The following is a 56,596-nucleotide window of genomic DNA, read 5'->3' on the forward strand; positions in this document are numbered from 1 at the left end:
CGAGCGGGTCAGGGCGTCGATGGCGGCCTTGGTGGCCTCGTAGTGGCCGAGGCCGGGCGTGGGCTGGCGGGCGCCGATGGAGGAGATGTTGACCATGCAGCCGCGGACGCCCCGCTGCACCATGTGCGCCCCGACGGCCCGGGTCATCAGGAACGTGCCGCGGAAGTTGACCCGGGCGCAGGCGTCGAAGACGTCCACGTCGAGCCCGATGAGCGGGCCGCCGCCCGCGGTGTGCCCGGCGTTGTTCACCAGCACGCCGATGTCGCCGTGCTCGGCGGCGACGGCCGCGACGGCGGACTCGACGGAGGCGGCGTCCCCGACGTCCACCTGGACGTGGTGGGCGCCGAGCTCGGCGGCGACCGCCCTGGCCCGCGCCTCGTCGAGGTCGGCGATGACGACCCGATCGCCCGCCGCGGCGAAGGCTTCGGCGACGCCGCGGCCGATGCCGCTCGCGCCGCCGGTGACGAGGACGGTCCTGGGGACGACAGGTTCGCTCATGTGGGGGTTCCTGTTCGGTGCGGGCCTTCGCAGACGGGGCTGCGCGGGCGTCCTGGGTTTATTATTATACAAGCGTAGACAAAAAAGGCTTCATCCGGCAGGGAGTGGATCGACGTGAGCGACACACAGCGGGTTCCGGCACGGCGCCTCGGACCGGGCGGCACGACGACGTCCCTGTTCGGGCTGGGCTCCTGGAACACCTGGGACCGCATGGAGTTCGGCGACGCGGTGGCCCTGATCAGGGCGGCACTCGACGCCGGGGTGACCCTCTTCGACGTCGCCCACTACAACATGGGCCCGCACGCCGAGCAGGCCCGTACGGACCTCATCTTCGGCCGGGCGGTGCGCGAGGCCGGCGCGAGCCGGGACGACTGGCAGCTCTGCGGCAAGCTGTGGCTGTGGGAGTACCCGCGCACGGGCTTCCGCGAGCAGCTCGACGTCAGCTTCGACCGCGTCGGCGTCGAGAGCGCCGAGACCGTCGTGGTCGGCGACTATATGCAGCGGCCCGACATCCGGCGGATCGTGACCGACGTCGCCGAGCAGATCGCGGCCGGCCGCTTCACGAGCTGGGGCGTCAACAACTGGATCGCCGAGGACGTCGACCTCGCGCTGAGCTTCGCCGCCGAGGAGGGCCTGACGCCGCCGAGCTTCGCCCAGCTCAAGTACAGCATCGCCCGGCGTTCGATGGCCGAGGGCGGCTTCTACGGCCGGCACTTCGCCTCCGGGGCGCTGGCGCTGCAGGCCAGCGACGTCTTCGAGGGCGGCATCCTGGTGGGCAGGAAGTTCCCCGAACGGAAGATCGGCGCGGACCCGGGCGGCATCCGGGAGGCCGTCAGGCAGGCCGCGGACGCCGTCGCCCGGGTCGCGGACGAGTTCGGCGCGACCCCCGCCCAGGTCGCGATCGTGTTCTGCCTGGAGCACCCGGCGGTGGCCAACGTGCTGTTCGGGGTGAGCCGGATGGCCCAGCTGGAGGACAACCTGGGCGCGTTGCGGCTGTGGCGCGAGCACGGCCCGCAGCTGCGCGCGGCCCTGGCCGACCTGTGGCTGGACCGCGACGTGCGCGCCGACGGCGTCTGGCCCCCCTGACCCGGGCGCGGGGACTCCCCGCGGCGATCGCCGGGGTCCCCGCGCGGTCCCGCCGTCACCGTGCCGGACGGCGGGTGCGCAGCTTCTGCAGCTCGCTCATCGACCGGGCCCGCGCGTCCACCACGTCGCGCATGCTCGACCCGATGAGGTTCAGCAGCAGCACGCAGAACATGATCGCCGCACCCGGCAGCACGATCAGCCACGGCGCCTGCGTCAGGTACGACCTGCCTTCGGCGATCATGTTTCCCCACGTCGGCGTGGGCGGCGCGATGCCCAGCCCGAGGAAGCTCATCGCGCCGTCCACCAGCATCGCCGAGGCCGACAGGATCACGACCTGCACCAGCGCCAGCGGCAGCACGTTGGGCAGCACGTGCACGAACAGGATCTTCGCCGGCCGCATGCCGGACACCCGCGCGGCCCCGATGTACTGCCGCGCCGCCACGCCGAGCACCCGGCTGCGGATCACCCGGGCCGTGAACGGCGTGAAGATGACCGTCAGCGCGATCAGCTCGGTCCAGATGCTGGCGCCGAGCCCGATGGCCAGCGCCATGGCCAGGATGATCGCCGGGAACGACATCCAGGCGTCCATGATCCGCATGACGATCGCGTCCACGGTCCGGTAGAAGCCGCTGACCAGGCCGATCACCATGCCGGTGAACGCCGCGCAGAGCGTGATGAGCGCCGAGAGGCCGAGCGAGGCCCGGCCGCCGGAGACCAGGCGGCTCAGCGCGTCCCGGCCGTAGGAGTCGGTGCCGAGCAGGTGGCCGGCCGAGGGCGGCAGCAGCCGGTGCACCGGGTCGGTCGCGTTCGCGTCCGGCAGGAACGCCGGCAGCAGCACGACGGCCAGCACGACGAGGACGAGCAGCACGGTGGCGGTGATCAGCACCCGGTTGCGGCGCCAGGCGCGGGAGGCCGCGGAGGGCCGCCCGGCCGTCCCGACGCGCCCGGCGACGGCCTCGGAAGTCACGAAACACGCACCTTGGGGTCGAGGAGGGCGTAGGACAGGTCGACGACCAGGTTGACGACCACGAACATCAGCGCGACGAACAGCGTCACGCCCTGGACGAGCGGGAAGTCCCGGGTCGAGACCGCGCCCATGAGCAACGAGCCCAGCCCGGGGATGACGAAGATCGACTCGATGATCACGATGCCGCCGACCATCATCGCGAAGTTGCTGCCGAGCTGGGTGATCAGCGGCATGAGCGCGTTCGGCAGCACGTGCCTGAGCATGACCTGCCGCTCCGACAGGCCCTTGACCCGCGCGGTGCGCAGGTACGTCTGCGGCAGCTCGCCGAGCACGCTCTCCCGCAGGGTCAGCGTGAACAGCGCCGACTGCCCGATGACCAGGCACACCACCGGCAGCACCAGCATCGGCACCCCGGCGACCGGATCGGCGAAGAGGTCGGCGTACCCGCTGGAGGGGAACCAGCGCAGCGACACGGCGAACACCAGCACCAGGATCAGCGCGATCCAGAAGTCGGGGATCGCCATGCCGAGCGAGGACAGCAGGTTGAGCGCGCGCGCCACGGGGTTGCGCGGCGAGACCGCGTTCCACGAGGTGACCAGCACCGCGACGACGAAGCTGAGGACGGTGCTGAGCACCGCCAGGGTCAGCGTCGGGACGAAGTGCTCGGCCACCACCCCCACCACCGGCGCGTGGTAGGTGATCGACGAGCCGAAGTCGCCGCCCGCCACGTTGCCGAGCCAGCTCAGGTACTGCTCCCACAGCGAGCCCGTCAGGCCCATGCTCTGCCGGAGCGCCTCGACGTCCTGCGGCCTGGCCGTCGGGCCGAGGATGGCGATGGCCGGGTCGCCCGGGATCAGGCGGATGACGAAGAACATCATCGTGCCCACGATCAGCAGGATGACGACCAGGTCACGCAGCCGCCGGAGCAGGAGTCCCGCCATGTTCCCCCCTCACTTCCGCAGCCAGGAGTTCCAGAACACGCGGTAGAACGTGTCGTACCCCTTGAGCTTGGGCGAGTAGGCGGCGTACAGCTTCGACTGGCTGATCGTGATGACCGGGAGCTGCTGCCACACGAACGCCTGGAGCTGGTCCATGAGCGTCCTGGCGGTCTCGGGGGAGGTGGCGGCGTTGTAGTCCTCGATCAGCTTGGCCATCTCGGGCGAGCCGGAGCCGTTGAACGCCCCGAGGGTCAGCGCGGGCATCTGCGAGGGCGAGGTGAGCGCGGCGTTGAAGAACAGGGTGGTGACGTCCCAGCCGCCGGGGTCCTTGGTGATCGTGCCGAGCATCGTCGGGAAGTCGTAGGTGTCGATCTTCGTCTTGATGCCGATCTTGGAGAGCTGGTCCTGCAGCAGCACCGCCCACTGGCTGAACTGCGGGTAGCTGCTGGAGGTCAGGATCCGCACGGTGTCACCGGCGTTGACGCCGGCCTGCGCGAACAGCTCCTTGGCCCGGTTCGGGTCGTGCTGCCGGTAGACGTCGTCGCCGGCGGTGGAGTACAGGCCCTTGTTGTCCTGCGAGACCAGCGCGCCCACCTCGACGGTGAGGTCGGGGCCGCCGCCGGTGGCGGCGTTCAGCGCGGGCTTGTCCATCAGCAGGTTGAGCGCCTGCCGGGCGCGCACGTCGGAGAACTTGGAGCCCTTGTTGAAGTTGGGGATCAGCACGTTCTGGTTGGCCCCGGCCAGGTTCGACACGACCACGGCGGGGTTGTTCTTCAGCGGGGTGTACTGGTCGTCGCCCGGCATGGCGTGCGCCCACTGGCCGGTCTGCAGGCCGTTGACCACGGCGTCCTGGTCGGCGACGACCTTGTAGGTGACCGTGTCGAGGTAGGCGTGCTTGGCGCCGGCCTGGCCGCCCCAGTCCTCCTCGGCGCGCGACTTGTAGCCGTCGTAACGCTCCAGCACGACCTGCTGCCCGATGTCCCAGCTCTTCAGCTTGTACGGCCCGGTGCCGACCGCGCCCTCCTTGGCGAAGCCGGTGGCCGGCACGTCCTTGAGGTTCCTGGCCTCGTAGATCTCCGCGCCGGGGCTGGCCAGCTCGTCGATCAGCGGGTAACGCGGCTTCTTCAGCTCCAGCGTGACCGTGCGGTCGCCGGTGGCCTTGAGGCTCTTGACGTCGGCGGCCACCTGCTGGCCGGTGACGTGGCTCTTCAGCCAGCGCTCCAGGCTGGCGACCACGTCGGCGGCGGTGAGCGGGGCGCCGTCCTGGAACGTGACACCGGCGCGCAGCTCGAAGGTGTAGGTGAGCCGGTCGTCGCTGCGCTGGTAGGTGTCGACCAGCATCGGCCTGGCCGCGAAGGTCTTGTCGACCTCGAAGAGCTTCTCGTACAGCATGTTGCCGATGTGGGCGGTGACCTGGCCGGGGTTGGCGACCATGTCCAGCGACTGCGGGTCGGTCGGCACCGCGACCACGAGGTCGCCGCCGCGTACGGGGGTGCCGGCGTCGGCGGAGGAGGACGAGGAGGACGACGTCGCGCCGCCCGCGCAGCCGGAGAGCAGCAGGGCGCTCGCCGCGGCGGCGGAGACGAGCCCGGCCCTCAGGCTCTTGAGCACGTTCATGGTGGGTTCTCGCTCTTGCTCTAAAAGGGGGGACAGAAGGAGAAGGTCGGCCCGGGGCTATCCCACGTATGCCGACAAGTCGGGGTTCGCGGCCAGGAGCCGGCGCGTGTACTCGTGGGTGGAGGAGGAGGCGATGGTTTCCGGGGCGCCGACCTCGACGAGGTCGCCCTTGTACATCACGCCGACGCGGTCGGCCACCGACAGCACCAGGCTGAGGTTGTGCGTGATGAACAGGAAGCTGATGCCGTGCGAGCGGCGCAGCTGCAGGAGGAGGTTCATGACCTGGCCCTGGACGGAGACGTCGAGGGCGGAGGTGGGCTCGTCGGCGACGATGAGCTTCGGCTCGGCGGCGACCGCGCGCGCGATGGACACGCGCTGGCGCATGCCGCCGGACAGTTGCGAGGGCAGCTTGCGGGCGCAGTCCGCGGGCAGGCCGACCTCGTCGATCAGCTCGGCCACCCGCCGGTCGAGGTCCGCGCCGCGCAGCGGGGTCAGCTCGCGCAGCGGCTCGGCGATGATGCGGGCCACGGTGTGCCGGGGGTCGAGCGAGCTCTGCGGGTCCTGGAAGATCAGCTGGGTGGCGCGGCGGAAGGCGCGCTCGTCGCCGCGCAGCCCCGCCTCGGTGATGCGGTGCTCGCCGAAGGAGATGCTGCCCGAGGTCGGCCGTTCCAGGGCGCTGACCATGCGGCCGAGCGTCGTCTTGCCCGAGCCGGACTCGCCGACCAGGCCGAAGAACTCGCCGGGCGCGATCTCCAGCGAGACGCCGCCGACCGCGCGCACGCTCGCCCGGCGGCCGGTCCGGTAGACCTTGGTGACGTTCTCGACGACCAGGGGCGGGGTGCCGGTCGCCGGCGCCGGCTCGTCGCCGAGCGCCGGCGTCTCGGTCACGCTCCCGCCGGCGGGCACGCCGTCGGATTCGGTCGCGGCCCGCAGCCTGCTCTCCGAGATCGTCGGGAATCCGGTACGGCGGCTGACGCCGAGCTGTGGCACGCATTCCAGCAGCGCCTTGGTGTACGGATGCGTAGGCTTGCGGAGGATGTCCATCTTGTCGCCGACCTCCACCAGCCTGCCCCGGTACATGACGGCGATCCGGTCGGCGATCTCGGCGGCGACGCCCATGTCATGGGTGATGAACACGCAGGCGGTCCGATGCTCACGCTGCACGCGACGGAACAGCGCCAGGATCTCGGCCTGCGTGGTCACGTCGAGGGCGGTGGTCGGCTCGTCGGCGATGAGGACGTCGGGGTCGGACATCAGCGCCATGGCGATCATCACGCGCTGCTGCATGCCGCCGGACATCTGGTGCGGATAGAGCGCCATGATCCGGTCGGTGTCGGCCAGCCCGACCTCGGTGAGCAGGCTCCTGGCCTTGGCCTCGGCCTCGCGGCGCAGCCGGCTCCCCCGGCGCAGCGCCTGCCGGGGCAGCGCGCCCTCGGGCCGGTAGCCCTCGATGAGCTGCACGCCGACGCGCTGGGCGGGGTTGAGCGAGTCCAGGGCCTCCTGGAAGATCATGCCGATCCGGGCGCCCCGGTAGGCGCGCATGCCCTCGGCGCTCAGCCGCGTGACGTCCACGCCGCCGACCTCGATCGTGCCCTCAGTGTAGGCCGGGGCCACGAACTCCAGCAGGCGGATGATCGACAGCGCCGTCACGGTCTTGCCGCTGCCCGACTCCCCCACCACGCAGAGCGTCTGCCCGGAGGCGACGTCGAGGGTGAGCCGGTGGACGAGTTCCTGGGGCTCGGCGTCCTCCTGGGTGACGCCGATGGTCAGATCCGTCAGGTTGAGCAGCGACATGCGCGAGAGCTCCATTCCAGGCACCGGTCCCGTGCTCGAAGCGGGGCACGCAAACCCACACTGAGCTGCCGAAAAGCCATGTTCGAGCCAGATAGTTCTACAAAGGTTGACAGAGGGGTCCCCTACTGTCAACGGTTATTCCACGTTCGTAGACAGAGGGTCTATGGTGAACGTCTACATTCGTAGACAATACAGAAAGGGCAGGGCCTTGACCATGTCCACGCCTTCCCCCACGCCGGATCCGATCGTCGCCATCGCCACCGGTTACATGGGCGCCAAGCAGCTCTTCGCGGCCAGCCGCATCGGGCTGTTCGAGGCGCTCGCGGACGGCGAGCGCAGCGCCGGGGAGATCGCGACGGCCACTGGCGTCACCCCCCGCATGGCCCGCATCCTGGCCGACAGCATGGCCGGGCTCGGCCTGCTGACCAGGACCGACGGCCGGTACGCCCTCGGCGCCGACGCGGCCGGCTACCTGGCCGGGCGGAAGTCGTCCGAGCTCGACCTCGGGCCGTTCCTCACGTTCCTCAACCAGATCAGCTACGGCCACTGGCTGCAGTTCGACACGACCGTGGACACCACCGAGCCGGGCGTCCTGGACACCTCCGGCGACCGGTGGGGCACGTTCATGGCCGGGGTCATGACGTACAACAGCCTGCACGCCAGGATGCTGGGCGGCGCGTTCGACTTCACCGGCTTCCGCAGCCTGCTGGACCTGGGCGGCCTGTCCAGCGCGTTCGCCTTCGAGGCCCTGCGCGCCAACCCGGAGCTGCGGGCCTCCTTCGTGTACGACCCGACCTTCGCCGACTCCATCACCGCGCAGGTGGCCGAGGCCGGGTTCGCCGACCGGGCCGAGGTGACCGGCGTCCCGACCGACACGGCCACGCCCGCCGGCCCGTACGACCTGGTCATGGTCAACCACGTCATCCACCGCTTCGGCGTCGAGCAGAACCGGGCCATCCTGCGCAACGCCCGCGCGGCGGCGGCGCCGGGGGCGCGGCTGCTGCTGCTCGACTTCTTCCTCGACGACGACGCCGAGCAGCGGGCCATCGACGCGCTGCACGCCGGGGAGTACCTGGTGATCGACGGGACCGTCGTCTACGAGGAGTCGCAGGTGCGCGCCTGGCTCGACGAGGCCGCCTGGAAGCCGGTGGACAAGCTGGCCCTGCCGGGCAGCCCGCGCGTCATCGTGGCCGAAGCGGTCTGAGCACGACGCGGCCCGCGCCGCCCAGGTGGCGGCGCGGGCCGGAACGCGCGGGTCAGGGCCGGGAGATGCGGTCGAAGAACGACTCCAGGTGGCGCTTCTGCAGCTCGACCGTGGAGAACTGCGGGCCGACCAGGCTCATCACGTTGGCCCCTGCGTTGAGCAGCACGAGCTCGTCCACGAGCTGCTCGTCGGGGATCGAGGTGTGGATGTCGCCGTCGGCGCGGCCCTCCTCGATCAGCCGGTGCAGCATGCCGCGCCAGGCCCGCAGGTGCTCCAGGTACTTGTCGTACAGCTTGGGGTTGGTCAGCGAGGTCTGCCAGAAGATCAGCAGCACCCGGCCGGCCGTGATGCGCTCCTCGTCGATCGGCATCGCGGCCTCGCACATCTCGCGCAGCGCGCCCAGCCCGCGGCGGCCGTCGAGCTTGACGTAGCTGGTCACGATGGCCAGGGCGCGCTCGTACGTCGCCTCGATGATGTCTTCCTTGCCGGGGAAGTAGTGCTTGAGCGCGCCGTTGGCGAAGCCCGCCGCGTTCGCGATCTCGCGCATGGTGGCCGCCTCGATGCCCCCCTTCGTGATCAGGTCCCACGTGACGTCGATGATGTCGCTGCGACGCTGGTCGTGGTCGATGATCTTGGGCATGCGGGCACCCCTCCGTACGGCGTTTCGTCTACCAGTGTAGGACAAAATGCCGGGAGGGTATGACCCGATCGTTAGCCGTGGGTGACCCGGACGTCATAGAGGGCGCCGGCGGTGTTCGTCTTGTGCGCGCAGGCCAGCCGTTCGATCTCGGCGGGGTTGGCTCCCCCGGCGATGAGGTCGAGCAGGTGCTCGTGCTCCTCGACCGAACGGCGGGCGCGGCCCGGCAGGTAGCCGAACACCGAGCGCCGCATGTGGTCCAGCCTGGTCCATTCGGCCTCCAGCAGGAAGTTCAGGTGCTCGTCGTCGCAGTGCTCGTAGACCGAGAAGTGGAAGGCGCGGTTGAGCGCGGTGAACGCGGTGGGGTCGAAGGAGTCGAGCGCCTGGAACAGCCGGGCGTTGATCTCGCGGGAGCGCGCCACGTCCGCCGGGCCCATGCGCGGGGCAGCGACCGCGGTCGCGTACCCCTCCAGCCGGGCCAGCACCTCCAGCGTGTGCCGCACCTGCGCCGCGTCGAAGACCGCGACGCGGGCGCCGACGTTGCGCACGACCTCCACCAGCCCGTCGGACTGCAGGCGGCGCAGCGCCTCGCGCAGGGGGATCGTGCTGACGCCGATCTCCCGCGCGAGGCGGTCCATGACGAGCTGGTAGCCGGGGCCGTAGGTGCCGTCCAGGATGCGCGAACGCAGGATCTCGTAGCTGAGCTCCGCCTTCGACGCGACTCCGCCGGTGCTGGTCACGTGCCGGACGCCGGGTCGAGCCCGGCGCCGGACGCTGCCCGGAGCGCCTCGCCGAGGACGGCGCGGAACTCCGGCCCGGCCAGCGCGCCGCGGTGGTCGCCGGGGACGGTGACCAGCCGGGCGCCGGGGACCAGCGCGACGACGTTCTCGATGCCGGAGGTCATCATGTCCTGCGCGCCCGCCACGAACACCGGCGGCGTGCGCCCGGCCCAGCCCTTGGGCTCGAACGGCGTGCCGCGCAGGCCCTCGACCAGCCGGACCAGCCCGGCGGCCCGTTCGGGGTCGCCGCCGGAGGCGCCCGCGATCATCGCCGCGATCATGCCGGTCATCGGGTCGCCCGGCTCGCCGCCCGCGACGGCCGAGCGCAGCGCCGCCACATCCAGCGCGGCGAACGGCTCGAACGGGCTGAGCCCGCCCAGCACGACCGCGCGCACCCGATCGGGGGCCAGCTCCGGCAGTTCCCAGGCGAGCCGGGCGCCGAGCGAGTACCCCACCACATCGAGCGGCCCGTCGCCGACCAGGGCGAGCAGCGCGGCCCCGATCTCGGGCGCGCCCGCCGGCCCGTCCGGAACCGGGCTCTCACCGTGACCGGGCAGGTCGGGCACGACGACCACGCGCCCGGCCGCGGCCAGCTCCGCCGCGATCCCGGTCTCCACCCAGTCCCGCCGCCCGCTGGAGGCGAACCCGTGCAGCAGCAACACGGGCGGCGCCCCGGCGGGCCGGTCGGGCGTGAACGTCTGTACGGCCGTCATGTGCGCCGGCTCCTTCATCTCGTGTGGTGGGCGGGTACGGGGAAGTCGACGACCACCTGGCCGGTGCCGCTGCTGCCGAAGTACGGGCACAGCTGCTCGCCGCGCCCGGTGTACTCGCGCCAGCCCAGCAGCCCGAACAGCATGGCGGTGTCGGCCATCGCCCCCTCGCCGGTGCACCGCTCGTTGTAGTCCGGCAACATGTCGAGGAACTCCGGGATGCGGCCTTCGTCCCACATCTCCAGCACCGCCTGGTCCACCTTGCGGTTCAGCTCGCTGCTCACGTCGTCGAGCAGCGACTCGGCGATCTCGTTGGGCGGGAAGGCGTGCGAGAGCGACCCGCTGGCCAGGAAGGCCACCTTCCTGTCGCTGCGAAGCACGGCCCGCAGCAGCGCCTCGCCGATCCGCCGGTTCTCCTCGACGGTCGAGTAGATGTTGCAGCCGATGGGCAGGACCCGGATGTCGGAGTCCTGGTTCATGAAGTACATCGGCACGAGTGTCGCGTACTCCAGGCCCAGGTCCTGGTAGGTGTGCACGCGGGCCTTCTGGCCGCCCGCGACGATCTCCTCGCGGATCAGCTCGGCCAGCTCGGGATCGCCCGCGTAGTCGTAGGCGAGGTCGTGGATGAAGTGCGGCAACTCATGGCTGACGTACGTGGCCTGGTGGCGCGGCTTGCCGTTGAGATGGAAGCCGATGCTGTTCATCCAATGGGTGTCGGCGATCAGGAACGTGTCCGCGCCGCGCTCGCGGGCCCGCCTGCCGACCTCGGTGAGGGCGAGCTCCGCGGGACGGCGGATGCCGAAGTGCTTGCCGGGCTGGATCGACAGCCAGATCGACGGCACATGCGTGATCTTGGCGGCCAGCACGATCTCACCCATCACGCCACTCCCGGCCTGCTTGGGCGGTCTGAACCATCATCCGCACTCTCCTCTCCACTGATGACGTGATGAGCATCATGTAGGCATCTGAGGGGGTATGTCGATATTGTTCCACATGCCATAACATAAATGATGTCGTATATGATTTGGAAGGAGACGAGGTGGGACACCCTCTCGGACTGTCACCAGGGAAGATCGTCGCGGTCCATCTGAACTACCGCAGCCGGGCCGCCGAGCGCGGTCGCGTCCCTGCCGTCCCCTCCTACTTCCTCAAGCCGCCGACGTCCCTGTCCTGGTCCGGACGGCCCGTGGTGCGTCCCGAGGGGTGCGAGCTGCTGGCGTTCGAGGGCGAGATCGGCATCCTCATCGGCAGCCGGGCCCATCGCGCCTCCCCCGGGCGCGCGCTGGAGCACGTGGCCGGGTACGTGGCGGCCAACGACTTCGGCGTCTACGACTTCAAGCACGCCGACCTCGGCTCCAACCTGCGGGCCAAGGGCCAGGACGGGTTCACGCCGGTCGGCTCGGAGCTGCTCACCGGCGCCGATCCCGGACGGTTGTGGCTGCGCACGTACGTCAACGGCGAGCTCGCCCAGGAGGCGTGCACCGACGAGCTGCTGTTCGGCTTCGACCTGCTCGTCGCCGACCTGTCCCGGTACATGACGCTGGAGCCCGGCGACCTGATCCTGGCCGGCACCCCGGCGGGCTCGACCGTCGTCCGGCCCGGCGACGTGGTGGAGGTCGAGCTGGCGGGCACGGCCCGGCTGCGCAACGAGGTCGTCGCCGGCCAGGAGCCCCCGGCGGCGTACGGCGTCCAGCCCCAGGTCACCGAGGCGACCAGGGCCGCCGCGTACGGCGCCGCCCAACCCGTCCCCGCCCCTGACCCCGGCCCGCTGACCCCGGAGGTCGTCGCCGCGCTGCGCTCGGTCTCCACCGCGACGCTCTCCTCCCAGCTCCGCGCGCGCGGCATCGACCACCACTTCATCGAGGGCGTCCGCCCCGCCCGTCCCGACCTGCGCATGGTCGGCGTCGCGCGCACCCTGCGCTACCTGCCGCTGCGCGAGGACGTCTTCGCCGAGCGCGGCGGCGGCATGAACGCCCAGAAGCGCACCGTCGAGGAGCTTCAGCCGGGCGAGGTGCTGGTCATCTCCGCCCGCGGCGAGCACGGCGCGGGCACGCTGGGCGACATTCTGGCCATGCGCGCCCTGCGCCGCGGCGCGGCCGGCGTCGTCACCGACGGCGGGCTGCGCGACAGCCCCTCCTTCGCCTCGCTCGACCTGCCCTCCTACTACGGCGCCGCGCACGCCGCCGTGCTCGGCCGCCGGCACGTCCCGATGGACTCGCAGGTGCCGGTGGACTGCGGCGGCGTGCTGGTTTGCCCAGGCGACGTGCTGGTGGGCGACGCGGAAGGGGTCGTCGTCATCCCGCCCGCGCTGGTCGCCGAGGTCGCCGGGGACGCCGCCCGGCAGGAGGACGAGGAGCGTTTCATCCTCGATCGCGTCCGCGAGGGCGCCTCGATCGACGGCCTCTACCCGCTGAAGGGCGCCTGGCGCGAGGCGTACGAGCAGCAGCGCTGACCCCCCAAGAAGGAGAACCCATGAAGTTCCGCTCGGATCCGTCGACCATCCGCGGATCCATCGCCCCCGTGGTGACGCCGTTCGCCGCCGACGGGTCGCTGGACCTCGACTCGCTGCGCTCGCTGGTGCGCTGGCAGCTCGACCAGGGCTCGCACGGCATCTCGACCGGCGGGTCCACCGGCGAGCCCGGCGCCCAGTCCGTCGAGGAGCGCGTCGCGGCGATGGCCGTGGTGGCCGAGGAGACCGCCGACCGGGTGCCGTTCCTGCCCGGCACCGGCTCGGCCAAGCTCGACGAGACGCTGCGGCTGACCGCCGAGGCCGAGCGCCTGGGCGCCGACGCCGCCCTGGTCATCACGCCGTACTACGCCCGTCCCACCCAGGAAGCCCTCTACCGCTGGTACGCCACGGTCGCCGCCGAGTTCCCCGCGCTGCCGATCGTCATCTACAACGTGCCCTCGCGCACCGCCGTCGACATCGCCCCCGCGACCGTGGCCAGGCTGCGCCGCGACCACGACAACATCGTCGGCGTCAAGGAGACCACCAAGGACTTCGAGCACTTCTCGCACGTGCTCAACCTGTGCGGGCGCGACTTCCTCATGTGGTCCGGCATCGAGCTGCTCTGCCTGCCGCTGCTGGCCATCGGCGGCGTCGGCTTCGTCAGCGCGGCGGCCAACCTCGCGCCGAAGACCGTGGCCCGCATGTACGAGGCGTACACCGCCGGCGACCACGCGACCGCGCTGGAGCTGCACTACTCGCTGCACCCGCTGGTCGAGCTGCTGTTCGTGGAGACGAACCCGGCCCCCGCCAAGTGGGTGCTGGAACAGCGCGGCCTGATCGCCTCCGGCCACGTACGAGCCCCCCTGATCACCCCCACCGAGCCCGGCATCGCCCGGATCAACGAACTACTGGCACAGAGCGAGGGAGTCGCCTGATGAAACTGGAGCACTACATCGGCGGCCGGCACGTCCCGAGCCAGTCCGGTGCGACCTTCACCGCGCTCGACCCGACCACGAACGAGCCGTACCTGGAGGTGGCCGCGGGCGGCGCGGCCGACGTGGACGCGGCCGTCGCCGCCGCCCAGAAGGCGTTCACCGACGGCCCGTGGAGCACGATGCCCGCCGAGCAGCGGGCCGGCACGCTGCGCGCGGTCGCGGCGGCCATCGAGTCCAGGGACGACGAGATCGCCGCGCTGGAGTGCCGGGACACCGGCCTGCCGATCACCCAGGCCAGAGGCCAGGCCCGGCGGGCGGCGCACAACTTCCGCTTCTTCGCCGACGTGATCACCACCATGGGCGAGGACGTCTACCGCGTCGGCTCCGCGCAGCTCAACTACGTCGTGCGCAAGCCGGTCGGCGTGGCCGGGCTGATCACGCCGTGGAACACGCCGTTCATGCTGGAGACCTGGAAGCTGGCCCCGGCGCTGGCGGCCGGCTGCCCGGTGGTGCTCAAGCCGGCCGAGTGGTCCCCCGCGTCGGCGAGCCTACTGCCGGAGATCATGGAGGAGGCCGGGCTGCCCGAGGGCGTGTTCAACCTGGTCCACGGCATCGGCGAGGACGCGGGCGCGGCGCTGGTGGCCCACCCCGACGTGCCGGTGATCTCCTTCACCGGCGAGAGCGGCACCGGGCAGACCATCATGCGCAACGCCGCGTCGTCGCTGAAGACGTTGTCGATGGAGCTGGGCGGCAAGTCGCCGCTGCTCGTCTTCGCGGACGCCGACCTGGAGCGGGCGCTCGACGCGGCCGTCTTCGGCGTCTTCTCGCTGAACGGCGAGCGCTGCACGGCCAGCTCGCGGATCCTCGTCCAGGACACCGTGTACGAGGAGTTCGTGGCCAGGCTGGCCGAGCGGGCCGCGCGGGTACGCGTCGGCGCGCCCGGCGACCCCGCCACCGAGCTGGGCGCGCTCATCCACCCCGAGCACTACGAGCGGGTCATGGAGTACGTCGAGCTCGGCTCGCGCGAGGGCGCCCGCCTGGTCGCCGGCGGTTCCCGGCCCGAGCACCTGACGGCGGGCAACTTCCTGGCCGCGACGGTGTTCGCCGACGTGGCCCCGCACATGCGGATCTTCCAGGAGGAGATCTTCGGCCCGGTCGTCTGCGTGACGCCCTTCTCCACCGAGACGGAGGCGGTGGAGCTGGCCAACGCGACCCGGTACGGCCTGGCGGCGTACCTGTGGACCAACGACCTGCGCCGGACGCACCGGCTGGCCCAGTCGATCGAGGCGGGCATGGTCTGGGTCAACTCCCAGAACGTGCGCGACCTGCGCACGCCGTTCGGCGGGGTGAAGGCCAGCGGCGTGGGCCGGGAGGGCGGCCGGCACAGCATCGACGTCTACACCGAGTCGCACATCGTGCACCTGGCCACCGAGGACCTGCCGATCCCCCGGTTCGGCGCCGCCTGAGCCGGCACGTCCCGCGCCGGGCCGCGCCCCGGTCCGGCGTGGGACGTGGACGCCGAGAAGTGCGCGGAGTTACGCTCCCGATGGCCGATAGGGCGGTGATGGCCGTCTTTGGGGGGAACCCAATGAGCTACACACTTCTGCGCGGCAGCTTCGTGATCCGTTACCCGGACCTGCCCCGGCAGGGCCCCGAGCCCGACGGCGACACGATCAAGTTCAGGCCGGACACGCCCGCGCTGGTCGAAGGGCTGGCAAGGCCGTCCGGACGGCCGCCGGAGCTCGGCGCGCGCGGCATCTCCGTCCGCCTGGAGGCCATCGACGCCCTGGAGACCCACTTCCAGGACACCCACCAGGAGCTGACCGGCGCGAACGCCGCCCGCGACGAGCTGCTGCGGCTGCTCGGCTTCACGAACGTGCGCTTCTTCGACGACCTGCCCAACAAGGTCCAGTCGGCCGACCAGGACGAGCTGCGCGGGCACGTCCTCAGCAACGGCATCGACGCCAACGGCCGGCTGATCGGGTTCGTGTTCACCGGCGAGCACCCCGGGCCCGACGGGCAGGCCGTGTTCCTCGACGAGGCGCTGGTGGACACGTCCGCGAACGCCAAACTGCTGGCCGCCGGGCTGACGTACCCGGCCTTCTACGCCACGCTGCCCGCGACGCTGCGCACGCACCTGGCCGGCGTGTCGCGCACGGCCAGGGCGGCGGCGTCGCCCACCGGCATCTGGCCGCGCTCGGCCGCCGACCCCGACGGGCCCGCCGAGGTCGCCTCGCTGGAGGCGCTCACCGGGCTCGTCATGTGGCCGAAGTTGTTCCGCCGGCTGGTGCCCTATCTGGCGACCGGGGCGGCGAACCTGGACGGCTTCGACGCCTGGCTCCGGGCCGACCCCGTCAACCGGGACGACGCGGTGTTCCTGCTGGACCGGCTCGAACACGGCAACCTGCACGACGTGATCCGGGCCTCGGGCAGCCAGGTCCAGCTCACGGCCTGGCCCGAGGACTTCGTCATCAGCCCCGACCCGGCGCCGCCCGGCGCGCCCGTCGTCGCGCGCCCGCCGTCCACCGGGGACGTGCTGATCGTGGCCGCGCTGCCCGACCCGGTGGGGGCCGACCGGGGGCACGAGACGGTCACCCTCCTCAACGTCACCGGACGGTCCGTGGACCTCGGCGGGTGGCGGCTGGCGGACTCGGCGGGCGGGCGCATGGAGCTGACCGGGGTGCTCGCGGGCGGTGGCGTGCTGCAGGTCGTGCTCGACGGCCGGGTACAGCTCCGCAACCAGGGCGAGACCATCCTGCTCGTGTCCCCCGAGGGCGTCACGATCGACCAGGCCGCCTACAAACCCGACCACGTCCACCCCGGCCACACCATCTGCTTCGGCCGCTGACCATCCCCCGCCGGGAAACCCGACCCCGAGCACCGGCGTTCCGGCGCTCGGGGCGGAGGCCGTCAGGCGAGGAGGGTCGCCAACGCGGCGGCTGTGGCGGGGTGGTCGGTGAGGAGGGTCTCGACCTCGCGGTTCCCGGGCCCGGTGGCGGAGGCGGGCTGTTGCCAGCCGCCCTCGCAGCCCAGCAGCCCCGCCACCGCGTCGCACGCCGCCGGATGCCCCGCCAGCAGCTCGGCGACCGGCCCGGACGCGACCGCGGGGGCCGCCTTCGGCGCGGCCGCCGGCGTCCTGGCCCATGGCGGTGTCCAGGCGTCGACCGCCGTCAGGCTGCCGGGGAACGTGCGCCCGGCCTCCCGGACGAGGACCGGCATCAGCTCGCCCGCCTGGTCGCGCAGCGTCGTGATCAGCTTGGGCAGCCACGGCAGCAGCACCTGGTCGGGCAGCCGTCCGAACGCCTTGGAGATCACCTCCACCACGAACCCGGACAGCGCCGGAGCCGGCTCCATCGCCTGCACGAACCCGGTGATGTACTGCGGGAACGACGGGATGACCAGCGGGTTGCCGAGCAGCTCGTCGCACCGCGACCGCAGCTCGGCCAGCGGCAGCAGCCCCAGCAGGTGCTGGGCGGCCCACAGCAGCGCCACCTTGGCCGGCGCCTCCGGGTGCGACTGCCGCACCGCGATCTCCAGCTGCGCCCGGTCGCACCCGAGCGCCAGCGCCAGCCCCTCCATGGTGAACAGGAAGCCGAGCATCGCCGACACCTGCCGCACCCCGGTGTCGTCCTCGACGAACGCGGTCGGGAGCAGGGTGCAGTAGTGGGCGTACCCCTCGGTCACGAACGCCTCGCACCACGCCGGCAGCGTGGGTTCGGCGGTGCGGTAGTAGGCCAGCAGGCGGCGGATGCGGCGCAGCACGTCGGGCGCGTCGTCGACGCCGCGCTCGCCGGCCAGCAGCTCCACCGCCCGCGCGCCCAGCTCGTCGGCGACGCGCCCGCCGCCCAGGTAGAGGATGGCGTCCTCGACGGCGGCCAGGGCCACGGCGGCGGTGGCGTCGGGCTCCCAGACCGCGCGCCGCAGCCGCTGTTCGACCACCTGCTCGATGGTGACGCCCTCGTAGCCGAGCTCGATGATGGCCCGCTGGTTGCGGCCGAGCGCGAGGTCCCAGCTCTCCTGGATGGCCCGCTCGCCGAGCTTGCGCTCGCCCATGATCGGCCGGGCCGCGTCGGCGGGCAGCACGAAGCGCAGCATCCACAGCAGGTCGGAGCAGGGCCGCAGCTCCGGGTCGGAGTGCAGGTCGAGCAGCGCCCGCTGGATCGTGCGCTTGTCGAAGTCGACGCCGAGCGGCCGCAGCCGGTCGTAGACGTTCTGGGCCAGCGGCGGCAGCGCGTCGTAGCCGACCGAGCCGATGCGGTCGCCGCCGAGCAGGATCTCGCACAGGCGCCGCACGTCGCGCCGGCCCGGCACGACGTCCTTCTCGATGCAGGTGACCGCCGCGTCCTGGAAGTCGTACGGCGTGGGCCTGGCTCGGTTGCGCATGCCGGCCAGCAGGATCGACGTCTCGAACACCGCGATGGCGTCGGCGGTGCTGGCGAGGTAGCCGTTGCGCCGGGCCAGCCGGACGATGTCGACGCTCCAGCCCAGCAGCTCGGCCTCGTCGAGCGCGTCGAGCGTGGGCGGCCTGGACAGGAACCCGGTCAGCCGGTCGGTGACCTGCGCCGGCGCGGCGGGCGCGGGCAGCTTGACCGGCCGTTTCCTGGCCCCCTTCTGCCCGCTGAGCTGGAACGGGGTCAGCTTGCTCCGCGTCACCGCCTTGGCCCAGGTGGCGGCGGCGATCGACACCGACCCCGAGGCCAGCCCGAACTGCGCCTCGATGGCCGAGTGGCTGGAGGGGATCAGCCCGTACAGCCAGCGGGTCGCCGTGCGGGGGCCGATCTCGTACGGGGCCGTGGCGGCCAGGCCGAACTGCTCGACGCGGCTGGCGGCGTGGAAGGCGCCGCAGACGTAGAGGCAGTCGGCCGGGTCGGCGCCCGAGGCGGACAGGTGCTCGCGCATCCTGGTCCACATGTAGCGCTCGCGCTCCTCGTCGCCGGCCAGCCGGTCGTCGTCGGGGCGCAACCGGCGGAACAGGCTGCCGATGAGGACCATGACCTGGCGGTAGGTGTCGTAGTCGGCGCCGGAGAGCGGCTGCTCGACGTACTGGTCCCACCACTCCGACCAGTGGCGGACCTTGCCGTGGTGGAGCAGGTGCTCCTCCAGCTCGGCGAAGCGGGGGCGCAGGTCGCCGATCTCCACGCCGACGGCGTCGCCGTGCAGGCCGGCCTCCTCCCCCGGTTTCGCCGGCTCCTCCCGTTCGCGCGGCAGCCACTGGAAGACGTGGTCGGCCGAGCGGTCGACCAGCACCAGCTCGACGCCCGGGGTCTCCAGCGCGTACGAGATGGCCTGGTACTCGGCCGACGCCTCGGTGATCGGGGCCACCACGCTCAGCGGCCCCGAACCCTTGGGGAAGCCGTCGAGGTCGGTCGCGAACGCCTGGAGCGCCACCGGGAGCCGGCAGTTGCGCAGCTCGGTCAGCAGCGGCGCCAGGTCTTCGCAGAGCTCCAGGTAGATGACCTTGGGCTGCTTCTCCCGCAGGCGGCGCACCATGGCCAGCGCCGAGGCCGGCGAGTGGTGGCAGACCGGGAAGATCTCCAGCTCCTCGCGCAGCGCCCGGTCGACGTCCTCGACGATGCCGGTGAGGATGGACGACACCGCGCCGTCGCCCGCGAAGGCCGCGGCGGCCTCGCTGAGCTGATCCTTCAGCGGTTGGAAGAGGCTCATGACAGGGTGGAGATGGCCTGGCGGCCGCCCTCGAGGAAGTCCTGCCACGGGCCGCCGTCCTTCTTGCTGCGCGGCTCGACCACACCGTGCCAGTACTTGTTGAGGATGGCCAGGTCTTCCGGGCTGCGCCGGGCCAGCGAGCCGACCAGCGAACCGGCCAGCGTCTCGGGGCGCAGCGTGCGGTCGCCGAAGAAGTGGCTGTGCAGGATGGCGTCCTCCAGCACGCCGATCTGCTCGGCCGTGGACAGCGCGGACTCCAGCTTCTCGTCGTCGCTGGTCGCCGAGGCGGCCGCGGCCCGCAGGTCGGCGAAGCTCTGCAGCAGGATGTCCAGCAGCGTGGGCGGCAGGTCGAGCTCGATCTGGTGCCGGCGCAGCAGCTCCTCGGTGCGGAACCGGACGATCTCCGCCTCGCTCTTCTTGTTCGTCACCACCGGGATGCGGACGAAGTTGAAGCGGCGCTTGAGCGCGGAGGACAGGTCGTTGACGCCCCGGTCGCGGCTGTTGGCGGTGGCGATGATCGAGAAGCCGGGCTGGGCGAAGACGATGTTGTCGTCGTCGAGCTCGGGGATGGAGACGTACTTCTCCGACAGGATGGAGATCAGCGCGTCCTGGACGTCGCTGGTCGAGCGGGTCAGCTCCTCGAAGCGGCCGATCACGCCCTGCTCCATGGCGTTCATGATCGGCGAGGGGATCATCGACTCGCGCGACTGGCCCTTGGCGATGACCATCGAGACGTTCCACGAGTATTTGATGTGGTCTTCGGTGGTGCCCGCGGTGCCCTGCACGACCAGCGTGGAGTTGCGGCTGATCGCCGCGGACAGCAGCTCGGCCAGCCAGCTCTTGCCCGTGCCGGGGTCGCCGATCAGCAGCAGGCCGCGGTCGGAGGCCAGCGTCACGATGCTGCGCTCGACGAAGCTGCGGTCACCGAACCACTTCTGCGGGATCTCGCGGTCGAGCCCGTCGGAGCGCTCGGAGCCGAGGATGAAGATGCGGATCATGCGCGGGCTGAGCCGCCACGAGAACGGCTTGGGGCCGTCGTCGACCGACTCCAGCCAGTCGAGCTCGTCGGCGTACTTCACCTCTGCGGGGGCGCGCAGCATGTCACTCATGGTCGGGGGTTCTCCTAGGTGAGGAAGTTCTTGAGCTCGAAGACGAGCTTGCGGACGTGGCCGGAGAGCACGGGGGTGCCCAGGTCCTTGAGTTTCTGGCGGTACCACGGGTCGACGCTCTGGTGGCCGGAGCTGTTGACCGAGCCGACGGGGATGAACTTGACCCCCGAGCGGTGGATCGACCCGAAGTCGTTGATCAGCGAGCGGTTGTCGTAGAAGTCGGAGATCCACACCATCACGGTGTTGCGCGGATCGGCGATCTTCGGCCTGGCCAGGGCCATCGCGGCCGTGCCGTCGGTGCCGCCGCCGAGCGTCGTGCGCAGCAGCACCTCGAACGGGTCGTGCACCCACGGCGTCAGGTCGAGCGCGCGGGTGTCGTACGCGACGAGGTGCACGTCGACCTTGGGCAGGCCGGCGAAGATCGAGGCCAGGATGGTGCAGTTGACCATCGCGTCGACCATCGAGCCCGACTGGTCGACGACCACGATGAGCCGGGCCGGCGTGGTGCGGCGGGCCGTCTGCCGGTAGTAGAGCCGGTCGACGTAGAGCCGCTGGTCTTCAGGGCTCCAGTTGGTGAGGTTCTTCCAGATCGTGCGCTCGATGTCGAGGTTGCGGAAGACCCGCTTCGGCGGGACCGACCGGTCGATGACGCCCACGCTGGTCTTCTCCACCTGCGTGCGCAGCACCTCGGCGACCTCGTCGACGAACCTGCGGATGAGCGCCTTGGCGTTGGCGAGGGCGACGCCGGACAGGTTGGACTTGTCGCGCAGCAGCTGCTCGATGAGCGACATGCTGGGCGTGAGCTGCCTGGCCAGAGCCGGGTCGGCGAGCACCTCGCGCAGCCGCATGCGCTTGACCAGATCGCCCTCGATCATGGCGAGGACGGCGGCCAGCTCGTCGTTGCCCGGCCCGTTCCGCAGGCCGCCGGGCTCGCAGCCCATGCCCTTCTCGAACCAGGCGGCGTCCTGCTTCCAGCGGGCCAGGTCGCCCGCCGTGACGTCGCCCGTGCCGGTGGAGAACACGTTGAGCAGCAGCTTGGAGACCAGCGCGGCGCGGCGCACCTCGCCGCCCTCCTCGTGCTCCTTGTCGGCCATCAGGTCCTGGAGCTCGGCGCCCAGCTCGGGGAAGCGCTGGACGAGCGTGTCCACCGAGACGCCGGGGTCGAGCAGCGCGGGCGGCAGCTCCAGGTCGCCGACGATGCCCATGCTGGCCGTCTCCAGCGCGGGCTGCTCGTCGGCCGAGAACAGCCGCGACATGAGCCGCCAGTACAGCACTTGGCGCCGGGTCTCGTCGGCGCTCGTGGTCGAGTCGGTCATTTCCGCAGCAGCCGTCCTGCCCGTTCGCGCAGCACGGCGACCACGTCGCCGGCCTTGGCCTCGGCCTTGACGACCTTGGGGTCGGTGGGGCCGTTCGCCCAGTCGCCGTTGTGCACGGTGACCGGCTTCTTCTTGACCGTGGCCTGGACGGCCAGCGGCTGCAGCAGCCACCTGCCGCCGTCGCGGCGCACCAGCCCGACGCACGCCGAGGACGCGGCCACCAGCTCCGGCGTGAGCGGGCAGCTCGCCGGGAGCCGGTCGAGGTCGAGGGCGAGCTTGTTGCCGCCCAGGTCGAGGGTGTGCCCGTCGACCGTGTACCCCTCGACCAGCACCGGCTCGGCGATGCGCACGGGGTGGCGGTCGAGCGGCGGCGTGGCCGGGGCCAGCGCGCCCGCGAGCTGCACCCGCGCGGTGGTGAACGGGTCGGCCTCGGCGCCGGTGCGGGCGCGGTCGTCGTGCCACAGCAGGTCGCCGCCGGGCAGCAGCGGCATGCCGTCGATCTCCACGGACCGGTGGTCGGCCAGCGCGCCCATGAGCACGGGCCGGCCGCCGAACAGCCGCCACACCGACGGGCCCACGATGGTGTCGACCTTGGCCGCCGCGACGCTCGTGCGCACCAGCCGGGTCTGGCCGCCGGCCTCCTCCAGAACGCCGTGCACCTGCACCCGGACGACCGTGGCGTGCTCGTGCACGTCGGCGCCGAGGATGAGCAGCCGCCCCGACACCGGCTCGGGCACGCCGTGCCACGGCCCGGACTGGGCCAGCAGCAGCCCGCGCGTCCACAGGTCGGCCCACCGCCTGAGCGGCAGCCGGTCCATCGTCGCCACCGGGGACGAGGCCCGCAGCTCGGTCGCCAGCCCGTCGAGCAGCACGGCGAGCCCGCGCAGCTCGGGCACCCCGAGCAGCGCCTCGATCGCCTGGTCGGCGCCGGAGACGAGGTCGTCGTCGACGCCCCGCCAGCCGGTGATCGCCAGCTCCCGCAACCAGACCCGGCACCCGGCCAGCAGGTTCTCCGGCACGCCGCCGGCCGCCGCCCCGCCGCCCACGGACGCCGCCCCTGTTGTGGCGTCCGTGGCGGCGGCCGGCGGCCAGGGTGCGCGGCTGCGGCCCAGAGCCTGGTCGAGGCGGGCGAGCAGGGCGTCGTGCACCGCGCCGAACAGCGCGGCCCGCCCGCCGGCCAGCGCGGCGAGGTGCTCGTCGGCGACCGACCCCGCGGTCACCTTCTCCACCGCCTCGCCCAGCCGGTCGCCGAGCGGGGAGCCCGCGAGCGCGCCGGCCAGCGCGGCCAGCGCCGCGGCCGGCTCCTCGGCGACCCTGGCGAACCCGTGCCCGAGCGCGCCGTCGAACCCCGTGGCGAGCGCGAGCGCCTCCGCGACCCCGGCCGGCCCGTCGCCGGCCAGCTCCCCGAGCTGTACGTCGAGCATCAGCCCACCTTTCCCGTCTCGGGCCCCGTCGCCGGGAACCAGTGGAGCTCGGCCAGCGGCTCGGTGCTGTCGGGCACCTCCAGGTAGGCCAGGTGGCGCAGGAACCGGCTGAACACCACGGCCGCCGGGGTGCGCTGGGGGGTGCCGTTCAGCGCGCTCATCAGGTGGCCGCCCTCGGGCACCTCGACGCGCAGGTAGCGGGCCACCCGGTCGAGGCCGTACTGGAGCACGGCCTCGTCGGCCAGCATGCGGATGTGCTTGCAGGCGTAGCCGTGCAGCGCGCCGCACGGGCGGTTGTTGTTGGTGCTGCAGCTCAGGTCGTGGGTGCCGGCGGCGATCGAGGAGACGTAGACCCGCTCGATGTCGGACCCGCTCGACACGACCCCCTGCAACCTGCCGTCAGCCAGCTCGACGAAGGGCACCTTCGCCAGCTTGCGCGGCTGGACCGGCGGCACCACCCGCACGACGCTGCGCTGCTCCCACGCGGTTTCGTCCGCGTCCAAGGTCTCGACCTCCAGTCTGACGGCATGCTCGCGCCGACAGCCAACTCCGATGGGCTTGATCAACAGACCCGGAAATCTACCGGAGGCCACCGACAGACCGGACGTGAACGATCATTCACATGGAGGTCGAGCACGCCGGAGGCCGTGCGCGGGCTCGCACCCCGCGCACGGCCTCCGCCGCTCAGGAGGTGGCGGCCGCCCAGGTGGGGTGGTCGCCGGGGCCGAGCTCCACGAAGCCGGGCAGCTCGCGCAGCGCCAGCTCGGCCCCGCCCGGCGTGTACGTCGCGATGATCCGCAGCGGCCGCCAGCCGGTGTTGAAGGTGGAGTGCAGCGTGCCCTTCGGGATGTAGATCGCCTCACCGGCCCTGACCGGGAACTCCGGGTCGTCGCCGACGGTCTGCCGCCCCTCGCCCTCGATGACGTAGAGGACCTCGTCGGAGTCGGGGTGCAGGTGGCGTTCGTGGCCCTTGTTCGGGTTGATGACGACCTCGCCGAACGTGGAGGACGCGCCCGGCACGGCGTCGGGCGTCACGTGCCATTTGATGGCCCCCCAGTCGAAGATCATCGTGGACAGGGCGTCCGGTCGTCGGTGCATGGCGGGTTCCTCCCGGTCAGAGCTGCTTGAAGGCGCGGACCTGTTCGGCGATGGCCCGCTCGGCGGGCAGGCGTTCCATCGAGGACGCGCCGAAGAACCCGGCGACGCCGACCGTGCGCTGCTGGATGTGGCGCACGTCGTCGGGCTCGGCGATGGGGCCGCCGTGGCACAGCACGATGACGTCGGGGTTGACGGCGACGGCGGCGTCGCGCATCTCCTGGACGCGCACGGCCGCCTCGTCGAGGCCGATCGCGGTGACGGCGCCGATGCTGCCCTTGGTGGTCAGGCCCATGTGCGGGACGAGGATGTCGGCGCCCGCCCGCGCCATGGCCGTGGCCTGCTCGGGGGTGAACACGTAGGGGGCGGTGAGCAGGTCGCGCTCGGCGGCCAGCCTGATCATCTCCACCTCCAGGTCGAAGCCCATGCCGGTCTCCTCCAGGTTCGCCCGGAAGACACCGTCGATCAGGCCGACCGTCGGGAAGTTCTGGACGCCGGTGAAGCCCATGTCCTTCAGCTCGTCCAGGAAGCGCGGCATCAGCCGGAACGGGTCGGTCCCGCACACCCCGGCCAGCACCGGCGTGTCCTTGACGACCGGCAGGACCTCCCCCGCCATCTCCACGACGATCGCGTTGGCGTCGCCGTACGGCATCAGGCCGGCGAGCGAGCCGCGGCCGGCCATCCGGAACCGCCCGGAGTTGTAGATGATGAGCAGATCGACCCCGCCCGCCTCGGCGGACTTGGCCGACAGCCCGGTGCCCGCGCCGCCGCCGATGATCAGCCGGCCCGCCTCCCGCTCGGCGCGCAACCTCCGTAGTGCCTCGTCGCGTCGCATCAAGCCCCCTTCTCGATCAGCCGGTGCAGCCGGTCGGCGGCCGCCACGGCGAACTGCGCGTCGTTGATGTCCTGGTCGCTCTGCACGACCTCGACGGCGGTGCCCGCGACGGCCGCGAGCACGGCGTCGAAGCAGGCCGCGTCGGCCGCCGGGTCGCGGAACGGGCCGCCCTCGACGTCGACGGCCGAGACGCCGCCGCGCGGCACGAACAGCGTGACCGGCCCGGAAGCGCGGGCCAGCCGCTCGCCGATCGCCCGCCCGATCTCGGCGTTCTCGGCCGGAGTGGTGCGCATGAGCGTCACCGTCGGGTTGTGCACCAGGAGCTGCCGTGACCTGAACCGTTCCGGCACGGTCTCCATCGGGCCGAAGTTGACCATGTCGACGGCGCCCAGGCTGACGACCTGCGGGATGCCGGCCCGCCCGGCGGCGGTCAGGCGGTCGGGGCCGGCCGACAACACGCCGCCGACGAGCTCGTCGGCCAGCTCGGTGGTGGTCAGGTCGAGCACCCCGGCGAAGTGGCCGCCGGCCGCCAGCGCCTCCATGGCCCGGCCGCCCGAGCCGGTGGCGTGGAAGACCAGCACCTCGTAGCCCAGGGACTCCAGCCGGGCCCGCGCGGCGTCGACGGCGGGCGTGGTGACGCCGAACATCGTGGCCGCGACCAGCGGTTTGTCCTCCCCGGACGGCTCGGCGCCGGCGTCGTAGGAGGCGGCCATCGCGCTGATCGCGGCGGCGGCGTTGGTCAGGATGCGGCGGGAGACGGAGTTGACGCCCGCGACGTCGACGACGCTGTACATGAGCGTCACGTCAGTCTCCCCGACGTAGGCCGAGACGTCGCCGCTGACCATGGTCGAGACGAGCAGCTTGGGCAGGCCGACGGGCAGCGCCCGCATGACGGCGGCGGCGATGGAGGAGCCGCCGCTGCCGCCGAGCGCGAGCACGCCGCTCAGCTCGCCGCGGGCGTGCAGGTCCTTGGCCAGGGCGGTGGCCCCGGCCGCCATGGCCGCGAGCGCGGCGCCGCGGTCGCCGGCGCTCCTGAGCCGGTCGAGGCCGGTGCCCGCGGCCCGCGCGACGGCCTCGGCGGGGACGTCGGCGGCCAGCGCCGGGGCGCCCATGACGCCGGTGTCCATGAGGACGACACCCTGGCCGGCCCGGATGATCAGGTCGCGGACGAGGGCGTACTCCTCCCCCTTGGTGTCGAGGGTGCCCAGCAGCAAGACCGCCATGTCAGACCTCCTACGATCGGCCTTCCGACCTTACCCCGGCGATCTCCGCGTGGCGGATGCCCAGCACGTCCACGCCGTGCTCGGACAGCGGGCGGGAGCCGAAGATGCGGCGTTCCTCCTCGGTGATGGCGACGTCGTTGATGCTGGCCTCCCGGCGGCGCATCAGCCCCGAGGCGTCGAACTCCCACTGCTCGTTGCCGTAGCTGCGCCACCACTGGCCGGCGGCGTCGCGGGACTCGTACTGGAAGCGGACGGCGATGCGGTCGCCGGTGACCGCCCACAGCTCCTTGCGCAGGGCGTAGTCCAGCTCGCGGGCCCACTTGCGGCGCAGGAACTCCGCGATCTCGGCGCGGCCGGTGACGAACTCGCCGCGGTTGCGCCACACGGAGTCCTCGGTGTAGGCGAGCGCGACACGGTCGGGGTCGCGGGTGTTCCAGGCGTCCTCGGCGGCCTGGACCTTGATCCGGGCGGTCTCCTCGGTGAACGGCGGGACGGGCGGGCGGGTCATGGGCTGTCCTCTCCGATCGAGAGAACGGGCGTTCTCCCGGGTTGTGCGCTAGCGTAGAGAACGATCGTTCTCCGCGGCAAGCACCTGGAGGGGTGTCATGGATCACGAGCAGCGGCTGCTGGACGCCGCGGGCGACCTGTTCTACCGCCGCGGCGTGCAGGCGGTCGGCATGGACGAGATCCGGGCCGCCTCCGGCGTCTCGCTGAAACGCCTCTACCAGTGTTTCCCGTCGAAGGAGGCGCTGGTCGTGGCCTATCTGCGGCGGCGCGACGAACGCTGGATGGCCTCGCTCACCGCGTACGTGGCCGACGCCGGCGACCGCATCCCGGCGGTCTTCGCGTGGCTGGAACGCTGGTTCGCCGAGGACGACTTCCGCGGCTGCGGGTTCGCCAACGCCTTCGCCGAGCTGGGCGCCGGTTCGGCCGCCGTCCGCGCGGCGGTGCGCGAGCACAAGGAGCGCCTGCGCGCCTACCTGCGCTCGCTCGCCGAGGAGGCGGGAGCCGGGGACCCCGGCCTGCTCGCCGAGCAGTTGCTCACCCTGATCGACGGCGCCACGGTCACCGCGATGATCTCCGAGGAGCCGGGCGCGGCCCGCTCGGCCGGGCAGGCCGCGGCGGTCCTGGTCCACCGGCACCGGCGGCCCTGAAACGCGAAAGAGCGCACTCCCCGTCCCGAAACGCGAAAGAGCGCACTCCCCGTCCCGAAACGCGAAAGAGCGCACTCCCCGCGGGGAGTGCGCTCTTCGCTTGGCAGGATCAGGCGGCGTACGACGGGTAGCCGTAGCCGACGACCTGGGAGGTCGGGCGGACGCGCTGCTCGACCTTGCCGTTGCCGGTGTTGCCCTCGATCGTGGAGATCGTGCCGTCGCCGTTGTCCTTGACGACGAAGCCGACGTGCTGGATGTCGCTCAGGCTCTTGCTGCCGCTCCAGGAGAAGAAGACGACGGCGCCCGGCTTGGCCTCGGTGCCCCAGCGGTTGTTGGCGGCGAACCACTTGGCGTGGGTCACGGTGTAGGCGTCCCAGCCGACCTGCGGGCGGGCGCCGGTCTGCTCGCCGACCCAGGAGACGAACATCGAGCACCAGGGGGCGTTCAGGTACATGGCGCGGTTGCCGCCGTCACGCGCGGCGGTCTCGGCGGCGCGCTGCGAGTCGGCGTACCACTTCTGGAACTTGGTGCCGCCGCCGTTGGCGTCCTCGGAGGTGCCGACCTGGGCGCGGGCCGTGGCCAGCACCTGGGCGGCGGTGACGTTGACCTTGCCCTTGGCGCTCTCGTCGGCGGCGCGGTGCTGCGCGACGAGCGGCTGGGCGGCCACGCCGGCGACCTTGGCGGTCTGGGTGGCGGTGTGGGCGGTGGCGTGGGTGGTGTCGGCGTTCACTGCCGCGTGCGTGCCGAGCACGCCGGCGACGGCGGTCGCGCCGAGAGCGATCTTGGCGAGGTCGAGCTTGAAGGCACGGTGAAGACGGTGCTTGGCCATGAGGGTGTTACTCCTTGAGCTTCCGTGCCGCTTGCCGGGTTAGCTGACGGGTTCGGGCGGGAAGCTGCCCTACGGCACCACGGTGCCGATTCACCCCATTGGACACATGGGTCCCCGGTTCCGCGCACAGGCGGATTCAGCGGTCTCTTGGTCAGGCAAAGGGCTGACGCATCGTCTTCCCGGGCCCGGGAAAGGGCCTGAAGGCATATGTGCGACGCCCGGATGCGGGGATTTCCGCATCGACTCTGTACAACACGGGTCCCGCTTGGGTAATTCCCAGGCAATGCCATCCCTACCTGGGACGACTCCCCGTTCGGCTGTGTACAACCAAGCTACCCGGCGAGTAATTCCCAGGCAAATGGAGGCAATGAATTCGACGCTGCGTGGGAGAAACGCTACGCACCGAATCGGTTCACGCCACGTGCGCCTTTATCGCCACACTCGTGAGCGCCAGCAACAATTCCAGATCGGGCTCGGCGTCGACCTGTACGGCGACCCAGGCGCGGTCGCGGCAGGCATGGACCTGGTCGCACGCCCGCAGGTGCGGCTCCAGGCGGCCGATGGCGGGGGCGGTGAGCCGTACGTGGATCTCGTCCCGGCCGGCCAGGCGCAGGATCTCGGTTCCGTGTACGGCGAAGGTGACCTGCTGACCGGTGCCGCTGACGTTCAGCGACGGCCAGGACCGTAACTCCGCGACCGCGCGGACCACGTAGGGCCCGCGTCGCGTGGGCGTCCGCCGCCAGGCGGAGATTCCTGCCACGCTCCAATGCTGAGCCACGGCTCACCCCGCCGTCAGCCCCCGTTCCTGAACCGTTATCCCCTCGTGAACGGGCGCGTCCGCGGTCTGACCGGCACGATTACGGACACCTGACCGATACGTATTGACGCTCCCCCAGGCAGAAGCTACCGTCGATTCACAACTTAAAGGAAACTTTCCTAATAGTTTCCCCAGAAGTCTCCCATCCCACTCCCCACACACCCCCCAACGGATGTCGGAGCGACATGAAACACACCATTCTGAGCAAGGTCCTGGCGGGAATGGCGGCGTTGGCCCTGCCCCTCACCGCGGCCGTGGCCGCCCCGGCGCTCGCCTCCGCCAGCACGGTGGCGTACGCGGCGGCCTGGGCCCCGTGGACCGCCTACACGGCGGGCACGGTCGTCACCTACAACGGCGTCGACTACGTCTGTCTCCAGGCGCACACCTCCCAGCCCGGCTGGGAGCCGCCGAACGTGGCGGCGCTGTGGAAGGTCTCCGGCGGCGGCGGCAGCGACACGACCGCGCCGTCCGTGCCGGGCAACCTGCGCTCGACCGGCGTCACGGACACGAGCGTGGCCCTGGCCTGGAACGCCTCCACCGACAACGTGGCCGTGACCGGCTACGAGGTCTACCGCGGCGGCACCCTGGTCACCACCGTCACGGGCACCACGTACAACGACACCGGCCTCACCGCGAACACGGCCTACAGCTACACCGTGCGCGCGCGTGACGCGGCCGGCAACCGTTCGGCCAACAGCAACCAGATCTCCGCGACGACCACCGGCGGCGGTGGCGGCGACGACAAGACCCCGCCGACGGTGCCCGGCAACCTGCGCTCGACCGGCGTCAGCAACAACAGCGTCTCGCTGGCCTGGAACGCCTCCACCGACAACGTGGCGGTCACCGGCTACGAGGTCTACCGCGGCGGCACCCTGGTCACCACCGTCACGGGCACGTCGTACAACGACACCGGCCTCAGCGCCAACACCTCCTACAACTACACCGTGCGGGCGCGTGACGCGGCGGGCAACCGCTCGGCCGACAGCAACCAGATCACCGCGACCACCACGGGCGGCGGCGGTGGCGGCGGCAACAAGGTGCTCGGCTACTTCGTCCAGTGGGGCATCTACCAGCGCGGCTACCACGTCAAGAACATCGACACCAGCGGCTCGGCGGCCAAGCTGACCCACATCAACTACGCGTTCGGCAACGTGCAGAACGGGCAGTGCACGATCGGCGACAGCTACGCCGACTACGACCGCTTCTACCAGGCGGGCGAGAGCGTCGACGGCGTCGCCGACACCTGGGACAACGGCGCGCTGCGCGGCAACTTCAACCAGCTGCGCAAGCTGAAGAAGAAGTACCCCAACCTGAAGGTGCTCTTCTCCTTCGGCGGCTGGACCTGGTCCGGCGGCTTCGGCCAGGCGGCGCAGAACCCGACGGCCTTCGCCGACTCCTGCTACAAGCTGGTGGAGGACCCCCGCTGGGCCGACGTCTTCGACGGCATCGACATCGACTGGGAGTACCCGAACGCCTGCGGCCTGACCTGTGACACCAGCGGCGCGGCGGCGTTCAAGAACGTGATGTCCGCGCTGCGCTCGCGCTTCGGCGCGAACAACCTGGTCACCGCGGCCATCACCGCCGACGGCAACGACGGCGGCAAGATCGACGCGGCCGACTACGGCGGCGCCGCCCAGTACGTCGACTGGTACAACGTCATGACGTACGACTTCTTCGGCGGCTGGGACGCGCAGGGCCCGACCGCCCCGCACTCCCCGCTCACCACCTGGGACAAGATCCCGATCCCCGGCTTCTACACCGACAACGCCATCCAGAAGCTCAAGAGCAAGGGCGTCCCGGCCGCCAAGCTGCTGCTCGGCATCGGCTTCTACGGCCGCGGCTGGACCGGCGTGACCCAGGCCGCGCCCGGCGGCACGGCGACCGGCCCGGCGCCCGGCACGTACGAGCAGGGCATCGAGGACTACAAGGTCATCAAGACCCGCTGCCCGTCCACCGGCACGGTCGCGGGCACGGCCTACGCCTACTGCGGCAACCAGTGGTGGAGCTACGACACGCCGAGCACCATCGGCGGCAAGATGAGCTACTCGAAGAACCAGGGCCTCGGCGGCGCGTTCTTCTGGGAGCTCAGCGGTGACACCACCAACGCCGAACTCCTCACGGCCATGAAGAACGGCCTCGGATAAGTTCCTCGGATAAGTTCGCACGTCAGGGGCCGGTCCCGGGTTTCGGGGCCGGCCCTTCGCCGTGCCCGGCGCGCCGCAGGAGGGAACACGGACGCCTTGGGAGAAGCTGGTCACCGGGGGTGAACGACGATTCTCTGGGGTGGCGGGCACAGGCGGCCCTTCTTCACGACACCGGTCTTCCTGGTCGGCCTGATCGGGATCACGGTGCTGGTGGTCGGGCTGGACAGGTTCACCGGCGGGGGCGCGGAGCTCGTGCCGGTGCTGATCTTCCTGCCCGCGATCGTGTCGGGGCTGGGCTCGGTGGTGCAGACGTCGATCGCGTCGGTGTGGGTGCTGGCGGTGGTGTCGGCCTCGGTCGCCTATTTGGGCGGCAGTCTGCGGACGAACCTGGAGGTCTCCGGCTTCACCGCGGCGTTCGGGCTGATGAGCGTGGTCGGCGCGAGCTACCGGATCCAGCGCGAGGAGGAGGTCCGCCGGTTGCGCTCGGCCGCCGCGGCGTTGCAGCGGCAGCTCGTCAGGCCGCTGCCGCTGCGCTCGCTCGACGTGGTCGTGGACGGCCTCTACCAGCCCATCGAGGAGGACACGATGGTGGGCGGCGACATGTACGAGGTGGCGCCGTCGCCGTACGGGACCCGGGTGATGATCGCCGACGTGCAGGGCAAGGGGCTGCCCGCGATCGGCGCCGCGCTGGCCGTGCTGGGCGCCTTCCGGGAGGCGGCCTACCGCGAGATCTCCCTCATGGGCGTGGCCGACGCCCTGGAGGACGCCGTGATCAGGCACAACAGGTTCGCCGCGCACACCGGCGAGCCCGAGCGGTTCGTCACCGCGCTGCTGCTGGACATCGGCCCGGAGCTGGAGGTGGACGCGGTCAACTGCGGGCACATCGCGCCGTACCTGATCCACGGCGGGAACGCCGGGCAGCTCTGGCTCGGCGAGCCGGAGGTGCCGCTCGGCCTGGCCGGGCTGGCGGGCGGGCCGCGGCACGGCGCGCGCTTCGCCTTCCCGCGCGGGGCCTCGCTGCTGCTGTGCACCGACGGCGTGACCGAGGCCCGCGATCGCGACGGCTCCTTCTACCCGCTGGAGCAACGGCTGCGCTCCTGGGCCCGCGACCCGCCGGCCAGGACCGTCGAGGCCCTGGCCGCCGACCTGAACGCCTTCACGCACGGGGCGCCGCGCGACGACATCGCGGTGCTCATCCTGCGCCGGACCGGATCGTGACCGCCCGAACGACCGGACGGCAACTATTAAGAAAGTTTCCTAACAGAACGCATTGACGGCCCTGGTCACCAGGCTTACCTTCCGATCAACCCCCCAGTCATGCCCCATCGGAGGTGGCCTTGAAGCCCACACGCCTACGCGCGGCCCTGGCCGCGTGCGGCACCTCACTGGTCCTCATCGCGGGAGCCCTGGCCGGTACGGCCACCGCCGCGGCCGACAACGCCGCCTGCCGCCCGGACGGCCTCTACCAGACCCCCGGCGTGGACGTCCCCTACTGCCTGGCCTACGACGAGGACGGCCGGGAGAAGATGGGGGCCGACCACCCCCGCCGCATCATCGGCTACTTCACCAGCTGGCGCACCGGCAAGGACGGCCGGCCCGCCTACCTGGCCGGCAACGTCCCGTGGGGCAAGGTCACCCACATCAACTACGCCTTCGCCCACGTCGACGGCAGCAACAAGATCGCCGTGGACGCCGACGCGACCGCGACCGAGTGGCCCGGCGTCGCCGGCGCCGAGATGGACCCGGCCTACGCCTACAAAGGCCACTTCAACCTGCTGAACAAGTACAAGAAGCAGTACCCCGGCACCAAGACGCTGGTGTCGGTCGGCGGCTGGGCCGAGACCGGCGGCTACTTCGACGCCAGCGGCGCCCGCGTGCCCTCCGGCGGCTTCTACTCGATGACCACCAACGCCGACGGCTCGGTCAACCAGGCCGGCATCGGCACGTTCGCCGACTCGGTCGTCGCGTTCGTGCGCGCGTACGGGTTCAACGGCGTGGACATCGACTACGAGTACCCGACCTCGATGAAGGACGCGGGGAACCCGCTCGACTGGACCATCGCCAACGCCCGCAGGTCGAGCCTGATGAAGGGCTACGCGGCCCTGATGAGGACGCTGCGCCAGAAGCTGGACACCGCGGCCGCCGCCGACGGCAGGTACTACATGCTGACCGTCGCCGCCCCCGCCTCCGGCTACCTGCTGCGCGGCATGGAGACCTTCCAGGTCACCCAGTACCTGGACTACGTCAACATCATGTCCTACGACCTGCACGGCGCCTGGAACGAGTTCGTCGGCCCCAACGCCGCCCTGTACGACGACGGCAAGGACGCCGAGCTGGCCAAGTGGGGCGTCTACACCGCCGCCCAGTACGGCGGCCTCGGCTACCTCAACACCGACTGGGCCTACCACTACTTCCGCGGCGCGATGCCGGCCGGCCGGATCAACATCGGCGTGCCGTACTACACGCGCGGCTGGAAGAACGTCAACGGCGGCGTGAACGGCCTGTGGGGCACCTCCAACGGCCCGAGCGGCAGCTGCCCGCAGGGCCTGACCACCTGCGGCGACGGCGCCCGCGGCATCGACAACCTGTGGCACGACGAGGAGAACGGCAAGGAGGTCGGCGCCGGCTCCAACCCCATGTGGCACGCCATGAACCTGGCCAAGGGCATCGCCGGCTCCTACGGCCCCGCCTACGGCCTGGACCCGGCGAGCGACCCCGAGGACCGGCTGACCGGCACCTACACCCGCAACTACAACGCCACCCTGACCGCCCCCTGGTTGTGGAACGCCACCAAGAAGGTGTTCCTGTCCACCGAGGACGACCAGTCGCTCGGCGCCAAGGCCGACTACATCAGGAACCAGGGCATCGGCGGCGTGATGATCTGGGAGCTGGCCGGCGACTACGCCTGGGACGCGGCCAAGGGCGAGTACTTCATGGGCCAGACCCTGACCGGCCTGCTCTACGACAAGCTCAGGACCGCCGCCCCGTACGGCGCGGCCAAGGCCAAGGTGGCCGTCCCCGCCGAGAAGGTGGACGTCACGATCGAGGCCACCGGCTTCCCCGCCGGCGACAGCAACTACCCGATCAACCCCAAGCTCGTCATCACCAACAAGACGCAGACCACCATCCCGGGCGGCGCGGAGTTCCAGTGGGACTACGCGACCTCCGCCCCGAACAACGCCAAGGACCAGTCGGGCTTCGGCCTGCGGGTGATCAGCAGTGAGCACACCGGCAACAACGTCGGCGGGCTCAAGGGCGACTTCCACCGGGTGTCGGTGAAGCTGCCCACCTGGCAGACGCTCGCCCCCGGCGCGTCGGTGACCCTCGACTACGTGTACTACCTGCCCGTCCCCGGCCAGGCGAACTACACGCTGACCTTCGGCGGCAGGACGTACGGGCTGGTCCAGGACCTGGCTCGGGGCGGCGTCGCGCCCAGCCCGAGCCCGACCCCGACCGTCACCCCGACCGGCGGCGCCTGCACCGCGCCCGCCTGGAGCGCGACGGCCGTCTACAACGGCGGCCAGCGCGTCTCGCACAAGGCCCACACGTGGGAGGCCAAGTGGTGGACGCAGGGCCAGGAGCCCGGCACCACCGGCGAGTGGGGCGTCTGGAAGGACGTCGGCGCCTGCTGAGGCGGCGCCGCCGGCCGGCGGGCGGGACGGTGCGCGTCCCGCCCGCCTCCGCCGGCGCGGGCCCTGCGGCGAGGTCAGGTACGCAACCACCTGGAGCAGCCTCTTGCGACGTGACCGTGGGCTACGGAAGGATCGCCAGATCGAGCCCCACCGGTATCCGTAACCCCATGCGTATACCGAGGCCCGTCACCCCCCCGCATGGACGACATGGAGAGGCTGTCGTGCAACCTCAGGAGAGCATCGAGCAGTTCGGCTACCGTCAGGAATTACGCCGCGGGGTCGGACTGACCGACCTCGTGTTCTACGGCCTGATCTTCATGGTGCCGATCGCGCCGTTCGCGATCTTCGGCCCGGTCTACAAGGCCTCGGGCGGCATGCCCGTCCTGGCGTACCTGGTGGGCATGGTCGCGATGTTGTTCACCGCGGCCTCCTACGCGCAGATGGTCAAGGCCTTCCCGCTGTCGGGGTCGGTCTACAACTACGCGGGCCGCGGCATCGCCCCGTCGGTCGGCTTCATGACCGGGTGGGCGATCCTGCTCGACTACCTGCTCGTGCCGAGCCTGCTCTACCTGGTCGCCTCGATCGCCATGAACGCCAGCGTGCCGGGGGTGCCGGTCTGGGGGTGGCTGCTCGTCTTCGTGGCCGTCAACACGGTGGTCAACCTGCGCGGCATCCGGATGACGATCACCCTCACCAAGGTGCTGATCACCTGTGAGCTGGTCGTGCTCGGCCTGTTCGTGCTGATCGGGATCTGGGCCCTGCTCCAGGGCGAGGGCCACGGGTTCAGCCTCTCACCGCTGTTCAACCCCGACACCTTCTCCTGGCCGGTGATCTTCGCCGCGGTCTCCGTCGCGGTGCTGTCCTTCCTCGGCTTCGACGGCATCAGCATGCTCGTCGAGGAGTCCGCGGGCGGCTCGGCCCAGGTGGCCCGGGCCATGCGGCTGGCGCTGATCCTGGCCGGGCTGCTGTTCGTGGCCCAGGTCTGGGTGGCCGCGCTGGTGGTGCCCGACCCGGCGGGCCTGCTGAACACCGGCTCGGAGACCGCCTTCTACGACGCCGCCGCCTCGGCGGGCGGCGAGTGGCTGCGGCACGTCACCTCGACGGCCACCGCCATCTCCTGGGGCTTCGCCGACACCCTGGTCGCCCAGGTCGCCGTCTCCCGCCTGCTGTACGCCATGGCCCGCGACCGGCAGCTGCCGGCCTTCCTCGCCAAGGTGTCGATCAAGCACTCGGTCCCGGCCAACGCCATCCTGCTCGTCTCGGCGCTGTCCGTCGGCATCGGCGTGTGGGCCTCGCAGCTCAAGGAGGGCGTCGGCCTGCTGAGCAGCCTGGTCAACATGGGCGGCCTGATCGCGTTCGTCGTGCTGCACGTGTCGGTGATCGTCCACTACCGGGTCCGGCAGCGCTCGTCCGACTTCTGGTCGCACCTGGTGGCGCCGCTGATCGGCATGGCGATCCTGATCTTCGTGATCGTCAACGCCAACATCCTGGCCCAGCGGGTGGGCCTGATCTGGCTCGCCGTCGGCGTCGTCGTCCTCGGCGTCCTGTACGCCCGCGGCCGCCGCCCGGTGCTGGACGGCGACGACAAGGCCGGCCTGACCGGGATCCGGTCGCCGTGACGCGGCCGCCGCTCCACCACGAGCTGTTCCTCATCGCTCACGACCAGTCCGGCAAGCCCCTGGTGCACCAGCACTCGATGGCGCTCGGGCTGGCCGGGGCGGTGCTGCTCGACCTGGCGCTGAGCGGGCGCGTCACGGTCGGGCAGGGCCGGATCACCGTCGTCGACCCCACCCCGGTCGGCGACGCGGTCGTGGATTCCCTGGTCCCGCTGATGGCCCGCGACCGGGCCGAGGGCGAGGCCAGGTTCTGGATCAAGAAGCTGGCCGAGGACGCCTACGACCGCACCCGGCAGAGCCTGGTCACCGCGGGCGTGCTGGTCATGGTGACCAGGCGGCGTATGGGCATGTTGCCGTACACGCGGTACCAGCTCGCCGACATCGCCTCGGTGGTGCGCGCCTCGGCCGGGGTGCGCTCGGCGGTGGAGGGCTGGAAGCAGCCCGACGGGCGTGGCGCGGCGCTGTGCGGGCTGGTGGGGGCGCTGCGGCTGGAGGCCGAGCTCTACCTCGACCAGCCCTCGGCCCGGCTCGTCGAACGCCTGCGGGAGATCGCGGGCGAGCACTCCCCCGTCGTCAGGGAGGTCGTGCAGCTGATCGACGACATGCTCGGCGAGGCCGCGGTCGCGGTCTTCCGCTGACCGCGGCCCCCTTCCAGAGCCGCTGGTCAGCCGAACAGCTCGCGGATCTGGCCGACGACCTCCACGATCACCGACACCTCGGCGGCGCGGGCCGACAGCCGCTTGAGCGCGTCGAGGACGCGGGAGCGGTCGGGGTCGGCCTGCTCGATCTCCTGGCGCACGTCGGCGACGTCCCGGCGGGCCCGCGCGGGCTCGGTCACCTCCGCCTCGTGCTCGGCGAGCAGGCGTTCCAGCCGGTCGAGCAGCCGGGCCGCCTCGCCGGGGGCCGCGCCGCCCAGGTTGTTGACCGTGGCGCGGGAGTGCGGGCCCACCGCGATCGGGCCGCTCACCTCGCCGCCGCTGATGTGCACGCCGTACGAGCCCGGCGTGGGGGTCTGCTCGTTCGTCACGCGCCCTGCCCTCCCAGGTTGTTGACCGTCGCCGCGGCCTGGTGCCCGAAGGCGACCGGGCCGCTGACCGTAGCGCCGCCGCTGACCGACAGCGTGTTCATGGTCACGCTCGCCGCCTGCAACCGGTAGGCGCCGGTCTCCACGCCCTTGTCCTCCAGGAAGTCGAGGACCGCCTCGGTGAGCCGCTGCTCGATCATCCGCACGTACTTGGAGACGTCGAGGACCTGGATGTGGGTCTGCAGGTCGTCGCTGGCGCCCAGCTCCCGGACGCTGAAGCGGGCGCCGTAGGGGTAGACGATGTGCTTGCGCGGGTCGGGCGCCAGCATGTTCTGCCGGACGGCCTGCACCCCCGTACGGACGAGCCGGGCGGGCGCGGCCAGCACGTCGCGCAGCAGCCGCAGCTTCAACGACCTGACCGCCTCCCAGGCGATGCGGCCGCCGGTCATCGTGGGCAGCCGGTCGACCACGTGGTAGGGGCCGTGGGCGGGCGGGAGCACGGTGACCACGAACTGGGTGTAGAGCATCCGTCCCTCGACGGCCAGGTAGATGAACGCGGAGGTCAGCGCCTCCTGATCCTCGGCCGGCGCGACGAGCCGGCCGTTGCGGTCGCGGATCTCCTGCCCGGCGTTGTTGATCGTGACGCGCTGGTAGTAGCGCACGCCGCCCTGCGGATGGCGGACGATCGCCTCGATCTCCTCGGGCGTGGCGTGGGACCTGGGCAGGCCGTTCTTGCCGATCAGCGGATGGCACACCGGGGCGCCGCCCTCGTGCCAGTCGGCCACGGTGAAGATCCCCCTGGTGACGACGTGGTCGCCGATGTCGAGCCGCTGGATGCCCTCGTTGGGACGCAGCACCCGGTCGCGCATGTCCTTCAGCCGCTCGCGGACGAAGGCGTGCAGCTCGACGGGGTCGAGGTCGACCGGGTCGTCCTGGCGGCGCGGCGGACCCTCGCGGCCGCGCACCCGGTCGAGCTCGACGGCGATCGACCAGGTCCTGGCGATGGACCCGGCGCCCATGAAGGCGTCTTCGTTGGCGTACATGGTGATGTTGCCCCACTGGGCGCTGCGCACGTAGTCGACGCGATGGGCGGTGCGGGGGCCGGTCGCGCCGGTGACCGGCTCGGGCGCGCCCGGCCGCAGCGTGCCGGCCAGCGTCATGTACGTCGCGATCCGGTAGACCAGCGCCACCCCGAGCGTGGTGAAGGGCACGGCCATCGCCAGCGCCAGCGTGCCGAGCCCCTGACCGAGGACGTCGGCGACGCCGTAGGAGGGGCCGTCGTCGTAGAACGAGGAGCTGGACAGGCTCTGCAGCAGCAGCACGGACAGCGCGGTGGAGAACACCGCGGCCAGCAGGAGCAGGGCCATGTTCGCGGCCCAGAACCAGAGCATGGCCCGCAGCACGAGCGAGCCGCGCCGGACCCGCCCCGACGTGAGCAGCACCAGCGGGACGAGCGTCGCCACCCACGCGATCGTGGTCAGCGGGGAGATCACGAACCCGACGAGGAAGAACACGGTGATGAGCGCGTCGCGGACGACGAGCATCGAGCGCGAGCGCCGGCAGTGGTGGATCACCGGGACGAGGTCGAAGCCGCCGTAGGACGGGGGGACCGCGCGGTAGGGGTCGAACATCAGCTCGCCCAGCACCCGGTCGCGGAACCCGCTGTCGAGGTAGGCGGCGGCGCTGAGGTAGCGGGTGACGTTGCTCATGCGGGGCACGCCGGGGTGGGCCCTGGTGTCCCGCGTGGAGCCGGTGGCGCCGGAGCTGTCGACGGCCATGACCCTCCTTCGTCGGTGAACCCGGCCGAGCTTATGAGGGGCGAGTGCTTTGGGGGGCTCGTTGTTATCAAATAGTCTCGTTCACCGGAAGTGAAGCTCGGGACAAAAGCCCGATAAATTGAAATTCTTCCCTTTACGGAGCATTACGGGAGGGTGTATTGGTCCACCATTCAGGCGCCGGAGGGCGGTGCGGGCGATGCGGCAGCGACACCGGCGCCCTCACCCAGTGCCCCCGCTGCGGCGCCCTCCTCCCCGCCCCCACACCCCCCGCCTCCTCCCCCGCCGCCCCTGGTTCCCCGCCCGTGGTCTTCGGCACGCCGGGGGCCGGTGCCGGTGGTGTTGCGCCTGTGGTGCGCCCGTCCGGGGAGGGGTCGTTCGCCGGTCTCTCGCGGGGGTCGCTGGGGGACGATCATCCGCCGCCGCCCTCGCGGTCGCGTCCGCCGGGGTGGCGGCGGCCGGTGGTGCTGGTCAGCGTGGCGGCGGCGTGCGCGACGACGGCGCTGGTCTGGTGGGTGGCCGGGAGCCGCCCGTCCTCTCCGGCGGAGGCGGGCGGGCGCTCGGGCGGCGTGCCGTCGGCCGTCCAGCCGCAGACCTCGGACGAGGCGACGGAAGACCCGGCGACCGGGGACGCCACCCCCACCGGCGACCCGGCCGCGAGCACCGGCCCGACACCGAGCGCGGACCCCACGGCAGGTGCGGCCGGGCAGGCCGGGCGGGTGGACGAGCTGCTGTCCAGCAGCAGTTCCGCCCGTTCCAGCCTGTCGGCGGCGATCGCGGACGCGACCGGCTGCCGCCGGAGCGGCGTGACCACGATCGAGGACATCACCGCCGGCCGCCGCGACCAGCTCGCCGCCGCCCGGACGCTGGAGGTGACGGCCCTGCCCGAGGGCGCGGCACTGAAGCAGACGCTCATCACCGCACTCGACGCCTCCTACGACGCCGACACCGCCTTCCTCTCCTGGGCCCGGCGCCATCTGGCGGGCGGCTGCACCGGCCCGGTCTCGGACGACCGCGATTACCGGCGAGGTCTCAGCAGATCGGAGGCCGCGCAGACGGCGAAGGCGCAATTCGTGCAGGCGTGGCGGCCGATTGCGGAGACATATGGCCTGACAATATGGAAAGCCGACCAGATCTAGCCATATTGGCCCATAATTCAGCGTAAGCACCGAAATTCCGAGCGCCGATCGACGAGAGGCCGGCGACAGGTCTCGTCAGTGACACGAAGGAGTGCTGCGATGTTCCTGCCACGCCGGGTGTTCCGGCTGGCCGCGGGTGCGGCGGCCGGGTACCTGCTCGCCGTGCGCCCCTGGCACCTGCGCTGGGGCGCGACCGACAGAGAGGTGCACGAGGACCTGCCGGGTGACGACATCGTGCCGCTCCCCCAGCTCCAGGCCACCCGTGCCGTCACCGTGGACGCGCCGCCGCCGGTCGTGTGGGCCTGGGTGGTCCGGCTCGGCGGCTACCCGGGCCCGGGCGCCCGTCCCGGCACCCGTCCTGGCACCGGAACCGACGCGCGGGCGGAAGCCGCCGGCGAGCCCGCGCAGCCCCCGCACGACCTCAAGCCCGGCGACGTCATGGACGGCGGCGCCTTCGTCGTCGTGCGGATCGAGCCCCCGCACAGCCTCGTGCTGGCCGACCGCGGCGCCGACGCCACCACGACCTGCTCCATCGCGCTCCGCGACACCGGCGGCGGCACCCGGCTGATCTACCGGCTCCGGATGCGCGGCGAGCCCACCGTGCGCGGCGCCGCCCACGTCGCGATGACGGACGTCGGCGACTTCGTCGCGATGCGCAGGCAGTTCCTCGCCGTCAAGACCGGAGCCGAGTCGGCGAGGTGAGCCACTGAGCCGACCCAGTGACCCCAAGTGGCCGAACCGAGCAGGGCCGGGCAGGGGCTGAGGGCCGGGCAGGGGCAGGGCTGGGGGCCGGGTGGGCGGCCTGGTTCGGGTTCTTCGCCGCTGCCTTAGGGTTCATGCTGTGGATCAACGGGCAGCGAGCGCGACCGCCGAACGCGCATCCGCCGGCAAGCGTCCCTCACCCCGGCGGCGCAGGCGCTGGTTCGCCTGGACGGTGGTCGCGCTGCTGGCGGCCTGGGCGGCGCTGCGGGTCGGCGGCCTGGAGACCGGCTCCTTCCTCATCCAGCTCATGACGGTGACGCCGATCGGCGCGGGGCTGGCCGCGCTGACCGCGCTGCTGGCGGTGCTCAGGCGCAACCGCCCGGCGGGGCTGAGCGCGGCCGTCGTGGGCATGGTGTTCGTCGCGTGCCTGATCCCGCGGACGTCCGGGGTGGAGCCGGGCAAAGTGATCGAGGGCGTCCCGCTGCGGGTGTTGTCGGTCAACCTGTTCGGATGGGCCGACGCCGAGACCGTGGTCCGCCTGGTGCGCCTGTACGAGATCGATGTGTTCAGCGCGCTGGAGCTGACCCCCGACGCGGTCCGGCGGCTCGACCAGGCGGGGCTGCGCAAGCTGCTCCCCTACCGGGTGCTCCAGGCCGCGGACGGCGCGATCGGCAGCGGCCTGTTCGCCAGGCACCCGCTGCGGCCGCTGCGGGGGCTGTTCACCCCGATCGGCCACAACATGCCGGCCGCCACGCTGTCCCTGCCCTCGGGCGGCAAGGTCGAGGTCGTGGCGGTGCACCCCGACCCGCCGCTCGGCCGGATGGCGGCCGAGTGGGACGCCTCGCTCAAGGCGCTGCCGTCCCCGTCGCCGTCGGTGATCAGGATCCTGGCCGGCGACTTCAACGCCAGCCTCGACCATCGCGCCTTCCGCGACCTGCTGGCCAGGGGTTACGTCGACGCGGCCGACCAGGTGGGCAAGGGGCTCGTCCCGACCTGGCCCAACAACAGGGCGATGCCGCCGATCATCACGATCGACCACGTGCTGGCCGACCGCCGGGTGAACGTGGCCAGTACGGAGATCCTCGACGTGCCCGGCACCGACCACCGCGGCGTCTTCGCCGACCTGCGCGTGCCCGCCATCGGCTGACCCGCCGCTGCCTGCCCGGTCACCGCGCCTGCTGCCCGTGCAGCGTCCTGAGGGACGCCTTGAGCAGCTTGCCGGCGCCGTTCCGCGGCAGGCCGGGGACGAGCTCCAGATACCTCGGGATCTTGAAGCGGGCCAGGCGGCCGTCGAGGTGGGCGAGCAGTTCCCCGGGCTCCGCGCTCGCACCCGGCCGCAGCACGACCAGCGCCTTGCCGGTCTCCCCCCACTTCTCGTCCGGTACGCCGATCACCGCGCACTCGGCCACCGCCGGATGGGCGAGGAGCAGGTTCTCGATCTCGGCCGGGTAGACGTTCTCGCCGCCGGAGATGTACATGTCGCTGATCCGGTCGCGGATGCGGACGTACCCGCCCTCGTCGGCCACGCCGATGTCGCCGGACCTGAACCAGCCGTCGGCGGACAACACCTTCGCGGTCTCCTTCGGCCGCCGCCAGTAGCCGGGCATGACGTTGGGGCCCTGGACGTACACCTCGCCGGGCTCGCCGGGGGCGGCGGGCGAGCCGTCGGGGGCGACCAGCCGCACGTCGGAGAAGAAGCACGGCACCCCGGCCGAATCGAGCTCGGCGTCCGGGTGCCCCGCCCCGAGGAAGAGCGCGCCGGGGGAGGTCTCCGTCATGCCGTACCCCTGCAGGAACGGCAGCCCGCGCTCCCGGTACGTCCTGATCAGCGGCTCGGGCACCGGCGCTCCTCCGCACAGCAGGTGCCGCAGGCTGGACAGGTCGGCGCCGGCCCAGCGCGGCGACTGCGCGAGGGCCGCGAACATCGACGGCACGCCGAACATCATCGTGACCCGCTCGGACTCGACCAGGTCGAACGTCCTGTCCACCCGGAAGGACGGCTCCAGCAGCGCCCTGCCGCCCTTCAGCACGGTCGGCAGAAGCGTCTGCGCCAGGGCCGCGATGTGGCACAGCGGCGCGCTGACCAGCGTCACCTCGTCGTGCGCGAGCGGCACGTCGACCAGCAGGTTCACGGCGTTCCAGATGAGGTTGCCGTGGGTGAGCATCGCGCCCTTGGGGCGGCCGGTGGTGCCCGAGGTGTACATGATCAGGCAGAGGTCGTCCTGGCTCACCGGCTCGTCCACGGGGTCGGCGGGCGCGCCGGCGATCAGCTCCTCGAAGGCGTCCTGGCCCAGGTGCCGGCCGGGCAGGCCGCCGCCGTCCTGGCCTGCACCGAGGACGACGACGCGGGCGCCGGAGTCGTCCAGGAGGAAGCGCAGCTCGGGCGGGGCCAGCCGGGCGTTGAGCGGGACGAACACCGCGCCCAGCAGTCCGGCGGCGAAGAACGTCTCCACCAGGGACGGGTGGTTGGGCCCGAGATAGGCGATCCGGTCGCCACGGCCCACGTCCAGGCCGGTCAGCCCGTGGGCCAGGCGGGTGACCCGGTCGTACAGGTCGCCGTAGGTGCGGTCGATCCCCTGGTAACCGACGGCGGGCCGGGCGGGCGTCATCCGCGCCCTGCGTGCCGGCCATGACCCAAGCCCCTGATTCCGCATCGGCACTCCTTGACGGTCAGGACTCAAGGTAGGTCACCAAGCGCTTGCTGTCACCGGAATGCCACACTTTCTCCCGTCCGCCCCCTCTCGTGCGGTCGAGGGCGTCGGCGGCTTTCGTGGCCGGCGGCCTCTTTCAGCGGCGGCACCCGCGCGTGACACTGGACGGCGTGTCCCCAGTCACGCGCGTTCCCGTGTTACGCGGCCGCGACGCGGAGGAGAACGTCCTGCTGCGGCTGCTCGACGACGCCCGGGCCGGCTCCGGAGGGGCGCTGCTGCTGACCGGCGCGGCGGGCATGGGCAAGACGGCGCTGCTCGACCTGGCCGCCGCGCGGGCCTCCGGGTTCCGGGTGCTGCGGGTGTCGGGGGTGGAGCCGGAGTCGGGGGTGCCGTACGCGGGGCTGCACGGCCTGCTGAGGCCGGTGTCCGGCGCCGTCGCGGCGCTGCCGGCCGCCCAGGCCCGCGCGCTGGCCGAGGCCCTGGAGTCCGGGACCTGCGGGGCGGGGCTCGTGCTGCCCGCCGCCGTGCTCGGGCTGCTGTCGGCGGTCGCCGCCGAGCGTCCCGTACTGGCCTGCGTGGACGACGCCGACCGGCTGGACGCGGCGAGCCTGGACGCGCTCTCGTTCGTGGCCCGCCGCCTGTCCTGCGAGCCGATCGCCCTGCTCTTCACCACCAGACCCCCGCCCTCCCACGCCGTCCCGTACGGCGAGCGGGAGCCGGAGAGGTTCGACGGCGAGGCGATGCGGCGGCTTGAGGGCGTGCCCGCGCTGGAGCTGCGCGGGCTCGACGGGCCGGCGGTGCGGGAGCTGGCCGCGGACCTGGCGCCCGGCGGGCTCGCCGAGGACCTGCCGGCCGCGCTCGACCAGATCGCCCGCGGGAACCCGCTGGCGCTGCGCGAGCTGATCGGCGCGCTCACCCCCGACCAGCGGGCCGGGCTCGCGGCGCCGCCCGCCGTCCTGCCTCCTGGTGGGCGGTTGTGGCGGGAGCACACGGGCGCGCTGGCCCGGCTGCCCGCGCGTACGCGCTGGCTGTCGCTGCTGATCGCCGCCGATCCGGCCCTGGACGTGGCGACCCTGGCCAGGGCGGCGAGCCCGGCGTGCGCGTTGTCGGTGCTCGAACCGGCCGAACGGGCGGGCGTCCTGCGGGCCGACGGGGACGCGTTCACGTTCCGGGAACCCGGGATGCGGGCGGTCACGTACCACGCGGCGTCGCTGGCCGAGCGCCGCCGCGCCCACCGCCTCCTCGCCGACCTGCTCACCCCGGGCGGGTGCCATGCGGGTGGTTGGGAGAGGTTGCGGCGGGCGTGGCATCGGGCCTGGGCGGGGGGTGGCGGGGAGGAGGAGGCCGGGGACGAGCTGGCACGGGCGGCGCTGGCCGTGCGCTGGGCCGCCGGGAGCTCCGGGCCGTGCGTGGCCTCGGAGCGTCGTGCCGGGTTCCCCGAGCCCTATCTGGCGTTGGAGCGCGCCGCCGAGCTGACCGCTCGTCCCGCGGTCAAGGCCGAACGGCTGGCCGCCGCCGCCAGGCACGCCTGGGTGTCCGGCCGTCCCCGGGCCGCGCGTTCCCTGCTGGCCCGGCTGCGGTCGCCCGGCGCGCCCGAGGAGCTGCGCGGCCACGTCCAGCTTCTGCGCGGCAGCCTGGAGCTGCTGGGCGGCGAGACCGGCAGCGCCCGCGAGGAGCTGCTGGCGGCGGCCCGCAGGCTGCTGGACAGCCACCGCGTGCTCGGCGTGCGCGCGCTGGTCCGCGCGGCGGACGCCAGCTACCGGGCGGGCGACAACCGGGCGTTCATCGCGATCGCCCGGCAGGCGGCGGCCCTGCGGCGTCCGGACGAGCCCGCGCCGGCGCAGCTCATGTTCGAGTACCTGGCGGGCATGGCCCACACCTTCAGCGGCCTGCACCAGGAGGCGGCCGGGCCGTTGCGGCGGGTGCTGGAGCTGGCCGGCTCGGTACGCGACCCGGCGGTGCTCACGTGGGCGTGCGTGGCGGGCATGCTGCTGGGCGAGGACGCGGTGGCCCACCGGCTGTCGGCGCGGGCCGTGGAGGAGGCCCGGCTGCGCGGGGCCGCGTCGGCGGTGCCGCAGCTCCTGGAGTTCACGATCTACCCCGACGTCTGGACGGGCCGGTACGCCTCCGTCGCCGCCACCGCCGCGAAGGGCCTGCGGCTGGCCCGCGAGACGGGCCAGCACAACACCGCGGCCCAGCACCTGGCCTGGCTGGCGGTCAGCGCCGCCGTGGAGGGCGACCAGGAGACGTGCCGGATCCGCGCGGACGCCGCCATCGAGCTGGCCGACGCCCACGAGCTGGGGCTGGCCGGCGCGGTCGGCAACTGGGCGCTGGCCTGCCTCGACCTGGCCGCGGGCCGCGTGGCCGACGCCGCGGGCAGGCTGCGGGCCGAGCGGCGCAACCGCCACGTCGTCATCAGGGTCATGTCCACCCCGCACTACATCGAGGCGGCCGCCCGCACCGGCGACCGCGAGCGGGCCGCGGCCGCCCTGCGGGTGCTCGAACGCTGGGTCGGCAGCACGCGCAGCCCCGGCCTGCGGGCGCTGGTCTCGCGCTGCCGGGCGCTGCTGTCGGTGCGTCCCGGCGAGGCCGAGGAGCTGTTCCTGGACGCCCTGCGCCTGCACGGCCAGGGCGTCTGCGCGTTCGAGGCGGCCCGTACGCACCTGCTGCTGGGCAGCGCGCTGCGGCGCGACCGGCGGCCCGGCGCGGCCAGGAACCACCTGCACACGGCGCTGGAGACGTTCGAACGGCACGGCGCGCGGCTGTGGACCGAGCAGGCCAGGGCCGAGCTGCGGGCCTCCGGCGAGCCGGTCCGGCCGGCCGCGGACGCGACGGTGTCGCAGCTCACCGCGCAGCAGGCGCAGATCGCCCGCCTGGTGGCCGCGGGCGCCACCAACAAGGAGGTCGCCGAGCAGCTCTTCCTCAGCAGGCGCACGGTCGAGCACCATCTCAGGAACATCTTCAGCAAGCTCGGCATCCGCTCACGGGTGGAGCTGGTCAGGTTCATGTAGCGCCTGGACCGGGCGGCGGGCGCCACGAGACCGGTGATTTCACCGATGCACGGCTGACCGTGTGTCCCGACAATGGCGACAGACAGCAGTCATTCCCCCGATGAGCAGGGAGTTCGACGACGTGCAGCTCTCCACCCCCCACTTCGGCGCGCGAACGTTCACCAAGCTCGCCCTGGCCGTCACGCTGCTCGCCGGCGGCGTCGCGGCGGCGCCGGCGGCCCACGCGGCCGGCCCGTACGAGCGCGGCCCCGACCCGACCGGCGCGATCCTGGAAGCCGCGCGCGGCCCGTTCGCGACCGCGGAGCTCGGCGTCTCGCGGCTGAGCGTCTCCGGCTTCGGCGGCGGGACGATCTACTACCCGACCGACACCAGCCAGGGCACCTTCGGCGCGATCGCCATCTCGCCCGGCTACACGGCGACCTGGTCCAGCCTCGCCTGGCTGGGGCCGCGGATCGCCTCGCACGGGTTCGTGGTGATCGGCATCGAGACCACCACGATCTACGACCAGCCGGCCAGCCGCGGACGTCAGCTCCTGGCCGCGCTGGACTACCTGACCTCGGGCAGCCCGTCGGCCGTGCGCAGCAGGATCGACGCGTCCCGGCTCGCGGTGGCCGGTCACTCCATGGGCGGCGGCGGCACGCTGGAGGCCGCCGACGCGCGCCCGTCGCTCCAGGCGGCGGTGCCGCTCGCGCCGTGGAACCTCACCAAGAGCTGGTCGGGCCTCCGGGTGCCGACGATGATCATCGGGGGTGAGGCCGACACGATCGCGCCGGTGGCGGCCCACTCCGAGCCGTTCTACCAGTCGATCCCGTCGTCGGTGGAGAAGGCGTACCTGGAGCTGAACGGCGCCTCGCACTTCTTCCCGCAGGTCACCAACACCACGATGGCCAAGTCGATGGTGGCCTGGCTGAAGCGGTTCGTCGACGACGACACCCGCTACGACCAGTTCCTGTGCCCCGCCCCGCGCGGGACCGCGATCGAGGAGTACCGCGACACCTGCCCGATCACCTGACGGGCGCGGCTCCGGAGCCGGTGACGCCCGCCGTCACCGGCTTCCGGCCGGCCGGCGCCCTCCGTCTCGCCACACCGCCGTGCCCGTCGCCGGGGGTCAGCGGAAGGCGGCGGCGTTGCGCTCGGCCCAGGCGGCGAACGGGCGGGCGGGACGGCCGAGGACGCGCTCGACGTCCGGGCTGACGCTCCGCTCGTCGGGGGTGGGCTCGCCCAGGATGGCGAGCGTGCCCTCCACCACGGGCAGCGGCATGACCTGCGCCATCAGGGCGTGGGCGGCCTCGCGGGTCTGCTCGGCGAAGCGCACCGGCTCGCCCAGCGCCGCCGCGATCGCCGCCGCCCGGTCCCGCGGGGTGGTGGCCTCGGGGCCGGTCAGCACGTACGTCGCCCCGTCGTGCCCGTCCTCGCGCAGGACGGCGGCCGCCACGGCGGCGACGTCGGCGGGGTCGACGAAGGGCAGGCCGACGTCGCCGAAGGGGGCCTCGGCGGTGCGGCTCAGGCGTACGGGCTCGGCCCAGGCGTAGGCGTTGGAGGCCAGGCCGCCCGAACGCAGGACCGTCCAGGACAGCCCCGACCCGCGGACGGCCTCCTCGAACCGGACGGCGTGCGGGTAGGCCCCCGGCCGGGTCCCGGCGCCCTGGCTGGACAGCAGGACGACCTTGCGCACGCCCGCCTCCCCGGCCGCCGCGATCACGCCCTCCGGGTCCTCCCCCGCCACCAGCAGGAACAGCGCGTCCGCACCCGCCAGGGCCGGACGCAGGCTCGCGACGTCGCCCAGGTCGGCGGCGACGGCCCGGACGCCCGGCGGCACGTCGGCCTCCGTGACGCGGCGGGCGACGGCGGTGACCGGCAGGCCCTCCTCGGCCAGCAGACCGACCAGCGTCCGGCCGACGTTCCCGGTGGCACCCGTGACAACGAACATGATGGTTCTCCTCAATCATTAGTTAGTTGCCTGACTAAGAAGAACCGTAGCACAGAAACTAAGTCAGGCAACTAACTTCTCGCCGGGAAAGTGTGAGACCCCCGCACGCCGGGGACATCTGGGCAAATGGGGACGGCGTTCGCCACGACGGCACTGGCCGGACAAGGATGGACCCAGCTGGGAGAACTGGGCCTGGCCCTGCTGCTGTCGGCCGCCATCGGGCTCGAACGCGAGATCCGCCAGAAGAGCGCCGGCCTGCGCACCCACACGCTGGTCGGCTTCGCCTCGGCCCTGATCATGCTGGTGTCCAAGTACGGCTTCGCCGACGTCCTGGGCGAGCACGTCACGCTCGACCCGTCCCGGGTGGCCGCGCAGATCGTGTCGGGCATCGGGTTCATCGGCGGCGGCCTGATCTTCGTCCGCCGGGACGCGGTGCGCGGGCTCACCACCGCCGCGGTGGTCTGGCTGACCTGCGCGGTCGGCATGGCCGCCGGGGCCGGACTGTGGCTGCTGGCGGTCGCCGTCACCGCCGGCCACTTCCTGGTCCTGTTCGGCTTCACCCCGCTCAGCGCCCGGCTGCCCCGCTCGAAGTACGCCCAGTCGCGCCTGCACCTGACCTACCTCGACCGCCACGGCGCGCTCCGGCGGGTGCTGGCGCTGTGCAGCGACAGGGGCTTCGTCATCGCCGAGCTCACCCTCGAACGCGACCAGCCGAGCAAGGACCGGGAGTCGATCTCGATCTGGCTCGTCGTCCAGGGCGCGGGGCCGGTCGAGGTGCTGATCACCGAGCTGCTGGAGATCGACGGCGTGCTCGGCGTCTCCAGCGTCGACCTCGACGTCACCACGCCCTGACGCCGGCCCGGGCCGCACAACCGTTCAAGACCGGAGCCGGTCCCTGCCGCTACAACGGTGACGGCGGGACACGCGGAGCGGGAGGGCGGATGGCCGGAACGGGATTCATCGGACTGGGGATCATGGGCCGGCCCATGGCGCTCAACCTGGTGCGGGCGGGCACGCCGGTCGTGGTCTGGAACCGTACGGCGGCCGGGTGCGAGCCGCTGCGGGCGGCCGGCGCGCACGTGGCGGCGAGCCCGGACGAGGTGTTCGCGCGGGCCAGGGTCGTGCTGCTCATGCTGGCCGACGAGGCCGCCGTGGACGCGGTGCTCGGGCGCGGCACGCCGCGGTTCGCGTCCATGGTGGCCGGGCGGATCGTGGTGCACATGGGCACGACGTCCCCGGCGTGGTCGGCGGACCTGGGCGCGGCGGTGCGAGCGGCCGGCGGCGACTACGTCGAGGCGCCCGTGTCCGGCTCGCGCGGCCCGGCCGAGGCCGGGCGGCTGGTGGCGATGCTGGCCGGTGAGCCCGCGGCGGTCGAGGAGGTGGGCCCCCTGCTCGCGCCGATGTGCGCCGGGACGATCGCGTGCGGCCCGGTGCCGGGCGGGCTGCTGATGAAGCTGGCGGTGAACATCTTCCTGATCACCATGGTCAGCGGCCTGGCCGAGGCCGCGCACTTCGCCGCCCGGCACGGCCTGGACCTGGACAGGTTCGCCCAGGTGCTCGACTCGGGCCCGATGGCCAGCGACGTGTCGCGGGGGAAGGTCCGCAAGCTGCTGGACGGCGACCTCGCCGCCCAGGCGGCCATCGCCGACGTGCTGAAGAACAACCGGCTCATCGCCGGGGCGGCGCGGGCGTCGGGCGTGGCCTCGCCGCTGATCGACGTCTGCCACGCGCTGTTCGCCGAGACCCTGGCGCTCGGGCACGGCACGCTCGACATGGTGGCCGTGATCCGCGCGATCGAGGCCAGGACCGACGGGCTCACGGCGGATTCCCCGAGCGTCAGGTGAGGGCGGTGGTCCATTCGCCGGGGGTGAGCCCGTAGGCGCGCTTGAACATGCGGGTCAGGTGGCTCTGGTCGGCGAAGCCCGCCCGCAGCGCGGCCTCCCGCAGCGGCAGGCCGCCGCTCATCGCCCGCCGGGCCACGTCCAGCTGCCGCATCGTCCGGTACCGGGTTGGGCTGGTGCCGAAGGCGGCGCGGAACTGGCGGGCGATCGTCCAGCGGTCGAGCCCCGAGACGCGTTCGAACTCGGCGACCGGGTGCCGGGTCGCGGGGTCGGCGGCGATGAGCTCGCGCACCCGTGCCAGCGCCTCGACCGCGAGGGGGTCGCGCCGCCGCCGGACGGGGACGTCGGCGTGACGTTCCAGGGCCGCCGCGACCAGCAGCGCGACCTCCAGCCGGGCCAGTTCCTCCAGGGGCTCGTCCAGGTGCCGCAGCCAGGCGAGCAGCGCCGGCGACATCCCCTCCGGCCGCACGACCGGGTCGGCGACGAACGGCAGCGGCCGGCCGCCCAGCGCCTCCTGGATCAGGTACGGGTCGACGTAGAAGATCCGGTAGCCGAAGCCCGCGTCGGTGCCCGCGGCCCCGTCGTGCAGCTCGTCGGGGTGCAGGACGTGCCACTCCCCCGGCAGGCATCGCCGCAGCTCGCCGCGGTAGCGGAAGGTCTGCACGCCGGCGAGCGTGACGCCGATCGCGTACGTGTCGTGGCGGTGGGGCGCGAACGCCTCGCCGACGAGCGAGGCCGCCAGCCGCTCGATGCCCTCGGCGGCCGGGCCGAAGCGCAACCGGTGCCCCGGCCGCCCCGCCCCGCCGCGGACAGGTCGTGTCTCCACCACCCCAGTGTCGCGCTTCACTCCTCCGGCGCGGTCACCCCTCGGGCGCCCGTCAGCGCCCGCGCGTCGTTGCCGACGATCGGGTTGCGCACGCTGCCGAGGCGTTCTGCCTCGACCTCGACGACGTCGCCGGGCCGCAGCAGCCACGGCGGGGTGCGCGCGTAGCCGACCCCGGCTGGGGTGCCGGTGGCCAGCAGGTCGCCGGGTCGCAGCGTGAACGTGCGCGAGATCAGCGCCAGGGTGTCGCCGACGCCGTAGACCATCTCGTCGGTACGCCCGTCCTGGACGACCTCGCCGTTCACCCGGGTCCGCACCCGCAGCCCGTCGCGCAGGTCACCGACCTCGGACGCGGGCACCAGCGGGCCGAGCGGGCCGGACCGGTCGGCGTTCTTGCCGAGGATCCACTGGCTGGTGAGCTTCTGCGCCCTGCGCGCGGTGAGGTCGTTGAAGACCGAGTAGCCGGCGACCGCGGCCAGCGCCTCCTCCGGGTCCGCGTCCACCAGCGGCGTGCCGACGTACGCGACCACCTCGCCCTCCCAGTCCAGGCCGTCCTCGCCCGAGGGCACCGGCACCGGGACGCCGCCCACGGTCAGCGACCGCGTCCAGCGGGCGAACAGCGTCGGGTGCGGTGGCACGCCCTCCCCCGCGTAGGAGCCCTCGGCGACGTGCCTGAGGTAGTTGAGCCCGATGCAGATCACCCGGGCCTCCGGCAGCACCGGCGGCACGAGGGCGACCGACGCGACCGGGAGCCGCTCGCCGGCCGGCTCGCGGGCCAGGAAGGCGGCCGCGCCGGCCCAGAACCGCTCCAGCGGGGCGAGCACGGTGACCTCGGCCCCGTCGGCCGACAACGCGCCGGCCTCGACGCCCTCGACGCCCTCGGCGGCGTGCCGGCGGATCCCGACGATCCTCATCGCTCATCTCCTCACGGCGGCTAAAACCCGCCAAAGGTTCGCAGGTTTTATGGTTGGATCCGGACTATGCCCTACTCCTCCTCGCCCGGACAACCGGCCGCCGCGCTCGGGCAGGGCGCGGGCACGCGGGCCGAGCGGCTGGCCGCCGCGCTCGACGAGCGGATCAGGTCGCGCGGGCTGGGTCCCGGGGAGCCGGTCGGCACGCTGGAGTCGCTGCGCGCGGAGACGGGCCTCGGTTACGCCACGGTCAGCGAGGCCGTCCGGCTGCTGCGCGACCGTGGCGTGCTGGAGATCCGGCCGGGCCGCGGCGGCGGGCTGTTCGTCGCCGACCCCGGCCCGGTGGTGCGGCTGCGGCACACCCTGCTCGGCGTCGCCGAGGAGCCGGGCACCGTCGCCGACGCCGTCGAGCTGCGCGACCACCTGGAGGAGCTGATCGACGTCGGCGCCGCCCGCCACCGCACCCGCCGGGACGTCGCCGACCTGCGCCGCCTGCTGCGACGGCTGCGCGCCGCGCCCGGCTGGGACGCCTTCATGCGCGCCAACTGGGCCCTGCACGAGCGCATCGCCGCCATCAGCCCGAACGCCATGGCCCGGGCCGTCTACATCGGCACGCTCGGCCACCTGGGCGCCGCGTCCCCGCGTCCCGACGACGCGGCCGACGCCGGCTACCGCGAGCTGCGCCACCGGATCCACGCCGACCTGGTCGAGGCGATCGCGGCCGGCGACGAGAGCGCCGTACGGGCCGCCGTCGCCCGGCACAACACCACCGTCTGAGACAGACCGGAGAGCCCTCATGCCCGGCGAGTTCCGCCAGTACCTGTTCCCGCACGACCACCCGCGGCTGGCCGGCGTACGCGGCCTCGACCCCTACGCCTACCGCGAGCTGGCCAGGAGGCCGGGGACGTTCACCGGCGGCCTGATCGAGGGCTGGACCCCGCTGTACGGGAACGACTTCCGCGGCGTCACCGAGGACGGCGTCCTGCGGGACGGCCTGTACCCGCTGACACCGGCCGCCCCCGGCGAGCAGGCGCCGGTCGCCGCGATGGTGTCGGCCGCCCGCGACCTGCTGGCCTGCCTCGACGACGAGGACCGCGAACGCCTCTCGCACGACGCCGACGACGTGGCGTGGCAGACCTGGGCCAACCCGGAGTTCATGCAGTTCGACACCGGCCTGCGGCTGGACCTGCGGGCTCCGGCCGTCAGGGAGAAGGCGCTGGCGCTGGTGGTCGCCTCGCTCTCGCCGGAGGGCGGCCGGCTCGTCCGCGCGGTGATGCGGGTCAACGGCTTCCTGGGCGAGGTGGTCGGCCTGGAGACGATACTCAACGAGTTCAGCTACAACTTCGCCCTCTACGGCACGCCTGACCCGCGGGCCCCCTGGGGCTGGCAGCTCTACGGCCACCACTGCGCGCTCAACTGCCTGATCGTCGAGGGCCGCATGGCGCTGTCGCCGGTGTTCCTCGGCGCCGAGCCCGACGAGATCGACGCCGGTCCGCACGCCGGCCTGCGCGACCTGTTCGCCGACCGGGTCGCCCGCGGCCTGCGGCTGATGGCCGCCCTGCCGGAGGAGCAGCGCCGGCAGGCCGTCGTCCACGAGCTAATGGTCGACCCGGCGATGCCCGAGGGACGGGTGCACCCGGGGGACGAACGCCACCTGGCCGGGGCGTTCCAGGACAACCGCGTGATCCCGTTCGAGGGGGTGCCGGTCGCCGCCATGCCCGCGGCGGCCCGGGAGCACGCGCTGGCCGTCGCCGAGTCGTTCGTCGGCCTGCTCCCGGCGGGGCCGCGCGCCGCCCGGCTGCGCGAGATCGCCGCGCACCTCGACGAGACCTGGTTCTGCTGGATCGGCGGCCACCGGCCGGGCGACGTCTTCTACTACCGGCTGCAGTCACCGGTGATCGTCGCCGAGCTCGACCACCACCGCGGCGTCTTCCTCGACTACGACACGCCCAAGCCGTTCCACGTCCACACCGTGCTGCGCACGCCGCACGGCAACGACTACGGCCGCTCGTGGGTGCGGCAGTGGCAGCAGGGTCAGGGCTCGGGCTGCAGGTAGACGACCGTGGACATCGGGACGCGTTCGCGGATGCGCCCCTCGGCCTTGGCCAGCGCCTCGGCCACGGCGTCCCCCTGCTCGGCGACGGTGACCCGGGCGGCCACGAGCAGCTCCTCCGGGCCCAGGTGCAGGGTGCGCAGGCGGGTGAAGGAGGCGACGGCGTCGTCCTCGCGCAGGGCCTCCTCGATGGCCCGCTGGACCTCCGGCGACGCCGACTCACCGATGATCATGCTCTTGGTCTCGGTGGCCAGGGTGACGGCCACGATGATCAGGAGCACGCCGATGGCGATCGAGCCGATGCCGTCGTAGACCGGGTCGCCGACGACCAGCGCGAGCGTGACCCCGATGAGGGCGAAGGCCAGCCCGAGCAGGGCGGCGGTGTCCTCCAGCAGGACCACGGGCAGCTCGGGGGCCTTGGCCTCGCGGATGTAGCGCAGCCACGACCGGCCCCCGCGGGCCCGGTTGGCGTTGCGCACCGCCGTGCGCAGGGACAGCCCCTCCATGACGATCGCGCCCACCAGCACCCCGATCGCCCACGGCCAGCTCTCCAGCGGCTTCGGGTGGCTGATCTTCTCGTACCCCTCGTACAGGGCGAACAGGCCGCCGCCGAAGAACAGCACGACCGAGACCAGGAAGGCGTAGAAGTACCGCTCGCGCCCGTGGCCGAAGGGATGGGACGGGGTGGGCCCGCGCTTGGCGCGGGACTGACCGAGCAGCAGCAGCCCCTGGTTGCCCGAGTCGGCGAAGGAATGGATGCCCTCGGCGAGCATCGAGGACGAACCGGTGAAGAAGAACGCCACGAACTTGGTGACGGCGATCCCCAGGTTGGCGGCCAGCGCCGCGTAGGTCGCCTCCTGCGAGCCCTTACCGCTCACGCCGTCCCCGCAACCGGTGCCGCAACCGGTGCTCGTACAGGCTGTCGCGTCATCACGTTCCTCCCGTGCGGGTGAGCTGTCGGATGCGTGCCTTTGCCCCGTGGGCCCGCGGGCACACCTTGATCCGGCGATCGAATGGACATGCACAACGTGCATTGATGCGCGTCGTGCATCTTTGTAGGGTGGAACGGCCCGCACCCGCGAGAACAGGACCCGCCGATGAGCGACCGCAGCCTGACCGACGACTCCCCCGGCGCGAGTCCCACGGCGATGCGCCGGATCCTGCCCGCCGACCTGGTCGTGCGCGGCGGGTGCCCGTTCGACCCGCCGCCGGGCCTGCGGGAGCGGCGCGGCCAGGACCCGGTCCGGCCGGTGGAGCTGCTCAACGGCGCGCGGGCGTGGCTGGTCACCGGCTTCGACGAGGCCCGCACCGTCCTGTCGGACGCCCGCTTCAGCGCCGACCGGGTCCGCCACCGCGAGGCCACGTCGCTGCAGCCGCACGAGGTGGCCGAGCAGGCGGCGGGCGTCCTTCCGGCGGGCCCGTCCGTCGAGAGCCGCGAGGACGGCTTCTTCGTGTTCATGGACCCGCCCGAGCACACGCGCATCCGGCGGCTGCTGACCGGCCAGTTCACCGTCCGGCGCATGCGCGAGCTGGAGGCCAGGGTCACCGAGATCGCGGTCGAGCACATCGAGGCGATGAAGGCGGCCGGCACGGAGGCCGACCTCGTGCCGTCGTTCGCGCTGCCGCTGCCGTCGCTGGTCATCTGCGAGCTGCTCGGCGTCGACTACGCCGACCGCGCCGAGTTCCAGGAACGCACCTCCGTCGGGCTGAACGCCGGCTCCACCGACGAGGAGCGGGCCGTGGCGGGCGTCGAGCTGTACGCGTTCATGCAGCGGCTGGTGGCCGCCAAGCGCGCCGAGCCGGCCGACGACCTGCTGTCGGGGCTCGTCCACGACGCCGACCCGCCGCTGACCGACGCCCAGCTCGTGGACGTCGCCCTCGTCCTGCTCGGCGCGGGCCACGAGACCACCGCCAACATGCTGGGCCTGGGCGCGTTCGCCCTGCTGGAGCACCCCGACCAGCTCGCCGCCCTGCGGGCGGACCCCTCCCTCGTCGACAACGCGGTCGAGGAGCTGCTGCGCTTCCTGAGCATCATCCAGCTCGGCGTCAGCCGCGTCACGACCGAGCCCGTCACGCTGGGCGGCGCCGACCTCCCCGCCGGCGCGACCGTCGTGATCGCCACGCCCGAGGTCAACCGCGACCCCCGCCACTGGCCCGACGCCGACCGGTTCGACGTCAACCGCGCCCGCGTCCCGCACCTGGCCTTCGGGCACGGCGTGCACCAGTGCCTGGGCCAGCAGCTCGCCCGGGTGGAGATGCGCATC

General features: G+C 72.4%; 50 protein-coding genes and 1 riboswitch (2 of these 51 cut by a window edge). Of the genes, 22 read left to right on the plus strand and 28 right to left on the minus strand.

Annotated features, from left to right (window positions below):
- A protein-coding gene (locus ACIBK9_RS21090; protein ID WP_397160420.1) for an SDR family NAD(P)-dependent oxidoreductase crosses the window boundary here: on the minus strand, window positions 1–498 show its 5' portion. It extends 249 nt beyond the left edge of the window; only the first 498 of its 747 coding nucleotides appear in the window; the start codon lies at window positions 496–498; its stop codon lies beyond the left edge, outside the window.
- Window positions 499–612: 114 nt separating this feature from the next.
- Here ACIBK9_RS21090 and ACIBK9_RS21095 point away from each other — a divergent pair, with 114 nt between their 5' ends.
- Window positions 613–1,584 carry an aldo/keto reductase gene (locus ACIBK9_RS21095; RefSeq protein WP_397160422.1) on the plus strand — a complete coding sequence of 324 codons (972 nt, stop codon included), beginning with the start codon at window positions 613–615 and terminating at the stop codon, window positions 1,582–1,584.
- Window positions 1,585–1,639: 55 nt separating this feature from the next.
- Here ACIBK9_RS21095 and ACIBK9_RS21100 read toward each other — a convergent pair whose 3' ends face one another.
- Genes ACIBK9_RS21100 through ACIBK9_RS21115 form a run of 4 tightly spaced genes read right to left on the minus strand, consistent with a single transcriptional unit; the run spans window position 1,640 to window position 6,900 of the window.
- The gene (locus ACIBK9_RS21100) at window positions 1,640–2,551 is read right to left on the minus strand and encodes an ABC transporter permease (RefSeq protein ID WP_397160424.1); all 912 of its coding nucleotides are present in this window, start codon (window positions 2,549–2,551) and stop codon (window positions 1,640–1,642) included.
- Window positions 2,548–3,492, minus strand: coding sequence for an ABC transporter permease (locus ACIBK9_RS21105; RefSeq protein ID WP_352329439.1), 945 nt, complete (start codon window positions 3,490–3,492; stop codon window positions 2,548–2,550). The genes ACIBK9_RS21100 and ACIBK9_RS21105 overlap by 4 nt, the downstream gene beginning before the upstream one ends.
- A 9-nt stretch (window positions 3,493–3,501) precedes the next feature.
- Complete coding sequence (locus tag ACIBK9_RS21110; RefSeq protein WP_397160426.1) at window positions 3,502–5,106, minus strand: ABC transporter substrate-binding protein; 1,605 nt, start codon at window positions 5,104–5,106, stop codon at window positions 3,502–3,504.
- A 57-nt stretch (window positions 5,107–5,163) separates the two neighbouring features.
- On the minus strand, window positions 5,164–6,900 hold the full coding sequence (locus tag ACIBK9_RS21115) for a dipeptide ABC transporter ATP-binding protein (protein ID WP_397160428.1): 1,737 nt from the start codon (window positions 6,898–6,900) through the stop codon (window positions 5,164–5,166).
- A 214-nt stretch (window positions 6,901–7,114) separates the two neighbouring features.
- Here ACIBK9_RS21115 and ACIBK9_RS21120 point away from each other — a divergent pair, with 214 nt between their 5' ends.
- The gene (locus ACIBK9_RS21120) at window positions 7,115–8,104 is read left to right on the plus strand and encodes a methyltransferase dimerization domain-containing protein (protein WP_397160430.1); all 990 of its coding nucleotides are present in this window, start codon (window positions 7,115–7,117) and stop codon (window positions 8,102–8,104) included.
- 52 nt (window positions 8,105–8,156) lie between these two features.
- Here ACIBK9_RS21120 and ACIBK9_RS21125 read toward each other — a convergent pair whose 3' ends face one another.
- The 4 genes from ACIBK9_RS21125 to hpaD form a co-directional block, all read right to left on the minus strand.
- Window positions 8,157–8,744: a TetR/AcrR family transcriptional regulator gene (locus ACIBK9_RS21125; protein ID WP_352352627.1), complete on the minus strand. Its 588-nt coding sequence runs from the start codon at window positions 8,742–8,744 to the stop codon at window positions 8,157–8,159.
- 71 nt (window positions 8,745–8,815) lie between these two features.
- Complete coding sequence (locus ACIBK9_RS21130; RefSeq protein WP_397160433.1) at window positions 8,816–9,481, minus strand: GntR family transcriptional regulator; 666 nt, start codon at window positions 9,479–9,481, stop codon at window positions 8,816–8,818.
- A complete protein-coding gene (locus tag ACIBK9_RS21135; RefSeq protein ID WP_397160435.1) occupies window positions 9,478–10,233 on the minus strand; it encodes an alpha/beta fold hydrolase in 756 nt (251 codons plus the stop codon). Before ACIBK9_RS21135 ends, ACIBK9_RS21130 begins: the two co-directional genes overlap by 4 nt.
- 14 nt (window positions 10,234–10,247) lie before the next feature.
- Window positions 10,248–11,108, minus strand: coding sequence for a 3,4-dihydroxyphenylacetate 2,3-dioxygenase (hpaD, locus tag ACIBK9_RS21140; protein WP_397160437.1), 861 nt, complete (start codon window positions 11,106–11,108; stop codon window positions 10,248–10,250).
- Window positions 11,109–11,269: 161 nt separating this feature from the next.
- Between hpaD and ACIBK9_RS21145 the strand changes: the two genes are divergently transcribed.
- From ACIBK9_RS21145 to ACIBK9_RS21160, 4 genes are all read left to right on the plus strand, one after another.
- Window positions 11,270–12,682 (plus strand): fumarylacetoacetate hydrolase family protein, encoded by a 1,413-nt coding sequence (locus ACIBK9_RS21145; RefSeq protein ID WP_397160439.1) that lies wholly within the window; start codon window positions 11,270–11,272, stop codon window positions 12,680–12,682.
- A 20-nt stretch (window positions 12,683–12,702) separates the two neighbouring features.
- Window positions 12,703–13,614 carry a 4-hydroxy-tetrahydrodipicolinate synthase gene (gene dapA, locus ACIBK9_RS21150; protein ID WP_352352622.1) on the plus strand — a complete coding sequence of 304 codons (912 nt, stop codon included), beginning with the start codon at window positions 12,703–12,705 and terminating at the stop codon, window positions 13,612–13,614.
- On the plus strand, window positions 13,614–15,080 hold the full coding sequence (hpaE, locus tag ACIBK9_RS21155) for a 5-carboxymethyl-2-hydroxymuconate semialdehyde dehydrogenase (protein ID WP_397160441.1): 1,467 nt from the start codon (window positions 13,614–13,616) through the stop codon (window positions 15,078–15,080). The genes dapA and hpaE overlap by 1 nt, the downstream gene beginning before the upstream one ends.
- 122 nt (window positions 15,081–15,202) lie before the next feature.
- Entirely contained in the window at window positions 15,203–16,462 is a 1,260-nt protein-coding gene (locus ACIBK9_RS21160; protein ID WP_397160443.1) for a lamin tail domain-containing protein, read from the plus strand.
- A 62-nt stretch (window positions 16,463–16,524) separates the two neighbouring features.
- Here the strand turns inward: ACIBK9_RS21160 and ACIBK9_RS21165 are convergent, their stop codons facing one another.
- The 9 genes from ACIBK9_RS21165 to ACIBK9_RS21205 form a co-directional block, all read right to left on the minus strand.
- A complete protein-coding gene (locus ACIBK9_RS21165) occupies window positions 16,525–19,278 on the minus strand; it encodes a DUF5682 family protein (RefSeq protein WP_397160445.1) in 2,754 nt (917 codons plus the stop codon).
- Entirely contained in the window at window positions 19,275–20,387 is a 1,113-nt protein-coding gene (locus tag ACIBK9_RS21170; protein WP_358292378.1) for an AAA family ATPase, read from the minus strand. Before ACIBK9_RS21170 ends, ACIBK9_RS21165 begins: the two co-directional genes overlap by 4 nt.
- Before the next feature lie 14 nt (window positions 20,388–20,401).
- Window positions 20,402–21,703, minus strand: coding sequence for a VWA domain-containing protein (locus tag ACIBK9_RS21175; RefSeq protein WP_358292376.1), 1,302 nt, complete (start codon window positions 21,701–21,703; stop codon window positions 20,402–20,404).
- Window positions 21,700–23,127 (minus strand): hypothetical protein, encoded by a 1,428-nt coding sequence (locus tag ACIBK9_RS21180; protein ID WP_397160447.1) that lies wholly within the window; start codon window positions 23,125–23,127, stop codon window positions 21,700–21,702. Before ACIBK9_RS21180 ends, ACIBK9_RS21175 begins: the two co-directional genes overlap by 4 nt.
- Window positions 23,127–23,630, minus strand: coding sequence for a hypothetical protein (locus ACIBK9_RS21185; protein WP_397160448.1), 504 nt, complete (start codon window positions 23,628–23,630; stop codon window positions 23,127–23,129). Before ACIBK9_RS21185 ends, ACIBK9_RS21180 begins: the two co-directional genes overlap by 1 nt.
- Window positions 23,631–23,811: 181 nt before the next feature.
- Window positions 23,812–24,225 (minus strand): cupin domain-containing protein, encoded by a 414-nt coding sequence (locus tag ACIBK9_RS21190; protein ID WP_397160450.1) that lies wholly within the window; start codon window positions 24,223–24,225, stop codon window positions 23,812–23,814.
- Window positions 24,226–24,241: 16 nt separating this feature from the next.
- Entirely contained in the window at window positions 24,242–25,057 is an 816-nt protein-coding gene (locus ACIBK9_RS21195) for a phosphoenolpyruvate hydrolase family protein (protein WP_397160452.1), read from the minus strand.
- Window positions 25,057–26,280 carry a Tm-1-like ATP-binding domain-containing protein gene (locus tag ACIBK9_RS21200; protein WP_397160454.1) on the minus strand — a complete coding sequence of 408 codons (1,224 nt, stop codon included), beginning with the start codon at window positions 26,278–26,280 and terminating at the stop codon, window positions 25,057–25,059. Before ACIBK9_RS21200 ends, ACIBK9_RS21195 begins: the two co-directional genes overlap by 1 nt.
- 10 nt (window positions 26,281–26,290) lie before the next feature.
- On the minus strand, window positions 26,291–26,788 hold the full coding sequence (locus ACIBK9_RS21205; protein ID WP_358292360.1) for a nuclear transport factor 2 family protein: 498 nt from the start codon (window positions 26,786–26,788) through the stop codon (window positions 26,291–26,293).
- Between the two features lie 97 nt (window positions 26,789–26,885).
- Here ACIBK9_RS21205 and ACIBK9_RS21210 point away from each other — a divergent pair, with 97 nt between their 5' ends.
- Complete coding sequence (locus tag ACIBK9_RS21210; RefSeq protein WP_397160456.1) at window positions 26,886–27,434, plus strand: TetR/AcrR family transcriptional regulator; 549 nt, start codon at window positions 26,886–26,888, stop codon at window positions 27,432–27,434.
- A gap of 109 nt (window positions 27,435–27,543) precedes the next feature.
- Here the strand turns inward: ACIBK9_RS21210 and ACIBK9_RS21215 are convergent, their stop codons facing one another.
- Both ACIBK9_RS21215 and ACIBK9_RS21220 read right to left on the minus strand, forming a co-directional pair.
- On the minus strand, window positions 27,544–28,263 hold the full coding sequence (locus tag ACIBK9_RS21215; protein ID WP_397160458.1) for a CHAP domain-containing protein: 720 nt from the start codon (window positions 28,261–28,263) through the stop codon (window positions 27,544–27,546).
- A gap of 14 nt (window positions 28,264–28,277) precedes the next feature.
- Window positions 28,278–28,415, minus strand: a riboswitch (cyclic di-AMP (ydaO/yuaA leader).
- A gap of 260 nt (window positions 28,416–28,675) precedes the next feature.
- Window positions 28,676–29,023 carry a luciferase family protein gene (locus ACIBK9_RS21220; RefSeq protein ID WP_397160460.1) on the minus strand — a complete coding sequence of 116 codons (348 nt, stop codon included), beginning with the start codon at window positions 29,021–29,023 and terminating at the stop codon, window positions 28,676–28,678.
- 242 nt (window positions 29,024–29,265) lie between these two features.
- On the opposite strand from ACIBK9_RS21220, the gene ACIBK9_RS21225 reads away from it, so the two are divergent.
- The 5 genes from ACIBK9_RS21225 (at window position 29,266) to ACIBK9_RS21245 (ending at window position 37,110) form a co-directional block, all read left to right on the plus strand.
- Window positions 29,266–31,224 (plus strand): glycosyl hydrolase family 18 protein, encoded by a 1,959-nt coding sequence (locus tag ACIBK9_RS21225; protein WP_397160461.1) that lies wholly within the window; start codon window positions 29,266–29,268, stop codon window positions 31,222–31,224.
- A gap of 204 nt (window positions 31,225–31,428) precedes the next feature.
- A complete protein-coding gene (locus ACIBK9_RS21230; protein WP_397160463.1) occupies window positions 31,429–32,442 on the plus strand; it encodes a PP2C family protein-serine/threonine phosphatase in 1,014 nt (337 codons plus the stop codon).
- 119 nt (window positions 32,443–32,561) lie between these two features.
- The gene (locus tag ACIBK9_RS21235) at window positions 32,562–34,856 is read left to right on the plus strand and encodes a chitinase C-terminal domain-containing protein (RefSeq protein ID WP_397160465.1); all 2,295 of its coding nucleotides are present in this window, start codon (window positions 32,562–32,564) and stop codon (window positions 34,854–34,856) included.
- Window positions 34,857–35,077: 221 nt separating this feature from the next.
- Window positions 35,078–36,475 (plus strand): APC family permease, encoded by a 1,398-nt coding sequence (locus ACIBK9_RS21240; RefSeq protein WP_397160467.1) that lies wholly within the window; start codon window positions 35,078–35,080, stop codon window positions 36,473–36,475.
- Window positions 36,472–37,110 (plus strand): GPP34 family phosphoprotein, encoded by a 639-nt coding sequence (locus ACIBK9_RS21245; protein WP_397160469.1) that lies wholly within the window; start codon window positions 36,472–36,474, stop codon window positions 37,108–37,110. Before ACIBK9_RS21240 ends, ACIBK9_RS21245 begins: the two co-directional genes overlap by 4 nt.
- Before the next feature lie 26 nt (window positions 37,111–37,136).
- Here ACIBK9_RS21245 and ACIBK9_RS21250 read toward each other — a convergent pair whose 3' ends face one another.
- From ACIBK9_RS21250 to ACIBK9_RS21260, 3 genes are all read right to left on the minus strand, one after another.
- A complete protein-coding gene (locus ACIBK9_RS21250; RefSeq protein ID WP_397160471.1) occupies window positions 37,137–37,499 on the minus strand; it encodes a hypothetical protein in 363 nt (120 codons plus the stop codon).
- Window positions 37,496–39,274 (minus strand): hypothetical protein, encoded by a 1,779-nt coding sequence (locus ACIBK9_RS21255; RefSeq protein ID WP_397160472.1) that lies wholly within the window; start codon window positions 39,272–39,274, stop codon window positions 37,496–37,498. Before ACIBK9_RS21255 ends, ACIBK9_RS21250 begins: the two co-directional genes overlap by 4 nt.
- A 409-nt stretch (window positions 39,275–39,683) precedes the next feature.
- Window positions 39,684–40,085: a hypothetical protein gene (locus ACIBK9_RS21260; protein ID WP_397160474.1), complete on the minus strand. Its 402-nt coding sequence runs from the start codon at window positions 40,083–40,085 to the stop codon at window positions 39,684–39,686.
- Here ACIBK9_RS21260 and ACIBK9_RS21265 point away from each other — a divergent pair.
- The 3 genes from ACIBK9_RS21265 (at window position 40,078) to ACIBK9_RS21275 (ending at window position 42,259) form a co-directional block, all read left to right on the plus strand.
- Window positions 40,078–40,410 (plus strand): hypothetical protein, encoded by a 333-nt coding sequence (locus tag ACIBK9_RS21265; protein WP_397160475.1) that lies wholly within the window; start codon window positions 40,078–40,080, stop codon window positions 40,408–40,410. The two genes, ACIBK9_RS21260 and ACIBK9_RS21265, sit on opposite strands and share 8 nt — an antisense overlap.
- Before the next feature lie 99 nt (window positions 40,411–40,509).
- Window positions 40,510–41,112 (plus strand): hypothetical protein, encoded by a 603-nt coding sequence (locus ACIBK9_RS21270; RefSeq protein WP_397160477.1) that lies wholly within the window; start codon window positions 40,510–40,512, stop codon window positions 41,110–41,112.
- Window positions 41,113–41,251: 139 nt separating this feature from the next.
- Window positions 41,252–42,259: an endonuclease/exonuclease/phosphatase family protein gene (locus ACIBK9_RS21275; protein ID WP_397160479.1), complete on the plus strand. Its 1,008-nt coding sequence runs from the start codon at window positions 41,252–41,254 to the stop codon at window positions 42,257–42,259.
- 19 nt (window positions 42,260–42,278) lie between these two features.
- Here the strand turns inward: ACIBK9_RS21275 and ACIBK9_RS21280 are convergent, their stop codons facing one another.
- Window positions 42,279–43,721, minus strand: a complete 1,443-nt coding sequence (locus ACIBK9_RS21280) for a long-chain fatty acid--CoA ligase (protein WP_397160481.1) — start codon at window positions 43,719–43,721, stop codon at window positions 42,279–42,281.
- 212 nt (window positions 43,722–43,933) lie between these two features.
- Between ACIBK9_RS21280 and ACIBK9_RS21285 the strand changes: the two genes are divergently transcribed.
- On the plus strand, window positions 43,934–46,774 hold the full coding sequence (locus tag ACIBK9_RS21285; RefSeq protein ID WP_397160482.1) for a LuxR C-terminal-related transcriptional regulator: 2,841 nt from the start codon (window positions 43,934–43,936) through the stop codon (window positions 46,772–46,774).
- A gap of 100 nt (window positions 46,775–46,874) precedes the next feature.
- Window positions 46,875–47,786, plus strand: coding sequence for an alpha/beta hydrolase family protein (locus ACIBK9_RS21290; RefSeq protein ID WP_397160484.1), 912 nt, complete (start codon window positions 46,875–46,877; stop codon window positions 47,784–47,786).
- Window positions 47,787–47,882: 96 nt separating this feature from the next.
- Here ACIBK9_RS21290 and ACIBK9_RS21295 read toward each other — a convergent pair whose 3' ends face one another.
- Window positions 47,883–48,704, minus strand: a complete 822-nt coding sequence (locus tag ACIBK9_RS21295) for an SDR family oxidoreductase (RefSeq protein ID WP_397160486.1) — start codon at window positions 48,702–48,704, stop codon at window positions 47,883–47,885.
- Between the two features lie 126 nt (window positions 48,705–48,830).
- Here ACIBK9_RS21295 and ACIBK9_RS21300 point away from each other — a divergent pair, with 126 nt between their 5' ends.
- Window positions 48,831–49,556, plus strand: coding sequence for an MgtC/SapB family protein (locus ACIBK9_RS21300; protein WP_387672804.1), 726 nt, complete (start codon window positions 48,831–48,833; stop codon window positions 49,554–49,556).
- Window positions 49,557–49,645: 89 nt separating this feature from the next.
- A complete protein-coding gene (locus tag ACIBK9_RS21305) occupies window positions 49,646–50,548 on the plus strand; it encodes an NAD(P)-dependent oxidoreductase (protein WP_387672801.1) in 903 nt (300 codons plus the stop codon).
- Here ACIBK9_RS21305 and ACIBK9_RS21310 read toward each other — a convergent pair.
- Window positions 50,541–51,371 (minus strand): AraC family transcriptional regulator, encoded by an 831-nt coding sequence (locus tag ACIBK9_RS21310; RefSeq protein WP_397160488.1) that lies wholly within the window; start codon window positions 51,369–51,371, stop codon window positions 50,541–50,543. The genes ACIBK9_RS21305 and ACIBK9_RS21310 overlap by 8 nt on opposite strands.
- Window positions 51,372–51,388: 17 nt before the next feature.
- Complete coding sequence (locus ACIBK9_RS21315; protein WP_397160490.1) at window positions 51,389–52,282, minus strand: fumarylacetoacetate hydrolase family protein; 894 nt, start codon at window positions 52,280–52,282, stop codon at window positions 51,389–51,391.
- 66 nt (window positions 52,283–52,348) lie between these two features.
- On the opposite strand from ACIBK9_RS21315, the gene ACIBK9_RS21320 reads away from it, so the two are divergent.
- Complete coding sequence (locus tag ACIBK9_RS21320; RefSeq protein ID WP_397160492.1) at window positions 52,349–53,056, plus strand: FadR/GntR family transcriptional regulator; 708 nt, start codon at window positions 52,349–52,351, stop codon at window positions 53,054–53,056.
- 19 nt (window positions 53,057–53,075) lie between these two features.
- A complete protein-coding gene (locus ACIBK9_RS21325) occupies window positions 53,076–54,335 on the plus strand; it encodes a DUF3500 domain-containing protein (RefSeq protein ID WP_397160494.1) in 1,260 nt (419 codons plus the stop codon).
- Here ACIBK9_RS21325 and ACIBK9_RS21330 read toward each other — a convergent pair.
- Entirely contained in the window at window positions 54,314–55,210 is an 897-nt protein-coding gene (locus ACIBK9_RS21330) for a cation diffusion facilitator family transporter (RefSeq protein ID WP_397160496.1), read from the minus strand. The genes ACIBK9_RS21325 and ACIBK9_RS21330 overlap by 22 nt on opposite strands.
- Before the next feature lie 219 nt (window positions 55,211–55,429).
- Between ACIBK9_RS21330 and ACIBK9_RS21335 the strand changes: the two genes are divergently transcribed.
- On the plus strand, window positions 55,430–56,596 hold the 5' portion of the coding sequence (locus tag ACIBK9_RS21335) for a cytochrome P450 (protein ID WP_397160498.1). Its footprint extends 123 nt past the window's final position; 1,167 of the gene's 1,290 nt are visible here — the first part of the coding sequence; the start codon lies at window positions 55,430–55,432; its stop codon lies off the right edge, out of view.

It is taken from the genome of Nonomuraea sp. NPDC050227, assembly GCF_044459705.1.
Lineage (GTDB): Bacteria > Actinomycetota > Actinomycetes > Streptosporangiales > Streptosporangiaceae > Nonomuraea.

Excerpts from the sequence above, each read along its gene's own strand:
- ACIBK9_RS21170 (WP_358292378.1), bottom strand. The coding sequence starts at position 20,387 with ATGAGTGACATGCTGCGCGCCCCCGCAGAGGTGAAGTACGCCGACGAG.
- ACIBK9_RS21270 (WP_397160477.1), top strand. The coding sequence starts at position 40,510 with ATGTTCCTGCCACGCCGGGTGTTCCGGCTGGCCGCGGGTGCGGCGGCC.
- ACIBK9_RS21165 (WP_397160445.1), bottom strand. The coding sequence starts at position 19,278 with ATGAGCCTCTTCCAACCGCTGAAGGATCAGCTCAGCGAGGCCGCCGCG.
- ACIBK9_RS21200 (WP_397160454.1), bottom strand. The coding sequence starts at position 26,280 with ATGGCGGTCTTGCTGCTGGGCACCCTCGACACCAAGGGGGAGGAGTAC.
- hpaD (WP_397160437.1), bottom strand. The coding sequence starts at position 11,108 with ATGGGTGAGATCGTGCTGGCCGCCAAGATCACGCATGTGCCGTCGATC.
- ACIBK9_RS21110 (WP_397160426.1), bottom strand. The coding sequence starts at position 5,106 with ATGAACGTGCTCAAGAGCCTGAGGGCCGGGCTCGTCTCCGCCGCCGCG.
- hpaE (WP_397160441.1), top strand. The coding sequence starts at position 13,614 with ATGAAACTGGAGCACTACATCGGCGGCCGGCACGTCCCGAGCCAGTCC.
- ACIBK9_RS21190 (WP_397160450.1), bottom strand. The coding sequence starts at position 24,225 with ATGCACCGACGACCGGACGCCCTGTCCACGATGATCTTCGACTGGGGG.
- ACIBK9_RS21115 (WP_397160428.1), bottom strand. The coding sequence starts at position 6,900 with ATGTCGCTGCTCAACCTGACGGATCTGACCATCGGCGTCACCCAGGAG.
- ACIBK9_RS21105 (WP_352329439.1), bottom strand. The coding sequence starts at position 3,492 with ATGGCGGGACTCCTGCTCCGGCGGCTGCGTGACCTGGTCGTCATCCTG.
- ACIBK9_RS21205 (WP_358292360.1), bottom strand. The coding sequence starts at position 26,788 with ATGACCCGCCCGCCCGTCCCGCCGTTCACCGAGGAGACCGCCCGGATC.
- ACIBK9_RS21305 (WP_387672801.1), top strand. The coding sequence starts at position 49,646 with ATGGCCGGAACGGGATTCATCGGACTGGGGATCATGGGCCGGCCCATG.
- ACIBK9_RS21125 (WP_352352627.1), bottom strand. The coding sequence starts at position 8,744 with ATGCCCAAGATCATCGACCACGACCAGCGTCGCAGCGACATCATCGAC.
- ACIBK9_RS21280 (WP_397160481.1), bottom strand. The coding sequence starts at position 43,721 with ATGACGCCCGCCCGGCCCGCCGTCGGTTACCAGGGGATCGACCGCACC.
- ACIBK9_RS21315 (WP_397160490.1), bottom strand. The coding sequence starts at position 52,282 with ATGAGGATCGTCGGGATCCGCCGGCACGCCGCCGAGGGCGTCGAGGGC.
- ACIBK9_RS21325 (WP_397160494.1), top strand. The coding sequence starts at position 53,076 with ATGCCCGGCGAGTTCCGCCAGTACCTGTTCCCGCACGACCACCCGCGG.
- ACIBK9_RS21160 (WP_397160443.1), top strand. The coding sequence starts at position 15,203 with ATGAGCTACACACTTCTGCGCGGCAGCTTCGTGATCCGTTACCCGGAC.
- ACIBK9_RS21210 (WP_397160456.1), top strand. The coding sequence starts at position 26,886 with ATGGATCACGAGCAGCGGCTGCTGGACGCCGCGGGCGACCTGTTCTAC.
- ACIBK9_RS21295 (WP_397160486.1), bottom strand. The coding sequence starts at position 48,704 with ATGTTCGTTGTCACGGGTGCCACCGGGAACGTCGGCCGGACGCTGGTC.
- ACIBK9_RS21120 (WP_397160430.1), top strand. The coding sequence starts at position 7,115 with ATGTCCACGCCTTCCCCCACGCCGGATCCGATCGTCGCCATCGCCACC.
- ACIBK9_RS21180 (WP_397160447.1), bottom strand. The coding sequence starts at position 23,127 with ATGCTCGACGTACAGCTCGGGGAGCTGGCCGGCGACGGGCCGGCCGGG.
- ACIBK9_RS21135 (WP_397160435.1), bottom strand. The coding sequence starts at position 10,233 with ATGACGGCCGTACAGACGTTCACGCCCGACCGGCCCGCCGGGGCGCCG.
- ACIBK9_RS21320 (WP_397160492.1), top strand. The coding sequence starts at position 52,349 with ATGCCCTACTCCTCCTCGCCCGGACAACCGGCCGCCGCGCTCGGGCAG.
- ACIBK9_RS21225 (WP_397160461.1), top strand. The coding sequence starts at position 29,266 with ATGAAACACACCATTCTGAGCAAGGTCCTGGCGGGAATGGCGGCGTTG.
- dapA (WP_352352622.1), top strand. The coding sequence starts at position 12,703 with ATGAAGTTCCGCTCGGATCCGTCGACCATCCGCGGATCCATCGCCCCC.
- ACIBK9_RS21175 (WP_358292376.1), bottom strand. The coding sequence starts at position 21,703 with ATGACCGACTCGACCACGAGCGCCGACGAGACCCGGCGCCAAGTGCTG.
- ACIBK9_RS21215 (WP_397160458.1), bottom strand. The coding sequence starts at position 28,263 with ATGGCCAAGCACCGTCTTCACCGTGCCTTCAAGCTCGACCTCGCCAAG.
- ACIBK9_RS21290 (WP_397160484.1), top strand. The coding sequence starts at position 46,875 with ATGAGCAGGGAGTTCGACGACGTGCAGCTCTCCACCCCCCACTTCGGC.
- ACIBK9_RS21255 (WP_397160472.1), bottom strand. The coding sequence starts at position 39,274 with ATGGCCGTCGACAGCTCCGGCGCCACCGGCTCCACGCGGGACACCAGG.
- ACIBK9_RS21300 (WP_387672804.1), top strand. The coding sequence starts at position 48,831 with ATGGGGACGGCGTTCGCCACGACGGCACTGGCCGGACAAGGATGGACC.
- ACIBK9_RS21195 (WP_397160452.1), bottom strand. The coding sequence starts at position 25,057 with ATGCGACGCGACGAGGCACTACGGAGGTTGCGCGCCGAGCGGGAGGCG.